Origin of the sequence: Dysgonomonas termitidis, assembly GCF_042654545.1 — a bacterium.
GTDB lineage: Bacteria > Bacteroidota > Bacteroidia > Bacteroidales > Dysgonomonadaceae > Dysgonomonas > Dysgonomonas termitidis.
Genome location: NZ_JBHSGN010000156.1, coordinates 57,672 through 115,342 on the forward strand (window position 1 = coordinate 57,672; position 57,671 = coordinate 115,342).

Below are 57,671 nucleotides of genomic sequence, written 5' to 3' on the forward strand. Positions count from 1 at the left end.
ATAGAAAATGTAAGGCACCCCGTATTCTCCGGATTTTACCTTTATCTGGCTCCATGGAGACATTACAGAGCGGTAAGCTACATTAAATCCTACATCATTCCAGTCGCTGAAATCCATATTGTAGGTACTATTGTTACTTGAGCCGTTCCACTGGCCGATAGCAGCCATGTATCCCGAAAAGATATCTCCTGTCAGGTTTTGGGCACGTTGGTATTCATTAGCACCCACGTCGCTCGTTGGAATTACATCTGTCTGCATTGTCGGAATAAATCCTCCGACACCCAATAAATCTTTTTTTATATCCTCCTCTAAGGCTCTGTTCGGATCGGTATTCTTGCGTTCAAAATCATCAGTACAAGAAAAAAGAAAAGCAGAACAGAGTAAGAATGCTAAACACAGATTATGTGTGATATTGTGGATTTTATAGAATCTCATAATGTTTTTCATTTAAGTTATTAAAATTCTACTTTCACATTAAACCCGAAGCTACGAAGGCTTGGCTGCATAAAGTAATCGAATCCTTGATAGTACGTGCCTGTGGAAGCCGTGATTTCAGGGTCGAACGGAGCTCTGTTATATATCATCCACAGATTGCGTCCGATCACAGACAGGGTCACATTCTTAACATATCCTTTGAAGAGATTTGCCGGAAGGGTATAGCTAAGACTGGCTTCCCGCAACCTGACATTGGTCATACTATAGACATATTCGGACAGAATACCTGTCGTACCTCCCCCAACTACGGAATAATAATTTTCGGGGTTCAGCAGGCCGCCATTAACGGCAACCCCTCCGGCGTCTCTGGCATTTGCTGAAGCTTTTGACACACCGTAACGGTCCATCAAAGCCTGAGTTGCCGATACTCCGACACCTCCGACACGGGCATCGAATAAAAAGCCCAGAGAAAAATCTTTATAGCTAAAGGTATTCTGGAATCCAAGGTTATATTTTGGAGCCGGATTTCCTGCCCTGACCCAGTTTTTGGTATCGGCGCTTACAGTTCCGTTAACAGGGTCTACATATACATTCCCATTTAAATCTTTTTTTAGTGTATATACATAGATATCTCCCATAGCGGCTCCTTCTTTTATTACCATCCGGTATGCATCCTGTTCGCTGGCTATAATTTCATTCATGCCGTTTTCCATCGGCTGGTTAGTTGTCGGATCTATTGTCCCGGCTGCTACCATTTTCTTTACTTTGTTCCGGTTCAGGGTGTAAGTAAAGTTTGAGCTCCATTGGAAATCCCTCCATCTTTTATCCAGTCCTAATGAAATTTCGACGCCCTGGTTGTTTACTTTTCCGGCATTCAGATAATAGTAGGAAAAGCCCGAAGTCGTAGACGCATCTATTTTAAATAGCTGATTGTAAGTATTCGTATTGTAATATGTTATATCGAACCTTAGCATATTATTCAAAAACTTCGTGTTCAACCCAACTTCATAAGCTTTTGTCCTTTCCGGCTTCAGACCCCGGGCCGGATAAAACGGCAGCAGATCGAGGCTGCCGTTTTGTTTCAGCCCATAATTTACCATCGTGATATATCTGAGAGGGGCATTTCCCACTTCACTATAAGACCCCCTTACTTTCAGAAATGAGACTACGGAGCTTAAATCCGTCATTTCACTTATTATACCCGACAAGCCGACAGAAGGATAGAAAAAAGCTGTTCCGTGGTCTGTATATGCCAGTGCGGAAGACCATTCATTACGTGCGGTCAGATCCATATAAAGCATACTCTTGTAACCTAACTGGGCTGTCGCGAAAACAGATTGAGTCTGCTCGTTATAATCATTCTGCAGGAGTCTTGATTCGGGATGGGTGAGGTCTAAATTTCCTAAATAGAAAAAGTCGGGGATTATACTTAGGTGGCCTTCGGCTCCGCTCTGACGATATTTAAAGTCGAGAACGGAAGCTCCTAATACTCCGGTTAAGCTAAGATCGTCACCAAACCGTTTGTCAACTGTGGCTAAGAAATCCGCATATAACTGCTTATTGCTTGTCTGCCGGTGCATATAGTTTCCTTTTTCGGAGGCAAAGAGAAGATCAGCCGAAGCGGAAATTTTTCTTTCAAACGTGTTAGATGTAAATGTACTCAATGCCCGTCCGGTCAATGTCAGCCAGTTTACCGGTTTATAAATCAGAGCGCCATTGATGGAATACCTGTCTGTTTTGTTTTCAAATGCTTCCCGGTTAACTATCCAGTACGGATTTTGCATTCCTAAACCCTGATTACCATATGGCCAGTATTGCAGTGAGAAATTACGGCCTTCATCATATCTTTGATATACTTTATACTTGTTGATATCATCACCTCTCGGAAACAGGTAAAGAGGTACGAGGGGATTGTGATATTGCCCCTGAATCAACATGTTTTTATCCTTTTGGGTTGCATATGAAAAGCCGAGATCGAGCGTTAGCTTATCTTTAATTAAGCTGGTAGTATTATTGACTGTCAGGTTTATACGTCTCAAATCATTATTCGGGATAATCCCCCGGGCTAAAAGAGCAGATGCCGAAGCGTACGTTTGGTTATACTGGTTTCCGGCCGATACACTTAATGAATTTGTTTCTGTATATCCTGTCTGGAAGAAGTCCATAGGGTCGTATGATGTCGGTTTATCCAGTTTTGCCCCCCAACTATTAAATTCCGTACCCTTTGTTCCATAAGTATTTTGGAATTGAGGTTTAACGAATGGCGCCATAAACATGGTACTATTCGAATAATTAAGCCGTACCCGGCCTTCTTTACCTTTTTTTGTCGTTACCAAGATAACCCCGTTCGCACCCTGACTGCCATATAACGCGGCTGAGGCAGCCCCGGACAGGACAGATATAGATTCTATATCCTCAGGATTGAGAAATGACATGACATCTCCGTCTCCGCCATCGGGCGATTCGTAAGCGGCTTCGGGCTGATCGTTCTTTGTATTATAAATGGGGATACCATCTATAACATAGAGTGCATTATTATTTCCGAGCAACGATTTGGTTCCACGCATTATTACACGGGAAGAACCTCCTATACCCGATGCGCTCTGATTGATTGTAATACCCGCAACTTTACCTACAAGAGAATTGACAAAGTTGGCATCTTTTACGGTCGTTAATTCTTCGGCTTTGATTTCTTGTACGTTATAAGTAAGGGCCTTTTCCTCTCTTCTGATACCTAAGGCTGTGACTACGACTTCATCCATTGTCACGGTCGCATTTTTAAGAATAATATTGTAGTTATTCTGTGCACCTACAGTAAATTCATATGTTACCATTCCGATGAAGGATACCATCAGTTTTGAAGTTCCGGCCGGCAGGGAAATTTCGAATCGTCCGTCAATATCTGAAAAGGTTCCTTTGGTTGTTCCCTCTATGGAAACCGAAGCACCTATTATAGCTTCTCCATTCTCGTCTCGAACGGTACCTGTTATAGTACGCTGCTGCTGAGGAGTGTCCTTCGATCCGATATTTTTTGTGCTAAGGACAATATTGGTTCCTTCTACAAAATAAGAAATATTGGTAGATTTAAATAGGTTTTCCAGAACATCGGCTAATGTTTGTTCTGTCTCCGTTACAGATACAATGCGGTCTTTGTTTATTGACTTGTCATAAACAAATAAATAATCCGTTTGAGATTCAATCTTGTTCAAAACTGTTTCTAACGTGACATTTTTTTGATTTAAGGTTACCTTTATGTTTTGTGAACTGAGATTCCCTGCATTTAGACAAAAAACAAAAACGATTAAAAAGAAAGAAGTAAGTTTCATCACTCTTAATAATTGTTTATGACAGACGTTTTTAGTAGCAAAAACATCTGTTTTTGTTATAATTTTCATATATTTACATTGTTAAAGGTTTTTATGGAAATAATGATAAAATCTTTTTCTCTTATCTGTCGGTGTGGTCGCATCGACAGATTTTTTTAGATTCAAATGTTTTTCAGGTTTTTTATTTTTTCATAGGCGATTAGATTTTTAGGTTAATAATAAGTGTTTTTCTAATTTATATATATAATATTATTCTCTTCACTGTCCCTTTTATATTTAAAGTCTGAATTTTTCTGAATAACTTTCAAGGCATGCTCTATCCCGTCATTGACCCGTATCTTTCCGGTAAGCTCCGTATTTGATAAATTCGGATTTTGGATATATATTTTCACATCATAATATTTCTCAAAGGTTTTTATAAGTTCCGGGAACGGGGTATCTTTAAATGCTATTATTCCATCTTTCCACATCGCAGCAGAATAATTTTCCAGCATTTTTACGGTGTATTCATTACCTACACTTTCAAAATATTCGTTAGCAGCCAATATAACAGGCTTCGGCAGCATTATACCGGAAAACTCAACTTTACCTTTAAATAATGAAATAGTCATTTTGGGAGAATGAGAGTAAGCATCGACATTAAATTCTGTACCCAATACTTTTACTTCTCCCTTCGGCGTTTCAACGATAAAAGGTAGTTTTTTATTACTTGTCACATCAAAGAAGGCTTCACCATCCAAGAGTACCCGTCTCTCTTTATCTCCAAACAAGGCAGGATAAGTGAATTTTGATTTCGCGTTAACCCATACTTTTGTTCCATCGGAAAGAGTAAGGCTAACTCTTTCTCCCGCCGGTAAAACAATCTCATTTGAAAGAGTTTGCAAATTATTATACTGATGCTTGTTAAAGAAGTACGCACCGCCTAAGACCAACAGGATCACAGCGGATATTTTCAGCACTTCTTTTATCCACACCGGTATTCTTTTGACCTTGTTGTATTCTCCAGCGCTTGCTGAATCTATAAGATTTTTTTCTCCGATATTCAGGATCAACCGGTTGTACATTTTCCTTTCGGATAAGAATATATCTTTATTATCCCCGGATTCATCAATCCAATCTAATAATTGTTGTTCTTCACCGGCAGTGATATTCCGGGTAAAGAACTTATACATTATATTCTTGTCAAATTCTTGGTTCATATATATAAAGCATTTATAAAAGACAAATCCCTGTCAGGATCAATTAATTTAACCAATATTAACTATTTCTTATTTGAAGAATGATAACAATATGAGAAGATGGAGATAATCTTTAAGATTTTCCTTTAATATTTTTATCGCTTTAGTTAGGTGATACTCAATACTTTTTTCTGAAATATTCAAATCATGTCCAATCTCTTTATAAGTTTTATTCTTAAGTCTGCTCTTTATGAAAATAGTCCGGGAGGGTTCCGGTAATTGGTTAAGCGTATCCATTATCAAAGCCTCAAGTTCTTTTGCAAACAGCTCCTGAGGTTCACAGGCTTCCAGTGATGAGATATTTAATTCTGTAACCCTGCTTTGATGAGACTTAATTTCTGAGTGAGTCTTTTCTACATGTAATTTATGTTTCAGATAATTCAGGCATTTATGCTTTATTGTGGTAAGTATATATCCGGGTATGTTTGATGTATCGTCTAATTCTTTCCGTTTTTCCCAGTAATACATAAAGCTATCCATGACGATATCTTCTGCTGCTTCCTTGTTATCGACATAGCTAATTGCAAATAAGATGAAGCGATTCCGGTATACAGAAAACAACTCATTAAAGTTTTGCATAACTAGCTCATCTTTCAACATGAATGTCCAGGTTAGGTTATTGTAGAAATCAAATATACAAAATTTGTAAGAAACCAAGGCAATATCTAAAAAATAGCCAGGACAACCGCATTAAATTTGCATAAGCGATTTTATGTAAGCGGGATTTAAAAAGTTTATCTATATGTATATGATAGCTTTTAGTCTTTGAAGGAATTAATCAGCAAATTGGTAAATAGTGTACCAGTTTACAAGATGGAGGGTTCTTTGACGTAATGAGAAAAAATAAAATTGAGTAAAAAGTGTAACATGTGTACTTTTTTAGTTACAAGTTACTTCGCCCTTCGGGCAGTTACGGGTTACAAGTTGGTTTACTGTTAGCTGATATATCTGTTACTTTTGTTACCTTTTTTAAGAGTTACAAGTTACTGCGCCCTGCGGGCAGTTACAAGTTACAAGTTGGCTAGCACCCTATTTTGTTTCACGCAAAGACGCAAAGGCGCATTTTTTTTTACATCTTACGGGTTAATGACTGTTTACTGCTAACTGATATATCTGTTACTTTTTAACTATATATAGTTAATAAAAGTAAAAAATCGAGGATAAAAGAATGAAAAATGGATTTTACGCCTCAGGGTCTTTATGAAATAAATTTTTCATGAAGGAGATGCTTCGCTTCGCTCAGCATGACAAAAGAATTAGCTCTGCTGACCGTTGGTCTTAATTTTTCATTCTTCATTCTTAATTGTATTCTGTTACCTTTGTTACTTTTTAACTGAATATAGTTAACAGATATAAAAATAACGATTTAAAAACAGTAAGAAAAGTGTCAGAAGTGTCAGGTTTTAACAATATACGGTTAATTAATGTAAAAATAACTAATATAGACTCATATGACTGTTGATAATCTATTAATCAACTTCTTCACCCCATAGATCAATATCTGTAGGGACTCTATTCATACTTAAAATAATAAATAACCAGTATATAACCTGACATCCGGCCAAAAGAAAAAAATATGTGTCCATTGTCTGTTTTTTTAATCTTGTCAATTATATATAGGGAAATGGCTATCAAACCTCCTGCTAACACTCCATTTTTGTAAGAAGTATCGATGAAGGTCGTACCAGTGCCATGTAAAAGTAAGCAGGAACCTAAAAAACAGTAGGAGGATAAGATTTCATCTTTACTGGAATTCAGGTACCTGCAAGTTCTCAGATTGATTATTTCCGCCAGTTCCTTGCCTGTTTACGAAGCCGGTCGAGCGAGCTTTGGCTGGATTGTACGGTATCGGGCCTCACAATCTTTGGCGCTACGCCTTCGATCTTTACATGAGGTGTTTCTTTAGGTTTAGGCAACGTTGACAAGAATTTATTATATGCCTCCTGCAAATGAGTTGCTTCTTCCGCATTCAGGTCAATGTTTTGATAACCTTGAGCATAATGGACGGTAAAATTTTTCATCAGATTATTACTTAGAAAAGATAAATCTCCGCCAAAAATAACCCTTATGTCTGCGGTTTTCTGAGCAACAGTACTCATCCTTCTGGCTTTAGCATACCTTACTGCCCTAAGTTCGAACTTACCCTTATCCGTAACGCATTCGAGCTTTTCATTTTTGTAATATTCCACCGGGACTGCCTCTTCAAACACGGCATCAGTGAACATGTATTTAAGAGAAAGGTGTAAAAAACGGGCTCCTTCTTCCGATATAAAACGAACAGAAATCATAGGTTCTTTAAACCGGGGTTTCTTTTGTAGTTTACCCAACGATATATTTTCCCACTCCGAAGTTATCGAATTTTTGGAATCCGTTTGTGAAAAAGCTGCCAAGGATACAGCCATGAACCCTAGTGTTAATATAATTCTGATATAATTCATACTGTCTTATATTTATATATTATGTTAATATTTACTTAGCCGTGGCCATAGGTTGACCCTGTCTGCCAGTTCGCTTACTTCCGAATCCAATCTTATTCTATTGTATAGATCAGGATTCAACTTGCAGGCGTTTATCAGTCTTTTGGCGGCCTCTTTATCATCTTTTTTACGGGAAAATATAATAGCCGATAAATACTCATTTTGCGGAGATTCCGGTAATTTATCCAATACAGTTAAAGCCTTATCGTTATACCCCAGACATACCAGGCATAAGGCCGTATTATAGTCACCATAAGCCGCCAATATTTCAAGAGCGTCCATATATTCCCCGTTTTTTAATAAACGGATTGCATCGGCATAATCTTCACGATAAGTAACCTGGATAGTATCTTTTTCAATATCAGTCCTGCACAGCTCGATAAAATAATCAATACGATTTAGTTTCGGGTATATTTCATCCCGGATAATCCTGTAATCTTCAGGATATATTTTTTTGATAGTTTCTTCCGATTTGTCCGGATAGACGGCATTCGTTAATGTATCCAGTATAGCAGCCTTATTAGGCAAATCATTCCGCAATTGGATTTCTTTAACCAAGGCACTCCAATCCTCTCCTTTAGGCTTAACTACTAAAGGTGCGGCAATCTTATTTTTCAAAAAAGCGGAAATAGCATTTCCCCGGCGCAGTGATTGTTCGTAGTTAGATTCCCAATCACCTTGTAAATCTACGCTACATTGTATAATTATACTATCCACTGAATATTCAGGCTTGGCCGCATAAGTATTGTACGCTTCCACTAATTTATCAAAAACACCCTGATTTATACTCTCATCAAACTGATATGATTTGCGCGTCTTGTAATCTGGCTGTACACTTCCTTTATCAAAGAGATATTTATGCAATTTCCTGCGGTCTGTGGCGAGATCACCATCCGCCAATTGTGATAATGAGGCTATAAAATAAGTCAGAGTATCAGAAGTGGGAAATACAAATACAGAGCGATCTATAGCCTCTGCCTTTGATTCCAGAACTATCTTCAGATTCTTCATACCGGGCCTTACCATCCATGGCTGACGATAATGGTAAATAACGTCATTCTCTGCTGTGATCGTCGTATCTATTTTCAATCCTTCCGGACCGGACCGGTAAGGGAATTCAACAGTTTCTTTAAATATATCATCTTTACGGTTTATATTAAGCTCATTCAGCACGATCTCATCTATCAGGTAGTGATGCTTTGCTATCCTGGCTGAATCTTCCCGCGTAAAAGCTTGCGCCTTCATGTCATTTAAGGTCAGCTTCTTTGCGTGTATCTCCCGATATTTGCGGGGCACATGGCTTCTCTTTAAGATACTATCTTTTTGTGCATGCAGATTAAGATCGATCGTAACACTATCGAGCCAGTGTAAAGAGAATACATCTTTCAGAAAATTCACATAGTCTTTCTTATATTTCTGATCGTATTTCTCATGTATACCGTCCCAGATTTTTCCGCTCTCTTTATTCTTTATTACCTGATTCTCAGCTTTACGCCAATATTTGCTATACATATGTTTTTTGTGACGCATAGCCAGAGCTTCCATACTCAAGAATTCCATTTCGTTCATCTTTTTCCAATTCTCGTAGTTCCTTACCAGTTCATATTGATTCCGATAATCTTCATAGTTGCGCCGTTGCACTTTATGAATTTCTTTGTACAAACTTTTCCAGTTTACGAACAAAGAATCGTAGGCTGAAGGATCGACGATGGTAGAAAGAAAGTCTTCATAAGCCTCATAATCCCCGGTTTGCTTATCTTTGAAGCCTTCTCCCACAAGGATGACCGTATCCAAGCGGCAGATAGAATCTCCGTCTATAAGCTTGGGTACAAGTACCAGCCGCCAATTAGGGTCTAAAACATCAATCGGTGCAATGATATTAAAGTCAAGATTAACCTTCCCATCGCGCTCTGGTGCAAAATATGATTTGACCTTTATAACTACTTCCGATAACTTATAAACTTTACTGGTATCTAATTTGGTCGCTTTACTGGCGAAGACTTCATTCTCTTCCAGAGATTGGTCTTCGGGATTTGTAAATGATACTTCTTCCGATATTGTCCGGGGTCCGCCCTGGCCTTGTAGTCCTCCGCTATTTACAAAATCTATTTCAGGCTTTGTCGTTTGCATGAAAAGCCGTTCTATTTCTATTTTGCCTCTCATCTTATTTGAAGAACAGGAAACAAACATAGCAAATATGGCTATCAACAAGAGCAACAATAATAAAACGGATGACGATATATTTGATTTAGCACTTTTTTTCATATTAATAATTTAGTCCTTGATATATTTTTTACTTTGGAGATATACTCAACCTCAGCCTAGGTATTTTGATACGTATCTGTTCGCTTCTGGAAGTCCCCGGATAGCCCAGGACCACTTCTGCTACTTTGGGGGCAGCGTCTTTATACGTATAATCGGGGTCGCATAAATATTGTTCCTCGACCACCCAGTCGTATCCTATATTTCGGGGGTTGGTTGTACTTTCAGTAATATTTTTTCTATAAAGGGTGTACTTCCCCTGCATTTCACCGGCTTCATTCACCTTCCCCAATGCTTCATACTTCAGGTTTCCGAGCTCGAAATTGAATGTTCCGGCCAGTGTATCATTCTTTACAGTTAACTTTAGATTATTAACGACATAAGATTCTACCGGAATTAACGACACTTTCCTACCTTTTCCTTTTATAAACTCACTTTTCCTTTGCCATTTATATTTTTCACAGTTAATAGTTACAACACCATTCAACCTATTATCTGCAAATGTTGCCGTTATGACTTCGCGTCCCGACCAGTTACCCCTGTCATCCTTGGGTAGAGACCACTGCCGCTTGTATTTGCCGTGAAGTATTTTTTTGCCCTCCGGATCTTTATAGTACTCGTAAGTGATAACACACCCGGTAATTCTATCCTTAAATTCTTCTGTAAGAATTTTTTTCCCGGACTCCGGTTTTCCTTTATCCCGGGTTTTACCTCCATCCGCCTGTAATGAGATGGCCACAAGCAGCCCACTCATTAATGTTAAAATAATTCTGTTCTTTATCATCCTGTTCTATCTTTAATTTCTTCTTAACTCAATCTTAATCAAATGAAAAATGTAGGAATTTATGAATTCCACAATCTTAAATAGTTATTCCGGTTGAAACAAATTTCAGAAACTCCATTTGCTATTGCTCTGTTTACCCTTCTGCTAACCTTCCCAAGAGGGGGGGAAGGTTAGTTGCAGGGTTGATTACATTGGCTTCCCAGCTTATATAATCACAACAGACTTTACAAAACTACATTGCGGTATCCATTCTATTTTTATTACTCATTTTCCACCATTGGTAATATACTGGTCTTGGCATCTTCAAGGATCTCATCTTCTTCCATCCTGCAATTGCCAAAGAAACTGGCTCCGGCTTCGATCTCTATGTTACGGGCTGTTATCTGCCCTTCATAATAGCATGAGGCACGCAAAACAACAACGTCAGAGACTATCACATCACCCAGGATCTTCCCAATGACTTCAACCGATTTTCCAACTATTTTACCTTTGACGCAGCCTTCAATGCCTATAACTACCTTACCGCCGCTATAGATATCTCCATGCACATTACCATCTATTCTAAAGTCATCTTCAATTTTGATTTCACCCTTCAGTTCTGCAGAACCGGAGAGAATACTAAGAGACCTTGAATCCGGATTCTGGCCATTAGAACCCTTATTTATTCTGTATTTATTAAACATCTCAATATATATTAAAAAAGATAACATAATGAGGCTGAATACCCTTTATTACAGACATACACCGTCTGATCGCCAAGCATTAAATTACGGCCGGCAAATCCGTGTTCATACCTGACATCCAGAATAATCTGCCGGGTCAGATAAACTCCGGCACCTATGACAATTCCATAATCGAGCCGGTGTCCTGCTTTCTCGTATATTATACTATTCCTTGAATCGCTGTCCTTTATGTTACCTGAGATAGCATAAGAAGTATATAAGCCCGCTTGTACAAAAGGTTTTATTTGTGCCGGGAACGGAGTCCACTCAACTATCAACGGCAACTTCAGATTATCTTCCATAAAATGGTAGGTAATTCCGGTATTGTTTCCCATATCGTTTTCCAGACTGAATTCCTGATTGAAATAAAGTATTGCAGCGCGAAAATTCAATCCGGGCAAACCTATAGGATGCTGGTAAGAGAGGCCTCCTTCAAAACCGGCTTTACGGCTTATATCCACTCCGGCATATCTTATAGCAGACGTATTGAGCCGAATCCCGGCTTGTACTCCGATAGTTTGGGAACCGGCTGTATATGTACCTGCAAGGAACAATATCGTGATAAAGAGTGTCTTCATAGCAGCATAAAAGTTATCATACCAAATAAAAACACCATAATAGTACCACATCCTCCAATCAGGATTGCTCTTATATCTATTACCGGATTATTACAACGTCTCCTGAGCACGGGCAACGCCCTTTTTCTATCCCTTCGTACAATATGTATATAATCAGATAAATTTTCGGAAATCATTACCATTTTGTTAATTGTTAATGAGTTATAATTTATGATGCCGGATTTGACACCGGTCATTATGTCTTTTTGTTAACAGAGCAACATCTCTAAACTCAAATGTTGGAACATATGAGGAATATCTTCCTCAGAGGCCGGATGAATATTTTTTCTGAACCTCGGAATCAAGCTGTCTTTCCAGAATGCGAATCCCTTACAGATCGTACGGCTGGCTATTAGCATTTCATTTTCCGAACTGTCGAGAACTGTGAAATGCGGATTGAACAAGCAAGGTTCCCCGTCCTTCACGATGACAATCAGGATACTGCTTCCTTCTTCCCGGACGTCTTTTATCTTGAGAATCATATCTACGTTGCAGACCGAGAATAAATTGAAAGCTGAACGCTCAAAGGCAAGCCAGTACCCATCGATCCGGTATAGGCGGATATGCTTGTCGTTAGACTTTTCCTTTTCCAATATTTGCTGAATGTTGCTCATATTTTTTTAATTTTTAAGGTGCTATTATTTTGCCAACTTTTATTCCTCCCTCCTTAGTATGCACTTTTACAATATAGATACCCTGATTTAGCGGTATGAATCTTACATAAAGGCTGGTATTTATTTTCATATCAGAAAATATACGGCGCCCAAGGACATCATATATCCGGATCTGTTCTATATTCCGGTTTGCATTAACTACCAACTGTTTATTATTGTATATGATACTTATATCGGAGCCCGGTTCCGGCTCTAACAGATTATCGGGCGATATTAATTGTAAAGCAAACCTATCGGCATCGATATATTCATTTTTAGAATCCACCGGACGTTGGGTAAAATCATAGGTATTATTCAAAACCAGATTTTGTTTAACTCCTAAATATTTATCAACAAGTACCGGGTATAAATTACTGGCAGATAAAAATCGATCTGCATTCTCGAAGGTAAGCGAAAGTGTATTTTTAGTATCAGAGCATTTTACTCCTATTCCTATTTCGCTAATTCCTTTTTCATATGCCTGAATCAGATTATAACTTTTGTTATCAGTAGCAATAAAGAATGTTTCCGGTATAGCATACCCTTGCGAACTAATCATTTTCTTAACATTGGATATATTCGATTCCGCTTTAGGCCCGTAGGATACAAGAACGGAACGATCACCTTCCGTCCCATTACCAGTAACGGACTTCAGATATAAGCTTCCCGCACTTAAAACTGAAGAAGAACTGCCGGCTGTAATTGGGCTTGTAAGAGCATAAGTTCCTTCGAGAGGAAAAAGCAGGTTTACCTCTTCATCCATAAGGGTGATTATAAACGACTGGTATGCTGGAATATAGTTGGAGTTTGAGAAAGAGTAATGTTTCCATGTACCATCCAAACTATTAAACAACTGGTATCCTGCCGTTTCATTTATTTTTTTCCTGGCAGCATCCGAATTGTTTATATCTAAAAAATGACCGGAGTTTATTTGTGCCAGGAACGGATTACCAATCATGGCCTTCAATGATGTGCTACTATTCCTTTTTACCTTTTGTTCATAGCCAGGGACCGAAGCAGGGGAACCTGAGACGGTAATATTGGGGGCTGTTCCGTTTTCTTCATAAATAAATCTATAAGCTTCGCTGCCACGCTTCATCCGCCCGAGAGGGGAATACAACAGTTGTAATGTCTGCGTGTTGAAGTAGAAGAACTTACTCTCTTTCGTAAACCTGTCGTAGCTGTGTCCCGGATAATAAGGAAGTTTTTCAGCACTCTCAAAATACGGGATTTCTATTATTCCTTTTAGACCTTCAAGATTGCGATGGTCTGCATAACCGACAGAGTTCTGATATAAAGCAACTTTTACAGCAATAGCATTGTTTGTTTCATTTAACGGCACATCATTAGCTGAGAACTTTTTGCTGAAATCACCAACTTCAATCTCTCTTCCTTTTATTCCGGTTTGGGGATCTGATAAAGCAAATCCGGCCTGCCATGTCAGAGGATATCCCGCAAAAGCAAAATCTCCTGTGGCCATTCCTTTCAGTGGAGCCGATAGTGCATACCACTTATCCCGTAGCATTGCTGTTCCCGAAATACCGGCATTACCAACCGGCTGATTTCCATAATTTACCCCGGCCATATTCCCATAATAACCCCAGTTATATTGGATATACGCTTTCTCATAAGTCAGTCTGTGCTGATATGCCAGCTCCGCTCCATATTCGAATGTTATGTTGCAGCATATAGGCATACCGTACACATCAACCGGCGTGCTATTGGCATCCAGCGATGGATAAACAGTTAAACCTCCCGGAATATATACGTTGGAACAAGAAACAGGTACCATATTCAGTGCTGTTCCCGATACATCAACCCAATTGGACGGATCGTTCCAATTATTGTTGGCAGCACTTTTTTTCCAATATAGTGTCTGACCACCTGCTACTATACCGATAGAGAAAACATTACTATAATAGGTTCCTCCATACTGATTGTCTGTAGTTGTCCGGCAGTAATAAGCCGGAGATGCAGTCAATATAGCCGGAGTATAGTTAAGTGCATTATTCGTGCCGGGAGCATCGGTCCAGGTTACATTGTCGGTACTTACCTGCCATTTGTAGCTAAAATCACCACTGCCACCCGAGGAGGCTTCTCCTTTTATTTCGGTTGGGATCTGTCCACTGCATACATACGGATTACCAGCCAATGTGCCGGCTGTCACAGCATCAGCAATTATATAGGGTCCAAAACCGCCGTATGTAAGCGGAGGATTAGTTACGTCCTGACTATGTGCATATACCACACCCGATTCTACATACCAGTGAATATAATAACCGGTCCTTTTATTTATATTTGCTCCGTTAAAAGAGACAGTCGTTTTCTTATCCGTATTAATACCATCAGGTATATTCAGATTCGTCCAGTCATTGACGGAAGTAGTGATTGCACTATAATTCTTTTCTGTTGTTATTATATATTTGGCTTTTACATCAAGCGGATCATAATTAACCCCTGTACCTGTATGATTTATATTCAAGGCCAACTCTACATTTTTATTTGATGCCGATGTCAGGAATATAGACTTATTGGGTGAAGCGGTTACTTTAATATGTTCATTTATACCCGTATCATTACTTACAACTCTTTGCATACCTATCCTGCGGATATAGCCGGGTAAGGCGATACCTTTCCAGTTCCCGTTAATAAGAAGGACATCAGAATACACACCTATCTGCTTACCTGTCACTATAGGTAAAACTATATAATAAACATCGCCTTTGATTAAGGTAGTGGGCGCAGAAACTACAGTAATTCCGTCTGCCGCCAGAAATTTAATCCCTGTAAAATTACTTGCCGTCCCGGCCTGAAGTTTAAACGTAAGATTACTCATAGATTCATTGTCTTTGTATTCCATCTTTATCCTATAAGCATTGTTCCATGCTTGTTGAGCCGTATAACCAACCTCAAGAGGAGTTGACGCATAATCAGTAAAGGCAATATCTGTTTTCAAAAGTGGTAGCTCTATGTCTCTTGTACTACCCTGATTTCCTATAACGGTGGTCACTACCGGCATATAAGGACGCCCGTTACTATTACTGGATGCATCGGTAAAGAATGTTGTAAGCTGTTCAAAATGTGCATTGAAAACAAATTTACCGTCCGCACCGGTTCTCCCAACCCTCACCTTTTTCAAATCATAGTCAATCCCCAGCTGGGTAAATATATTTGCCAGACCTGTGGTTTGCGTCAGATCGAGATAAATATTCGCATCAGGCTGATAATCTTCAGTATGCACTGTGATTTTTGTTTTGTTCGGATCGTTTATATAAGTTATGTTTTTTGCTCCTGCCAGTGCCAGATCAGGAACTACCGTATTTGTTTCCCCTGCTCCATAACCTTCTATAGTTGCAGGTGGCAATGATATTATTGCGCTATTATCCGCATAACATCCAATAACTCCGCTTCCGGTCGGACACCCGCTTCCGATACCTGCCGCATGACGTTTCGAGCTGGCTGTTACATCACCTCCATATATTAGGATTATCCCGTTATAATATGTGTACCATCCACCACCAATACCAGCAGCATGTCCTCCATTAGCTATTACCGTTCCACTGGAAATAATAATATTCCCTCCGGCTGTATTTTTATACGACCCACCATTACTTCCTGCATTACAGGTAATTGAAGAAGAAGTCCCTTGCCCATACCCGGAATTAAAATTAGGTGCGCCAATAGCAGCTCCACCTCCTCCACTACCGCTTGCACCGACTGTACATCCAGCAGTTAGCTTTCCGGAAGAATTATCATCAGGATTATCAGCACTGATATGTATCTGCGCACCCTGATTTACCTGGATAGCGCAATAGTTATTTTGTGTATACGTAAGGGCGTTGATTCCTTTCAATATAAAATTGACTTTAGTAACAGGATTGAGATTAGATCGGTCATTTTCTCCCAGAACAGTGATACACGATACATCTGTACTGGTTCCCTTGGTTGAAGTTCCCGTCAACCCTGTCTTTGATGATGTAATGGATACATTGTCCAATGTGACAGTACCATGGTAACCGGATTGAATTGTGATAGTATTAGCCGTGGTTGTCCCGGTAATAATATAATTACTGGAAGAATTACCCGGTATAGTCAAACTTCTTAAACCTATATTGTGTGTAACCACAGTCTGCGCCTGCACGGCTGTCGTTATAAATCCTAACCACAGAATTGAAAGTACCTGTACCAAACGTTTTCTTATGCCTTTCTGAAGAAAAGAACCGTTAGAAAATATTTTATGTAAAACAGTAAAATGTTGCATATTTCTTTACATTTATTACTTCACTACTAGGATGAAAATATGTTACTTATTTTTTGTATAAATCAGTAAAATCTTAATTTCCTTTGATGTATTATAGGGATTAGAACTATTGAACTCCATGTATAACTTGTCGTCGAGTACAGCCCATTCAGCGATGAACGATTGTCCGGATGAAAGGTCAAATCCCAGAAAGTTCCCATCCACTTCGTATTTCACTTCCTGATTTTTCGTCTCATCTTCTTTAAGACATATTATATTTTCTTTGATCTCTATTCCGGAGTAAAATTCACCGTAACTACTGGAGCTATCAATATATAGCGTACGTCCTGCATCATCAACACAAACATTCTCCAGTACCCATTTCCCTTGCAGTAAATCCTTATTATTTTCTTTTGTCTGCGCAACTGCGAACAGTGAGATACTGAAGAAAATAATCAGTAAATGTGCCTTTGAACATATATTTTTAGGTTCCATAGACTTGCTCTTTTAATTTATTCAAATATTATCTCCTGATCGATGGGATCAGCCCAATCCTTAACAGTTATATTTATACTTAGATTTGTTTCCGGTTCCCCCCTGAAAGTGACTATGAGTTGTATGATCCGGTTAATTTTAGGTACAAAAGATATCTCGATGGGAGTCTTCCCGAAGTAGCTCTGTCCTTTCAGCGGCATACTGGTACGCAATCGCAATTTGTGAGTTGTGGTATCTATATGCTGTGTTTCGAAAGCATCAGACCCCCTGTGCGCCGGAACTATAAAATTTACAGTGTCGGCTTTTAATTGGGCATTAAAGTTGAAATACTCCCTGACCGGTATATTTCCCGAGTGGTCCGGATTGTCTTTACCGGGATAATATCCGCCAGACCAATCCAGCGTTGTAGGCACATCCAGCAGATCGACAAATGCATAATCATTTCTTCCTGAATGTATCTGGTCAAAGCCGGTATAATCCTTTAATATAACCTGTATTTTTGCCACATTCCGGTTCATCGTAGCTTGCTTTTCCGTCTTCATATTTTCGGTTATAACCGTATTTGGTAACGACGCGTATCTGAGTTCTGCCGGAGTTTGTGCTAAAAACTCATTTGCTGAAGTGGTAAAACCCGTTTTCCACATAGGATAAGTATTTGCTCCCCCATAAGGTGGAAGGGTTACTTTTCCGGCTATATCCGTATTACATGTCAAAAGCACAAGATTCGATATACCCACAGGCATATAAGTAGAAAGCTTATTATCATTTCTGACTATATTCAATTTCTTTTCTACAAACTTATCAGTGCTGGTAAACACATATATTAAAGCGTTATTCAGGAATACAGGATCGGTACCTGACTTTAAAGTCATCGTGATATTTGTCTCAAGAGGTTCTTCTTCTCCCACGATTTTATCTCCGTCGCATCCGGACAAAAGCGCAATTAAGGCGAATATGACAAACAACCCGAATGCTTTCGTAAATGAATCCATGCAATTAAAGGATAAGCTTATAATGATATTTTTATTCATAATCATTTCTTTTTACTTGTAAACATCTCCTGTCCAAGGGAAGAGATTCCGTCCCACTGTTTCTGTTATTTCAACTTCCGAATCTGTTGCCAGCGCATTCTTCAAGGCTGTAGGATTTCCGTACATACTTCCCAATCCTTTTATAGTAGCTGTGATCTGGTATTGATAATTACGCTTAACATAGTCATGATCTGCTGGTTTTCCCGCTTTAGGCTGATTTACTATTACCGGATAGTAGCACTTGAGAGTATTGAGACTGTTATCTTTAGAACTTTTAAAATTGTATCTTACACCTATTACCAGATAAGTGGGATAGCTACCGCTTTCATTCTCAAATGCGTAGAACCATAGAGGCGTCGCATTTGTACTAATATCATAATTAGTCGCTGTTATGGCTTCCATAAGATAATCTGCCGGCTCACTATCCTGATTCAGATTGTAAATCCGGGTTGAATTATTCAAAAAAGAATAACCTGTTTGACATCCATGACCAAACTTCTCGGTAAATCCAATCTGAGAATCAGCTGCAAATTTTGAAGTTGTCTTTGTATTCAGCATGAACACAGAATCTATCTGAAAGGTATAATCATTTGAAGGATAGCTAACCCCTTCAAAAGGCAGACTGGCAGGTAGGTCAAATTCAATTTTTCGTATGGCAATTCTTGCTGCCAAGCGCTCTATGTAGAAAGGGTTAGAGCCATCCAGCAACCAACCCTGACCCGGGTCAACGCCGTCGGGACGACCATTATTTGTTGTATATCCCAGATACTGGTGATCATATAAATTGTTAAGGGATACATTTTTTTTATAATTGCACATGGTAAGATTCATTTTCAGATTGGAAGGATTTATGCCTCCAATCGGTAAATCTTCGTCCGCATTCGGGGTTGTAGTCCCCGGATAAGGATAGCGTCCCTGTGTTGATAAATCTTCGTATTTCTTCAGGAAATCCTGGCTGTTGGTAACTGAGCTGAAATATTTATCAGGAGCATTTGCAATCACATAAATATCCCGTTTCCCCGCTGTAACGGTTATATCTTTTATTTCATTTATCTCTATATATTCTTTATCGTAAATTTGTCCGGTTACATTTTTTGTCTGACGGGCAACATATCCATATCCATCCAGTTTTCCTTCTTCCGACTCACCTTCCGATTTGAATACAAGCACTTCGAGACTGTATATCTTACTTTCAGCGCTTATATCCGGATTACCGGAAGATTTCTCTTTCCCTTGCTGAGGGGCATTAAGTAAAATAGAAAGAGAGGTTCCCTGTTTGAGACCTTCAGGAGCTGGTGATTCATCTCCGGAACATGAATACATAAGTGCCCCTGCCAGTATGCACATTAGCAGATAAGTATGTTTCTTTATATTCATTTTTTCCATTATCAATTTTCTTCTTTGCATTTGAGTCAGCGTCTTAATTATTGAAAAACATAGTGGATGTTGCACCAGGCTATTTTTTTCTTTTCGTTTTTCAGTAAGGATAAGGTGGACAGGCCTGCATAGTTGAATGCACTCCAGCATGTCTCGTTGTAGTTCAATGAACGTTTCTTTTCTACACCGCTAATATCCACTATACCTGTCAATCCCAATCTTATTGTCAACTTATCCCTGTTCCCATAGGCGAACGGTATCCATTTGTCTTTTCCGGAAACCAGAATTTCCACAACTCCGTTTCTCATCCTGTATCTGTAGAAGTAGCCGTAAGGCATGATTTTTAGCCGGGAATCATCTATAAAAATTACTCTCATCTCTTTATATAGATTTTCTTTTTCTTCTATCTCATCTTTCCACAAGTCGGATGGTCTTACCTCCGTAATGTCACAGGTGATAGCCCCTTTACGAGAACCTGTGTACATTACAAACTCTTTTATCTGTGAATGTCTGAACGATAAAATCAAAGGAATATTTATGTGTTTCATGTCTTACTTTTCATTAAATTTTAACTGCTAACGACCCCGGCTTCCCATCATACTTCACTTATTATTCGACAACTGAAAATCCGGCGATAGATTCTTTGGGAGAAATCTGTATTTCAGGAGCATTGTCCGGTTTCTTTACAGAGTCTATGCCTACTGCCAATTTTTTAATTCCTTTATTATCCGGGTTATGCAGAATAATACCGCTCAGGTTAATAGCACTACGGTTGCCATCGCCCCAGATACGTAAATCGTGACGGTTCGTGAATACGAAGTCTTTACCTTCTTCTGCTGTTGTCTGAGTATCTACTGAACAGGAAATAGCAATATCTCCTCCTGTGGCATTTGTAAGCAAAGCTCCATCCGAAGCCCTTAACAGGGCGAATTTGAAGAAACCGGAAACAATACTATTCATTCTGCCATGGTCGCCCAGCGAGTTTATCGCAATATGTGCCGGTTGATCTATAATTGTACCGGTACAGCTTAAGTTTGAGCTTTCGAAATTGATATTCGCATCATTGATCGCATATATCTTTCTGAAGTCTACAACCACAGACTTAGGTAATTCATAACGGGTGTCTTCTAATGTTTTCACATTAAACTTACCGGAACTGGCACCCCTTCCTATAACTATGCGCGGGCTGACTCCCATGTCAAAGTCCAAATTATCTGCGGTGCCTTTTCCATAAATACCTTCCACTATAATATCAGAGCCTGTAGCATTGATCAATGCTTCGCCATTTGTTTTGAAGATCCCCAGTTCATATATAATATCCTGTGCACCTTCAAGTCCGTCACGTGTACCCATCAACTTAACCAATACTTCCTGATCTTCTATATCTCCTACACCGACAGGTTTCACCATATAGCTTTGCTCCACATTTGCCAGGCGCAGTTCGAACATTTTACGCCCCTCCATCAAATTATTGGCCTTCACCGGGACTTCTACATCCTGCTTTATCATATATCGTGCTGTGCCATCGTTGGAAGGGACAAAAGACAGGCTACCCCTGGCAGGAAGATAGTTGTCGCTTTTGTTGGCTGTACCGTCTGTAGTCAGATATTCTACCCTTACAGGTATAGGGGCGCCCTGGTCTGTTGTCGGATAACCGGTAAGTGTGATGGTGAAGATAGCAGTTGTGAAGCCACTTACCGGTTTGTTTATCTTTACATCCGACACATATAGTCCATGCCCTAATTTTATCAGGCGGTTTTTCATATCTTTAAACAGGATATCCCCGTTTGGTGTGAACAGTATTTCTTCAAACATCTTTTTGTCATCCTCTATAGCATAACGATCGAACAGGAGTTCACCTGACGCAGACAACATACATACCCGTCCGCTCGACCTGCTGGTTAAGAATATACCGTTTGTTGTCATATGTACCTGATCGAAATTACCATCAGTAGCCTTTTGGTATATCTGGCGTCCGTCTTTAGACAATCCTATCATTGTGCCGCGACCACGTTCAGTATCATAGCCTACAATAACAGATTCTCCCGAAACAGGATTCATTTCCATACCCGAAATAGTTCCCTGCATTATATACTTCTGCAAATCTGTACCATCATTGCGCAACAGGGAATAGTAACTCTTATCCGCTGAATTTCCACCAACAAGAACATTCCCGTTCTTTGCCAGAGATAAATATTGTAAGGAAGCCTCGCCCGAAGCCGGTACAATCTCTTTGCTGAATATAATATCTCCTTCCGGACGTATTTTCATTATTCGTCCACCGGCTATTTGGCTGTTTCCGATAAGGAATATGTGGTCATCCTCCGCCGTAATCATTTTAAAGAGATGAAATTCCGGTTCCGGTAATTTTGTAACGAATACAGGTTTTCCATTACTGTCGAGCCTGACCACAGCAGATACAGTACCTTCTTCGGCTGTAAAAGCCGCATGTATATATTCCCTGGAACTGCCGAGTACATCGAAACCCATACATGGACCACCTTCATCGGAAATATATTTATAAACTACTTTGCCGGTAGAATCCACCTTGGCAAGCATACCTGCCCGAACGCTTCCGGAGCGCGGCTCATATCCTCCTAATACAAAGCTGCCGTCCCGAAGCTGCTGTCCGCAGAACAGTTCACTACCGATTTCTCCGACATTAATATCTTTAAGTATTTCTCCTGTTTTATCAGTTATAATAAATCTGCCGTAAACGCCTTTGTCTTTTTTCTTCGAAAGCCAATCCCGGGATTGCCCCAGTATCAATAGTTTACTATTACCTATGTGGTAAGCGTTGTTTACAGACTCAAACCCTTTCGTCAAAGTACGGGAAGCAACAGCCGATCCATCCCTGCTGATCCATGTGACCGTAGTAACACCGTCATTACTTCCTATCAGGGCTACCTCCCCGTTTGTGACAGGGCAGGTATACTGGTATGTGATGTCTTCACCATATGTCCTGTCGTAAACGACAGGCATGTATTGGGCATGAATATTGATTAGTGGATATGTCGATGACAAAACCAAAACGACCAAAATGGCATACAATTTCCTTCTTAACTGCATTGTAATAATATTTATTTTGTTATTGCTTTTATATCTACTCGCCGTACATCCCGGTTGAGTCGTATTTTATTCTCTAATGGAAGATATTGGTAAAGGGATTTACCTGATAATTCCTGGCTGAATTGCGATAATAAAGAGGAAAAATCGATATCGGCCGCAATCTGTCCTTTACCTTGCATTAACAGCTTAGCCGTTATACCGTTATCTTTCATCCAGTTTCCGACTTCGACAGCTCTTTGTTCAGAAAGAACCTGATTATATTGTTCTCCTCCGATTTCATCAGCATAACCTTCCATGACGAGCGTATCTATTTTGCTGAAATCAGATTCTTTTTGCCATGCCTCAAGGGCTTTCAACGATTCTGCGCCTAACATATAAGAGTTAAAATCGAAATAGAGGCTCAACACATGTTCTACAAACCGGCTACTGGGCAAAGCCTCCTTTAAAGGACCTGTATGACTCTTATTTTCGTCCCTTATTAGATTTATAGATCCATTGCTTACAGCTTTAGCTTCTGATATGCCAAAAAGCATGTTATTTTTTCGTTTGTCCGATATATTCCGCTCGAAGTAGAATATATCATCTTTATTTGCTGTTTTTCTGTCCGAAACAATGTATCCTCGGTCTTCGTCGATATGAAGCAAGCTAAAATCATTGTGAACCGTATTTATCGGATAGTCAAAATGTACCAGGCTTCCATCTACGGTATGTCCGTTTTCATAAGTTATGCCATATACATCATAACCGCCAAATCCTATATGACCATTAGAGGAAAAGATCAGCATATCATCAAACAAGCTCGGTGAGATTTCATCTCCTTCGGTATTGACCTGAGAGCCAAGGTTTACAGATTCACCCCATGTTCCTTTCCGGTCGTCCCAGTGAGTAACATAAATATCGTACCCGCCAAAACCGCCGGGCATATCCGATGCAAAAAGCAACGAACGGTCGTTATTGAATAAATAAGGATGAGAATAAGAGCTGCCTTCTATTTGATGGAAAATTTCTTTGAAGGAAGACCAGCCTTTTCGTTTCTGGTCATAGTTTGAATAATATAATCTGGTCTGGAAAGTATTCAGCCCCTGAGCTGTCATTCCTATTCCTTCGCTTTTTCCATAATAAACCTGAGTTACTACCATTCTGGTCATATTACGCGAAAACGACATGGGGCCATTTTGCAAACTGGAAGGAATCATATCCAACATCCGTTTTTTTATATCTCCTTCATTCCTAACGGAATATACGGAACTTTCAGCCAGTGAAAAATAATTGCTGCGGTGGTAGAATTTCTTATTCGGATCGTGGAAACGACTCTTGCTGCTGGCATAAAAATACTCACCTGCTTTCACACCTACCCAAAACTCAGAATTAGAAGTATTTACTTTATCCAATGACCGAACTGTAAACTCGGGTATCCCTATTGGTAAAAAGCCATCTTCGTAATTAAGAGCATGTAAGATATTCTGGTAACGCTGATCTGAATGATAAGTATCGCGAAAGGCATACCGTCGGGCCAGGCTAATGGCTTTCATCCGCTGTCCAGAAAAACGCAGGGCATCCAGATAATTACATATATCCGCTGTACTGAATAAGTTGCCGGAGATAGCCATGGCCGACTCATAATGAGGTACAGCCTTTGCATAATCCAACAGAGTGAGGTATAAACGCGCTACTTTCAGATGTAAAGCTGCCCCATATCCTGAACTTAAAGCATGACTAAAGGCTGTTTCGTAAATAGCCATCGCCTCGTCAAAATCCTGACGAATGAATTTTCGGTCGGCGCGAGCCTCAATCCCTTTAGCTCTCCTGTCTCCTTCCGTTTCATTTTTGATATCATCACCTATTGCGGATAATGAAATAAAAAACAAGAATATAAGGAAAACGGATCGTATTATATTGTTAATCATAAGAGTCTTTTATCTGAATATATTATACACGAATGATACTCCGATTTTAGTGGGTCCTACATAATTTTTTGTCTTTTTGATTTCCTCTGCGAAATTTGCGTATTCACCCCCAAGTTGATATTTATCATATTCCAGAAGAGCATATCCTACTCCAATATTAACATCTATGCGAAAACGGCTCGACAGATAGAATTTATATCCGGCTGTGACTCCGGCCGACATTCCCCATCCTTTGCGACGGTAACTGGTTTTCTCTTCATCCTTGTTTTTTAGTCCGATATTGAAATTTCCGGCCATTGCATAAGGTCCTACATAAAAACCGTCCCAAAGGTCGTTTGTATAATAATACTTAGGATTGAGGTAATACCTGAAATCGAGACTGCCGACAAGTACCCGGAACACTTCTTCATTTTTTTTGAATAAATAGGGCATCCACATGACATCTGTGTTTATCGTAAGCTGCCGTCCGACAGTCCATTCAATACCAAAATTGGGGTTTCCGGTCAAAATAAAAGGAATATTTGTTTTCAGTGCCTGAGATTTTACTACCGGGGTATAACAAAAGAACATCAGTAGTATAGCACCGGTAAAAATGTATTTAAAATAATGTTTCATTGATTCATAAATTAATAAATATCTGTTTATACGCCTATTCCGCCACCACCGGGGCCGGAGTTTTCTTCCGTCTCTATCTGAGGATTCCATTTCTCCGGATCCTCTAACCTCAATATCTGGATATTATTACCATCAACTTCTATTATGTGGGTCTCATTCATATGCAAGACGATTGGGATTCCCATTTTGTCTGTAAAAGGAATGGTCAAAACGGATAAGGTATTATCAGATTGCCCGATAAAGCTCAACTTTAAAACGATGGGTTCAAGCTCACGTCCTTCTGCTGATAAGTCGGGTGAAGGAAAATAATAATTCTGAACCCCGAATTCGAAGTCTTTATATTCAACATCGAATGTTTTACCGCTCAATCGCATTATATCTGATGTACTATTTCGCGAAGACCGAGTACTGGTACTGTCTTTTAGCGCCAACAGGTATTGGGTGACACCTACACCTGAGGCCTCAATGTCTATTTTCTTTATATTGGTATATGTTAATGAAGCATCTAATTTGAAAAGATTCTTAAAAGCTATGCAAATACGCCCTACATATTTCCGTTCAAAAAAAGCCGTATCGGAAACTACCGGGCCAGGAAAGTTAATTGATGGAGTTTTATACTCCAGATAAATTGCAGAAGGTTCTTTATAAGTTCCATCCGTAGATTGTTGCAGATCGAATCTGGCTTGGCTATATATGTTTAAGTCCTGAAAAAGTGTTCCCTGGGCATTTGTAAAGCAGTACACATTGTAACTGCCGGGATAAAGCCTGAAATTAAAATTTCCCAGCCTGCTTCGTGCATTTTCCGAAAATGGACTACCGGAATATCTTTCCTTTTTAAGTTCATCATTATAGATAAAGATGCTAAGATCCTCGATACTATATGTCTCTGTCCTTATATTCTTATCAGCTTTGGGTACATAAATTTCATAATTGGTTTCATCCTCGAAATAGTCATATGTACATGATGATAAATACAATAGAGCAGGTAGATAAAAAAACTGTAAGTAATATCTTTTATTCATTTTTTTTAGATAATAAGATAACATCCAGCTACTATCCGCCCTGCCGGAACAATACTTGGATAAAGTATTGTTCCAGTAAAAGAGCAAGATAATAATGTTCAATTAGTTATTCAGATCTTGATTGTTTATGAAAAACCCGGCACAAATATTTAGACTTCGACTTGTTCGCTTTCTATTTTTGAGTTCCAGTTTTCAGGAGCGCCAACTTCTATAATCAGTGTGCCTTCGTTTTGAGGTTCAGGTATTTCGGGGTATCCCTTCGATTTGATGGTCATATTTACTTCCCGTATCACATTTGGAGAGAAAACACCTTTGATTGTACCTGCCCAATATACCGATTGAGGTTTTGATGCTATTGTTCCATCAGCATACTGATATCCGGTTGGAGCCCATCCTGTGAGGATAACAAAATACATTCTTGCAGGCTCCGCGTTAACATTCGTAGCTTTCCCTTCTGCCTTGGTGGCATTTGGTAATACATGGATATCTTTCCATAGCGTAAATTTATTATCAACAATAACTTTTGGGTCATAACCTGTTGTCGGATCAGCATCATTATAAGTACTTGTTCCGCTGGAACCGATCATAATTCTGTTAGCATCGGAAGCAGTCGCATAAATACCACCGGCAAATGATCCCGACTTGAGGCCTATACCAACAGGCATGTTTCCTATAGCAATAAAATTACTGGTATTGGCAAAATCTACCGTGCTCAACTTTGGCGCGTCCTCCTTATCAGTTTTATCTACGCGTATACGCATCAATGAGATTTCTCTTTTCAGCATTAACGGGGTAGAAGAAAGGTCTGTAGTTTTTCCTTCTTCTACTTTTATATTTGAAGAATATGCCGTGAATATTTCTGAAGCAGGCGAGTATGCAGCCGTTTGAGAGAAAGTATGTCCGGCAGGCAGAGTAGATTCTTTCAGATCGATAAACAGTTCAGAATTAAGTTTTTTGTTCAAAACATTGTATGCATCAAATTTTGCCCAAGTTGTACCGCCATCGAGTGAAGTAGCCACATTGTCCACATCGCTCTTGATGTTTGCCACGATTGCCAGATCATAAGTGCCCTGAGGTACATTTGTCCATTTAAAAACCTTGGTTGAAGACGTTGATGGATCTATAACATCTGAAAAAGCAACAGCGCCACTCACTGAGTTATATAAAAATAATTGTATTTTGTTCACGTTGCTCCAACCAGTAACAGGGATAGCTGTTGAAGACGCATCTTTGGTGGTAATACCATCAAATCTGACTTCAGTCACTAAGTCTCCTGTATTTGAAGCCACCGGAACATTTTCATCGCTACCGCAAGAAGAGAGTAGCAGGATGGCAGAAGCCAGGCTAAATAATACTTTTTTCATTTTTCTAATTTTTAATTTAAAATAGATTTTAGATAATATAGTTGATTAAAAAATGGATAATCTCTCCCAATCCAAACTTTATCAATGTCAAACAGTATTTGTTAATATATAACTCGATCAAATAGTCTTAACATTAGATAATTCATTTCGCTTCATGCTATATCATTGATAATATTACTATTATCAAGTTTGTAATAATATTATCTTTTTGTTAATAGTCTGTCACTTTAGAAGTGACAGGCAGAAGATAGACACTGATATATAAATAGCTGACATATAGTATATAAAATACTAACCCAACCTTCAAATAGTTTTACAAACTGTCGAACAAATTATTTATCCGAAAGGGTATATAGTATGTAAATTAATAGCTATTAATTTGAATAATAGATAGTTGTAATTGATACTATGTATAAGTAAAGGCAAAAATGATTTTTTTTTACAAACATTTGTTAAACATATTGAAAACTTGGGTGTTATGGGACTTTTATATTTAGAAGAGCATTTAAGATGTATAAATTACGACCATGATAAAAATCCCGCAATAGAATTCGTTTCTATTGAAGAGGGGGAATCTTGGGACAATCTGTCTTTGGGCAATAAACTGATATTCTTGTTAGATGGGAGATTTGTCTTTTCATTCGGGGAATATTCTGATTGCCAAATTAGATGTAAGCAGATATTATATCTTCCTACAGGCTATAAGTTTAATTGTAAGGCATTGGAGAAAAGTAACTTTTTTGTAATATGCATACAAGGGCATACTTGTTTCTGTGATAATTACCATTTCAAAGATCTTGAGAAAGAAGTCATATATAAGGTTAAACGCCCGGCCTCTACAGTAAATAGCTTATTCACACTGGAAATGAATGAATACTTAGAGAAGTATCTTGATAATCTGCTTGATTATATACATGTTGGTGTCAAATGCAGGTCTTTTTATCAGCTGAAAATAAAAGAGTTATTCTATATTTTCCGATGGTTTTATCCGAAAAATGTTTTGTGGGAGTTCTTTCAATATGATTTGAAGAGTGGAAACGAGTTTGCAGCATCTATCATGGATACCTGGTATAAATACAAATCGGTGGGAGAACTCGCTAATGCCATGAATTACACAACATCCGGCTTCGAAAAACGATTTAAGCGTATATTTGGATTATCTCCATATAAATGGATGAAGGATCAGAAAGCTAAAAGGATCTTTCATCAGATAAGAAATACGAATCAAACTTTTAAACAGATTAGTTCTGACTTCGGATTTGCATCCTTACCTAGTTTTAATGATTTTTGTAAAGCTAATTTCGGAAAGCCACCGGGGAATATAAGAGAAAAATAATAGGTTTGGCGGAAAATCAGAATAAGTGGGTAGCTATTAATAAGGTTTAATATTAAAATTTAAATAAATTTGTGTATCCGTTTTTTGGCTTCTGCCTGTCACTTCTAAAGTGACGGAGTTGATGGTAAACAATCTACAGATCGTAAAGATATGTATTTAACATTTATAAATTGACATATTTATGAACATTTTAACAGTTTTTTTATTAATAATACATATATACTATTTACATAAAGATGGCGTTTTCTTAGAATTATACAAATCTCAGCTTACCTTATATAAGGCAAGAAAAACAGGAGATAATATCATATGAGTTCTGCAAGGTTATGATAATGATAAATATTCAATCTGTTGCAAACAACTGCTTTCGCGGATTTATATCTATAGAAGCTGAAACAATATCATTTGCGTTATCCAAAACCGAGCGATCCAAAGATGCCAAATAGGTATAGGTTGTTTTTTCATTATTGTGTCCTAAGCTTTCGCTTATTACCCATATAGGCAGGTTCTCTTTTTTTGCCATTGTTGCCCAACTATGACGGGATACATGTGTAGATAGGGACTTGTCGATATTGGCTTGGGATGCCAGGATTTTGAGATATCTGTTTTGTTGGCGTAATCCGCTTTCATAGTACAATCGTTTCGACTTATTATCATCGTGGATAATAGGGAATAAATAAGGTGAATTCTTCACGTCGTTAGCAAAGCTATCTATCAGTGACTGTAATCTGGGTGTTATCTTAATTTCTATCATCTGTCCTGTTTTTTTCCGGTAGTAACGGATAAGCTCGCCCTGAATATTATCTTTACGTAAATAAGCCATATCTACGAAGCTCATACCACGGGTATGGAAACAAAAGAAGAATAAACGCCACGCCTTGTACAGACTCACATCGCTCAAAGAATCAGGAACCTTCTCACTATCGGAGAACTGAGAGAATTTCAAATTATGAAGCCGCAGAATTTCCTCTTGATTAAGTGCTCGTTTTCGTGTTTTATCCACTCCGGTATAGACTTCCAAAAATGGGTTTTCATTTTTGTTCTCTATAAATCCTTTGCGTACAGCTTTATTATAGATAGCCCGTAGATTCCGCATATAAAAAGAAATAGTGTTCAGGCTTCGTCCTTTTTCTTTCATGGAGCGCTCATAACTCCTGATAAGAAAATTATCAATATGGATTAGAGGAATATCTTTCCCTTTATTAAATTCTATAAGTCCATAGGCTGCTGTCCGGTAAGCCCGGGCTGTACGCTCCTGTCCGAAACGTACCAGTTCACAGGATAATTGCCGGACTAATTGCTGGAGGCTCATATCCGACGAGTCATATCTGAAGTGGAGAGCAATATCCTCCACATCATAATGCCCGTCTTTCTCCAATAAACACACAGCCTGTTCGAATAGACTTTTGCTTTGCGCCAGATACTTTTCAGCCTGAAGTATATAAGATTCTCTTTCCGGATATTTATGTACTATCCGTTGCTGGTCTGCGTTCCATTCTTCAGGGTACAATTTGAACGGAATACTCAACTGTTTAATTTTACGATGGTGAATGAATCTCATATTCAAACTTCCAACATAATCCGTACCTCTGGATGAAGGACGGTAGATAAAAGACATAGTCGCCATTATTAAGCTCTTTTATATAAATATTAAAAAATTAATTACTCAAATATTCTGATAAACTCACTTGATATTAACTGTCAAAACCTGAAGGCGTGTTCTTCGATAGATTATAAATACATTTGGTAATTATTTCCCTCATATAACACCTGGCTTCCTCTACAGGACTTAAGCAAGCCGATAATAAATCTCCGGATCTGGATATACATCAATGCCTGATATTGTCAATATAGAGGATACCCTGGTATATTCGAAAGTCTCCCTTAAACGTTCTTTGACGGATAAGAAGTTGCTCTTTTAATCAAAGTTTACAACAAGTCCTCTCTTTGCAGGCTTTCCCCTCCTAAAACCTGCAACCTTTTCTTAGAAATCTGTTTGTAGGCAATCAGAAATTACTGCCCTATGGAGAAACCATATAGCGATGCCAAACAAACTGAATTCATCGTAAAAAAGATGATGCCCCTGTCGGAGTCATACTTCTAAAAAAATTCTTATATCTTCTTTTGTCTGTCGTCCTTTTGCTTCATCTCTATTGGATAGAAACCTTTTTCTGTCGGAAAGAAAATCCAATGAATAAAACATATTATAAATACAGGCCTGTTTATACTCACCCCTGTATTGTATTGGCATAAAATTACCTTTTAGGCCCCTGCACGTACTATATAGATAAAATCTGCACCTCTCTGGGTCCCGCTTTACAGATTCTTTACGAAACTCCTTCTGTATTCAATTTAACTGTGCCGGATTTACCTTTGCTGAATTGAAAAGCAATATAAAACTTTATCTTCAATTTATATTTATCATCATAACTAAGCCCTAAGCTACAGCTCTTTTACTTTATGGTCAATAATTTTTATGATTTAGCCATAAAGATAATAAGAATATATGTATGTCCTATTTAATCCGGAAGCTTTTATCTTATATTAAAAGTCTTTATAAATAAAGAGAAAAGCAGAAGAAAAAGAAGCCCTCTGTTCCCCCATGAAGAATTTACAATGCCCTGCATGGGGGAGAATAGGAGAGGGCCTGTTCTCTAATCTACTTATAATAATTTTAATATCAATACTTTGAAACGATAAAACTATAAGCTCCGGATGGAACAGTTATTTGATTCGGACTCTTCTTATCTACCGTAATCCCACTTACTTTCTCAAGAGGGATTCCCGATTCGGAAACAATATTTTTTCCCCATTCCGGAAAGCTTATCGTTGCTGTCGTATTCGCAGGAATAAGTACCTTAAGACAGAAGTTCTCTTCTTTATCGATACTCCAGTCCGAAACGATCTTTCCGTACAAACTATTGTAGGATGCTTTACAATACCGTAAATCCTGAACCGGTTTCGGCTCTATGTAAAAATGCTTCATCCCCGGATTTAACTTATCGGCTTTTATTCCGGCAAGCGAATTGTAAAACCATGCTACTACACTGCCAAACATCGGATGACAATGTCCGCTTCCATTGGGATCATCACCGCCGCCATCCCATGTTTCCCATAGGGTACTGTTCTTGTCATCCATCAGATAGCCATATCCTGTAAAGTCTTTTTGATCCATCAGCTTATATGCGATATCCACCCTTCCGTTTTCGGTTAACGCACTTAAAGTAAGAGGTGTGCCGAATATCCCCGTATCGAAATGATAATTGATACTTTCCAGGTGTTCCAGCATGGCTGCCAGAACATTATCCCGCTTATCTCCGGGTACCAGTCCGAATGCGAGAGCATAAGCGTCGGCTCCTTGCTTTCCTTTCCGGTAATGACTGGTTGAGGGATCAAAAAAAGCCTTGTTAAAATTGCTTTTTATCGTTTCCGCCAAAGAGGCAAATGCTGCTTCATCATCACCTCTGCCCAATACTTTTGCTACATCGGCCATTATACTGGCTGTACGATAGAAGAAAGCCGTATTAACAAATTCTGTGGGGATCTCTATACTATTGTAAGGCGTACACCAATCGCCCAGACACCATCCCCCGGGCTCTTCCCTGACCACAAGTCCCCTTTCGTCCGTTCTTGTTTGCAGATATCCTATCCATTGTTTCATTCCATTATAATGTTTTTGCAATATAGAGATATCTCCGTAATGGCAAAAATAAGCCCATGGTATTATCACATAGGCCGATCCCCACGCGGGACCGCCACCGCCGCCGCTAAATGGTGCGGTATGCGGTACATAGCCGGAATTTTTATTTCGGGCATCATCCATATCATCAATGAATTTGCTGAGAAAACGCGTCATATCGAACGAATATAACAAACTCTCCGATATTACCTGTCCGTCGCCTGTATACGCCAGCCTTTCTCTGTGTGGATCGCTGCTTATGATCCCCTTAAAATTTGCATGCATAGTGCGGACCCAGGCTCTGTGTATACGATTGAAGAGTTCATTAGAGCACTCGAAGCTGCCTGTATTGTCTACATCCGTATAAATAGATTTGACTGTTACGCTGCGTTCCGATACAGAGGTACCTTTCGCTGCTATCTCTATCTTTCTGAAAGTATGCCATGTGAATTTCGGCTCCCAGGTCTCACTATTTCCTCCTCTCAGTATATAGGTATCTGTTTGCCCGTAATCGTAACCCTCCTCGGTAATGAACCGAAGCTTCAAAATATCCCCTTTATTTCCTTTAACATCGATGCTACACCATCCCGAAACAGTTTCCGGGAGAGTAAATGTATAAATACTATCGCCGGAATTTTTAAACGTAGTGTCTACCGTGCGCATTACCTTTGTGAAAGGTACGGTCTGCGCCATTAACCTGCCGCTCGGAGGGCGGACTTCGAGGGCCGCCTGCCATGCCTTATCTTCATATGATTCACGGTTCCACGCCCCCAGGTCCAGACGGGCATCATAAACTTCCCCCGTAAATATGGCATCATGCACCAATGGGCCGGTCGTTGCCTTCCATGATTTGTCCGAAACGATCGTTTCCCGGGTTCCATCCTTATATTCTATCTCCAGTTGCAGTATCATTTTGGGCACATCATACCACATATATCCTTCGACAATGCGGTCGCGTTGGTTGTACCAGCCATTACCCAGTATTACTCCTATGGCGTTGTTCTTTGCTTTTAAGTTTTTAGTAACATCGAATGTATTATAAAACACACGTTGGGTGGATTGGTCGTCGTAATGATACAAAAGGTTTTTAAGCGAACGCCTGTCATAATTGGTAACGGCCGGGGACAATACCTGGTCTCCTATTTTCTCTCCATTGATATACATTTCGTAAAAACCCAGGCCACTGATATAAGCCATTGCTTTTTTTACGGTTTTGCCAACAGCAAACTCTTTCCGGAGATAAGGTGCCGGAAAAATCTGTGTGGAGTCAGGAAACTGATCCACTCTTTGTCCTATCCATTTGGCCTTCCAATCGGAGGGCTGAAGCAGCCCCATAGTCCAGGTGGCTATATCGCTCCAACCGGAAGGTGTACCGGTTTCGTCCCATACCATTACCTTCCAATACGCTTGCGCCTTCGAATTCAGAGGTATTCCTTTATATCTGATGATCGACCCGGACGATTGTACCTTCCCCGAATCCCAATAGTCACTCTGATCTTTTTCCAGTAAAGAAATATCGCTTGAAACCAGAATGCGGTATGCTGACTGACTTTTAGCCCTTTTATCTGACGAGAGTTGCCACTTGAGGAGAGGGGTAACACTCTCTATGGATAAAGGTTCTTCCATATAGTCGCATAATAGATTTTCTACAAGAATATCTTTCTTTTCGCAGGCAGTAAAAATGACTACAAAAAGTATGATAAGAATATTTTTCCTATTTTTTTTCATGGATAAAAATATATTTAAAGTCTCTTTTTATTTTTAATTGTCAACATTCAACTCAAAAAAGGTAACAAAAGTAACAGAGTACAATGAAGAATTAAGAACCAACGCTCAACGGAGCTAATCCTTTTGTCATGTTGAGCGAAGCATCTCCTTCATAAAAAATTTCTTTCTTAAAGGTCATGAGGCGTAAAATCCATTTTTCATTCTTTTATTCTCAAATTTTTACTTTTATTAACCATATATGGTTAAAAAGTAACAAAGGTAACACGAAATACAATTAAGAATGAAGAATGAAAAATTGAGAACCAACGGTCAGCGGAGCTAATTCTTTTCCTTGTAACCCGTAACTGCCCGAAGGGCGAAGTAACTCGTAACTATTTCAAAAAAGTTACAAAAGTTACACTTTTTCCACTATTTTTTATCTGTTCCTTTTTTCCTCTCTGTAAGTCCCCCTTGGGGCAAGGCCGTTAAGTTCTCCGCTTTGTTCTGTTATTTTCTACTGTCATTGGCTCCGCTTCGCTCTACCGAACGTTGTTTCTGAGTGGAAAGAAGGATCTCATTCTATTTAGGAGATGTTTCACTTCGCTCAACATGACAAAGAGGATATAAGTATTCAGAACTTAACAGCCCTGCCCCTTGGGGGATTTAGGGGGCTCGTTCATTCTTTCAAAGAACTATCAGCTAACTAATAGCTTACTATATAGATAAAGTATTTTCCAAAAATCAAACAATTATTTTCATGACAGTTCCACTGAATATAATGTCTTTAATTTGTTAGATAAAGATTAAGGATGCCGTGTAATCAACATCCTTAATCTTTCCTGCAAGCTACTTTGCCCTTCGGGCTGTCACAAGTTTTCAGTCACTTTGCAAAATTTATGTTCCCGCCAGCCTGTAACCCGTTATTAGCTTGCCAATAGTATTTCAAAAGTATAAGATCCGTTATCGATTGCAACACTGTTATTTCTCGTCTTAACTGTCTTTCCGTTCAGCTTACAATTTGTCGCACTCTGCGGTAATATAACAGTCCCTGTGCTGCCTACAGGCAATACGGCGGTGATTGTCAGTTTACCGGCATTCAGGTTCCAGTCTACCGAAATAGTACCGTAAGGCGACTCTTTCGTAGTCTTTGCCCATGATACGCCTCTAGGGATTTGCGGTTCTATTATCACATGCTGATAGCCGGGTTTATCTTCATCGGTACGAATACCTCCCACAGCCTGATAGAACCACATTCCTATACCATTGTAGCAGTTATGCACCCTGCTGCGTTCACCGCTCCAGTATTCCCAGGTAGTAGTTGCCCCGTTGTCTATCATATGCAAATAACCCGGATAATCATGCTTTTTCAGCATCGTGTACATAAAATCGACGGCTTTATTCTCGATTGCCCATTTGGTAAGGATAGGTACCCCGACCAGTCCCACGGCTATATGATTGTTGTGCCGTTCTGCAGTCAGGGAGAGCAGCCGCTCTTTGATATCGTCGTACAGGGTAGGAGGGGTGACCCCAACCAGCATAGGATAAGACATATCCAGTTGTGAACCTGTCGAATACATCTTTTCATCTTTATTGTAATACGTCTTTTGCAGCAGTTGGTTAAGTTTATCCCTGCGTGAGGCAAATTCTTTTGCTTCACCGGGCTTACCCAGTATTCCCGCTATCTTTTCCATTTTGGAAAAACAATCGCTTACGAAACAGTTATTAACCAGATTTACAGACAGCTCATTACCTGAGTCTACACCGATCGGTGCCAGCCAGTCTCCCAAAAACCAGTCACGATACGGAGTATCCGGCCATCGTTTCAGCAATCCGTCCACTGTGTATTTTTCCACATAGCCGAGCCACTCTTTCATGGCCGGGTAATGCTTCTCTATCAATCTCGGATCATTATAATTCAGATATGTCTGCCATGGAGCCATAATAATGAAGCCACACCAGTACGGACCACCGCCGCCGGCTCCCGGGTTGGGGGCGACATGGGGCAGGCTGCCGCCTTCGCGCATCGAGTCGTCCCATGCCTGCAGCCAGTTGGTAAACAGGGGCGCAACATTATACATGGTCTGGAGGCTTTCTGTCGAAGAGTTCCCGTCGCCTCCGTATCCGGCACGTTCGAGATGAGGACAGTCTACCATATATCCGCTGTATGCCAGGCATTTCATGGTATATTGAATCATGTTGTGTATGGCATTTAATTCAGGATCAGAACATTCGAATGTCGATGCCTGACGGTAACCGGTATGGATGAGATATGCTTTTATATCTTCCTTATCCGGTCTGACCGTAAGATTGGATATCCGGATATAACGGAAAGCATGACTATGAAATTTATTACAAAATATATCCGTACCGTTGCCTACCCCGACATAAATATCACTTTGTCCCTGATCATCGAATTTACCTTCCTTATCCATAAAATCAGTGTACTCCATCAAAACCTCCTGGCCTTCGCTAAGCCGGGGCAGACGGATTTTAAACCAGCCATTCAGCACTTTACCCATATCTACCAGCCAGGCATTATCACTCAACTGTTTAATATTTTGAGGTATTAAGGTTTCCTGTATTTTGTCAGGCTCCGTCATTACGGGCGTGGCTTTATGTTCCGGAACGGCGATTTCCACGACAGGGTACCAGCTCATCTGGTCGAGGGTTGTGGAGTTCAAATCTTTAGGAAGTACTCTTCCGTCCAGCTTTTCACCTGCAAACCGGAGTGCCTGCCATATACCAGTCTCTACATATCCTCCGTGCCTGCCTCTCCAGGAGCTGTCAGTCGCAATCAAGGTATTCCATCCGCCATTCTCTTTGATATCCAGCTGAGCCTTCACCAAAGGCCCGTCATATACGGCATCGAATGTGTTTTTCCGGTACCATCCTTTGGCAAGCCACAAGACCAGTTCGTTTTTACCTTCTTTCAGGTAAGGGGTCACATCGTATGTAACGATCAAAGACCTTTTATTCAACTGCGATACTGCAGGAGAAAGTACATCGTCGCCCACCTTCCGGCCGTTGATATATACCTCATAGTATCCCAATGCGTTGACATGCAAAAACGATGTATTGATACTATTGACATTGAAACTCTTTCTTAGAATCGGACTTTGTACATTCCCCGCCGCCGGCGATAGACCTATATAACTACCCCGTGCATCTTCCTTATCTATTATACCTACTCCGAATCTGTTGATTCCACTCCATCCGGAAACTTCATTCTTACTGTTCCATACACGAACCCGCCAGTAGCATAGTGAACGCGACGCCAATCCCTTACCTTTGTATGGGACCATTACGGAAGAGGCCGATTTTTGCTTGCCGGAATTCCATAAGTCAGCCTTGTTTCCGAGCAAAGACATACTGTCGGAGGCAACCTGTATTTCATAATACTGTTGTTGCATGGCTCCTTTGGTATATTTTATCTTCCAACTGAAATGCGGCGATGTATTATCTATCGCATCAGGATTTGTAAGATTTTCACACTTCAGGTCATATACTGTTATAGAGGCATTCAGACTGCAACTGATTGCAACAAACAGGAAAGATATGATTGTGAAAATTAAACATTTTTTCTTTTGCATAATTTTTCTTGTTTTTAAGGATTATATATAAGATATACAATGATTTGATGACAAGTCCGGTTTATTTTTTTGAAAGAGAGAATGGAACCGCGTCTTTACCCGTACCTCTGCTCTTGTTCGGCTGACTTCCCATCTCATATTTGATTGTTCCTCCGTTTACGATGTCTTTGTAAGTGATATAGTTCTTGCTCAACGGGCTGCCATTCAATGTAACAGACTGTACATATACATTATCTTTACTGTTGCTGCTTGCCTCGATTACAAATTTTTTACCGTCTTCCATCGTAATAGTCGCCTTTTTGAATAACGGACTACCCAATACATATTCATCCGTTCCGGGACAAACGGCATAAATCCCCAAAGCGCTAAGAACATACCATGACGCCATGCCTCCCTGATCTTCGTCGCCCGGATAACCTCTCTCCGTATGATTATACAGATCATTCATTATACGGCGTGCCCAGTATTGGGTTTTCCATGGCTGCCCCGCATACGAATACATATAAATCATATGCTGGATAGGCTGGTTACCTTGTGCATATTGTCCCATGCCGGCTAGTTCCATTTCTCTCATTTCGTGGATTACACCGCCATAAGTGCCGGGTTTGATAATATTAGGAACGGTGAATACCGAATCCATCTTCGCCGTCATTTTATCGGGACCTCCAAACATATCGATCAGGCCTTGTACATCATGGAAAACAGACCATGTATAATGCCACGCGTTGCCTTCACAATAAGGACCTCCCCAGACAAACGGATCGAATGGTTCCTGCCATTTTCCGTCTTTATCTTTTCCTCTCATAAATCCCACGGTCGGGTCAAATACATTGCGGTAATTATACATCTGCCTTTCAAAAACATCCATATAGAAACGGTTTCCTGTCATTCTTGCCAGTTCATAACCGCACCAGTCATCGTAAGCATACTCAAGCGTCTGTGCAGTAGAACCGGACGATTCCGGGTATGGGACATAACCCAGCTGGAAATATTCTTTCCAGAAAATACGTCCGTTAGCACCGCCCCACGGGCCTTTGTTCATCGCTTCGTGCGCATAGGCTTTCAAAGCCCGTCCGGGATCGAATGTGCGGATACCTTTTGCCCATGCATCGGCAAGAAGCGAGATTGCATGGTTACCGATCATACCGCCTGTTTCGCCGGGTTGTGACCATGAAGGCAACCAGCCGCACTGGTCATGCGCATCGAGTAAGGCATTCATATATTGTCCCTGCATAGTAGGGTGAAGAATGTTAGTCAGAGGGAATTGTGTACGGAATGTATCCCAGAATCCGTTATCGGTATACATATAACCGCTATAAATCTTCCCGTCGTAAGGACTATAATAATAAGGTTCGTTATTTTCGTTACGTTCGTAAAACTTGCGCGAAAAAAGATTCGCACGGAAAAGGCACGAATAAAAAGTTCTTATTTGCTCATCCGTTTCTCCTTCTACAATTACCTTGCTCAGTAATTTGTTCCAGGTTTCTGCCCCCCGGGCCTTTGTTACTTCCAGATTCTCATCGTTGCCTAATTCCCTGTTTAATGTGAGCAATGCCTGTTCGGGGCTTATATATGATGAAGCAGCTTTTAGTTGTACTGTTGTTCCTTTTTTGAATTTAATGTATGCACCCGCACCTTTGTCGTCGCGATGCAATTCGTCAGGGAAAATTTTGTCTTTCTCATTCTCCCATGTACCATATGCCTCAAAAGGCTTATCGAATTGTATTATAAAATAATTACGGAAGTTTTCCGGATGATTTACAAAACGCTGGTTATTTACCCAGCCTTTAATCTGTCTTTTCTGCGGATCTATTTTTACTTCGCTCATATTGGTATATCCGTCGAGTACCAAATAAGCGTCCCCGTTTTCAGGGAATGAGAAGCGGATATGTACCCCGCGCGTTGTAGGCGCCATTTCGGTAGTAATACCATTGTCAAATGTAACTTTATAATAATGCGGGTTGCCGATTTCGTTATCGTGGCTGAACTTCGCGGCTCTCTTATCTTGATTAACAATCAATTCGCCAACCATCGGCATCAAGGAATAAACAGCATAGTCACTCACCCACGGACTACATTGATGGGCCTGCTGGAATCCTCGGATTTTATTATCGGCATACATATATTTGAACCCTTCTCCGTTCCTGTTTGTCTGAGCTGCCCATGTATGCATCCCGAAAGGCATAGCCGTTGTAGGATATGTATTACCGTAACTAAGCCCGAAATTGGAATCGGTTCCCTGAAGCGTATTTACATATTGCACAAGGTCTTTTAACTGCGCATTGGCGGTTGTAGCGGATAATAAAAGAACCCAGAATATAAAGTTAATTTTTTTCATATATATGATTATTGAATCCGCAAGGTCCGAATATTAAACATTCTTATATCCGGACTTTGCGGATAATTATAATTTATAACCCTAAAGCCAATCTGACTTTTAGCCCGATACTGACAGGTATCACCCTGTCACTCAACGTTTGGGTAAGTGTATTGCTACCATAGCCGATCGATGAATTAAGGACGCTGCTATTCAATGTAACCAATCCTTCGGATGTATCCCTAAACTTGATAAAGTTCTGATTGCGGCTGTCTTTCACGATATCATTCAATCCGTAATCGAGATATGCGCCCGTATATAAAAACAGCTTATCCGACAAAGCCCACTTCATACCCAGATCGGCACTGAAAAAGCAAACGACCCTTAGCCTGATATCTTCATTATTCGAATAATTTGTAAACGTTCCGAAGCCCATAAATTCCTGAGTTTCACCCCAGTTTTCAGTATCATGAAAGAATCCTTTATTTACCATTTCGGAAGCCGAAGATTTGTATTTCCCTTTCACGGGAATGCCCAATTTAACTCCTGCCTGCGCATACAGCTTGTTCTTTTCCCCTGATTGGAACTGCGCCATTAGCGGGATATTCAGATATGTCACATTTTGTTTTTCCTTATAACCCTTCACCGAAGAATAAAAATCATACAATTCTCCATCCGATGCGTCAACCAGAGACCGGGACACATTATTAAACTTATCTTTAGTCAACTCAGCCTGATATAGGGAGAACTCAGCCCCTGTATTCAATCCGAAATTTTCGGAAATGAAATAGGTATAGCCTATCCCAAGGTTACCTCCGGCACCATTCTTATGGTTGCCAAAAGCCGCTTCATAATCCAGCGTCGACAACCCTCCCGCTACAAATACCGAAACCTCAGACTTGTTTCCCTGAGCCGAAAGAACAGTAGCCGAAGTAAATAAAATGAAAACGGCTGTAAGGCCTTTTATTATTGTTTTTCTCATAATCATTTAATTAATATACGTTTAACTAAGACATTCCTATTTAACAACAACCTTCAGCGTTTTTTCAAAATCATTTTTTGCCTTGAACCGAACCATATATATACCGGATGTAAACGGCATACTTACCTTGGTTGAACGTCCCTGAGCTTTAACAGCACTGAGTTTGTTACCATAAATGTTGTAGACTTCAATCGTTGCATTCCGGAGTAAATCTTCATCAACATCCGCATCTACAGTCACTTCTTCGCCTGATTTTACAGGATTCGGATGAGTGATTATACCCGTACTCTTCAGCGTTATCCGTTCTGCTTCGGAACGTAAATCTCCGTCAGGGGTTTTCAATACAATGTGATAAGCTGATGTCTGGCTCAACAGGTCGTTCTTCTTTGAACCAGCTACATAGCTGGTTCCCGTGGCGCCTGCAACCGGGCTTCCGTCGAGGTACCACTGGTAACCCGTTATATCGTAATCTTTCAATTTGTTAAGATACAACATAAGGGTATTGTTCCATTTCACTTTAATAAGGTCGTCAAAGGCAAAACGCTTGTTGAAAATTAACGTATAGTCCTTTTGGGCTTTTCCGTCTTCCGATATGACTTTTATGTTATATTTTTTGATATCAGGCCTGTCCAGTTCGGCAGAAAATGTATATTTACTTGCCTTACCATCTATTGTTCCTTTGTCGACGGTTGCTAAATTAACTGTAAAACCGCTTCCGCTTGAAGCCGGCAGATCTATAGCCATAACATCTTGTACAGCCACAGGGTTACCATCTACGGTCACGCTTTCCAATTCGGCGACAGTACCATACTCATATTCGAATTTACCTAAAAGCTGCCATTCGGCTATTTGTAATCCTGTTCCTCCCTTCGATGCCAGAACATCGAGGCGGAAATGAGTATAATTGCCATCGACAGGCACATTATAATTCACGGTTTGGGAGCGGTGCTCAAACTCGGCATAATAACGCTCGTCGAGTACAGTCCATGATGTTCCGTCATTCGAACCCAATAGCTTCCAATGCAGAGGGTCTTTGTCGTCTTTGTCGGGAGAATCCGGCGCAGAAGTGATTGTATAGCGCCTTAAATTAACCGGAGACGGAGATTCGTATTCAATCCAGGCTTTTCCTGCATTGACCGAATAGATAGTCGCAGCATCATTATCTGTCGCATTTTCCATATCGCTTTCGTATTGGGCGGTAAGAATGCCCTTATTGTCGGTAGCATCCTGATTCGCAATGCTTAATTTGTCACGCCAGTCTTTCACCCGGAAGAAGTATGGCAGGTATGTGTCGGCATTTCCGGTTGCATACCACGGCTTGTCGTCCTGAAAGTTTTTGGAAACGGAAAAGAATATTTCCCCGTTTTTGGAATGCTGCGGATGAACGGCCAATAATGAACAGAAAAATGAGTTCTCCGTGCTTATTTCGGCCGGTAATTTCGCTATTATTTTCCTGTTTGTGAATGGCCCATAAGGAGTCTCGGCCTCATAAAGTACGATTTCATCGCTAAAACACTTTCCCGGCTGGGCAATCCCATAATATTTCCCGGCATCTTTAAATACAAACACAGGGTCTTGCACTATAGTAGCACCTTCCCAATTGGCAAGGTCATTTTGCCATGACGTATCGGTAGACCATTCTTTTGTCCTGGCATTATAAAATTCCCAGTCCCCCGTAAGGTCTCCATTCGTAACACGGGCTACAAGGCCATACCGTGTACAGATACCTTCAATATCGGCATAACCGTATATATACACAGTTTCGTCATCGTCTTTGAATACATATCCTCCGAAATCCAGCCCGAATTTGCTATCGCCTTTTGCAAGGCTCCGGGTCATATGCTTATATTTTTTTATCTCCTTCAACTTAAGATCGGGCAGGGAGAATACGGCAACGTCAGCCGACACACCCACCATACCCCACATTCCTCCCGAGCCATCGTTTTGCACACGGCTGAGAATCATCTGAAGTTCAGGAACGCCATTGCGATAGTAAACAGAACTTCCCGCAGGCCAGTACCATACACTGTTCTTGTTCAAAGGGTTTCCATTGTCATCGGTAGGTATCAGTACTTCCTTTACCGGAGGGTTGCCACCCGGCGAGCCGTCATTCAATAGCCTGAAAGCGCTAAAATCCTCACCGTCCTGAACCATGACGAAGTTGCGTTCGAATTGGTTATCTCCTTTATTTCCTACTCTGGTGCGGCCGGAAAGTACAGTACCTGTATGGGAGTCGCCCCATACCCAAATACTCCGCCCGTCGCCCAGCGGCTCAGACCGGCCAATGTCGCCGCCTGTCCATCCGTGCCAGCGAGTGAAGAATCCGTCGTAATCCTTATCGGAATAAACCTGTACATTGGCATCTTCACCTCTGTTTGGCAAAAGTACCCAGTTCGGAGTCTTCTGCATCGGATATTCGCTACCTTGTGTAATAGAGATTGTCCGCGTTTCATCGATATACTTCCCGTTTCCGGCCGGATTTTCATCGTTGCCATCGGTGCCCACCACGTATCTAAGGCTAAAATTCCCGGTCTGATTATCTGTAAATATGCGGAATGTAAAAGTAAAATCATCGCTTTTATTATTGTCGCTATGCAAAAGTTCAAGTATATCGATTGAACGGCCGCCCCACCAATAATAACCCGCAGGAGCCGGAAAAGCGGTATTTAAAGCATCCGTATAATATTGGTCGAAAGCGAGGCGCCCGTATATATTTTCATCGGGATTAGGAAAATGTACGGTATATTCGGTATAATCCTGCGCTCTCCATCCTTCAGGCAAAAGCGCGCCGAAATAACCTCTTCCTTCTGTTTTGGTCGGATTGGTATGTTCGCAGACAAAGGTCACGTCAAAATAACTGTTGGTCTCCGCCGTTGTGGGATGGTTCAGCGATCTCAATCTGAAACAGCCATATAGTATAAAGCTGATAACGAATAATGACAGGACGAATATGTATAACCTCTGCGAAGTTTTGAAAAATTCATAAAATCTTTTCATATGCATTATAAATAAAGGTCATGAATGTGTATCGTAATAGTATACAGGGTTATCATTCATATATACGGTAGATAACCCTGCTACAATGATTTTTTTAGAACGACATCTGCACGCCGAAGTTTACCACCCGCTGATTCATATATGCGTCACCTGCCGAGTTCGTCTTTATTTCAGGGTCCTGCTGATATTTATCATAGTTCGTTTTAGTGAACAGGTTATAAGCATTCATATAGAAGCGTGTGCTATATATCCCTTTAGGCAATACACTCTTAGGTAGTTCATAGCCCAGGTCAATCGTTTTTAGACGGATATACCATGCGTTTACCAGCCAGAAGTCCGACATGTATGCTTCACTACTGCTTACGGTCGAAGGGTTCGTTGTCAGGCGCGGAAAATCGATTACCTCACCGTTATCATATCTCTCCTGTGTCCAGCGTTTCAAGTGGATGGGCTGAAACTGGCTTTTGAAAGATTCTATGCCCGTTCCTACGACACTGAAACTATAATCAAATGATCCCTGGAACAACAGGTTCAGTGAAAAACCCTTATATGATCCGCCTATCGTAAATCCAAGTGTGGTTGTCGGCAGGTTAGGTTTACCGATAGCGCTTTTGTCGAAGTCATCGATAGCGCCATCGTCATTCATATCCAGATATTTAAGGTCGCCTGCCGATACAGGAACTGAAGGCACGGGAATCTTATTCGGATTACCCGCGTTGATTTCATCTATATCCTGTTGTGTGTAATATCCAAGCCATGTATAACCGAATGGTTGACCGATAGGTTTGCCTGTTTCGGCCAGCCAGGGATATCTTTGCTGAGCCTCGGCTTTGTACTTCACTTTATTCTTTGCATAGGAAAACACCAGGTTAGTATTAAAACTAAAATCTCCGAATTTGTCAGTATAACCGATTTGCCCGTCGAAACCCTGATTAGTGGTTTCTCCTATATTTTTGCGGGCCGAACCCAAACCAAAGACCAGAGACACATCACTTCTCTCTACCAACTGGTCATAGCGGAAATCATAAAAATAGTCTATCGTGAAGGATACCTTATTATTGAACAGGCTGGCATCTATGCCGACGTCGAATTTACGGGCTTTTTCCCATGTAACCGATTCATCTGCCAATGAGCCTTCCTTATATGAAGATATTCTATTATTATAATTTTCGCCAAAACTATATCCGCCTCCTTGCTCATAATACTGCTTATAAAGGTAACGGCCACCCGATGCTACGTCTGATCCTACCAAACCATACGAGGCCCTGATTTTCAGCATATCGACCTTGCTGCCGAATTTCTCCTGAAAAAATGGTTCTTCGCCGATATTCCATCCTGCCGCGACAGAGGGGAACCAGCCGAAACGCTTGTTCCTACTAAATCGGTCGGTCCCGTTATAGGCCGTGTTCAGGTCGAACAGATACCGGTTCTTGTAGTTATATTTGATCTGGCCCGTATATCCGACAAATTTTGCAGGAACGTCAGGCTGGCTGAAAAAAGGCACGTTTTCCCAGTCCCTTGTACGGCTTTGCCTGTTGTACAACAACATTCCGTTGATATTATGGTCTTCGTTAAAGGTCCGTTCGTAATTGATGAATGTCTGTATATTCAAATCCCTTATAGCCTTATTGATACCGGCGCCTGATACATACTTCTCGTAAGCATAGGAGTTCACCGTAGGGTTGATTGTATATGTACCTCCGTTCCCCGAAGGAGTATAATGATAGGTAGGATACATATCCTTAGCCCGCCACATCCTTCTGGAATTTTCATCTATACTGGAATATGCTACGCGTAACATGCCGGAAAGCCCTTTGGTAACAAAGTCCATATTCTGGGATACGTCGAATAGTATATTGGAATCGAATCTCCTTGTGCGGCTGTAACCTTCATTTGCCAGACGTGCATTCAAAGTAGGGTCTTTACTGTCGGGAAAGAAGTAATTATGATAAGCGTAGGTTCCGTTGGGGTTTTTCAATGGAGCCGAAAACGGGGTCATATTCTTGAAGTTATAGATTTCCCCTACGGCATTTAAGCCGTTTGGCTCATTGATATTCATAAAACGGGACGACATATCGAGACGGACTTTGGTAGTAGAAGTGACATCGAAATCCAGATTGGAGCGGAAATTAAACCTGCGGTAGAAGTAATCAGTGTTCACTTCGCCGTACGGGTCTTCGAAATTGCGTGTCAAACCATTTTGGGAGAAGAATCCACCCGTAACAAAATATCTCAGCCTTTTAGTACCACCCGAAATATCCACGTTTGCATTCTGCTGACTGGCTATGTCTTTAAAAATCTCTTTATACCAGTTCACATCAGGATGGCCATAAGGATCGTCTCCCAGCCTGAAATGCTCCAAATCGGCAGCGGTAAACGGCTTGCTGCTTTCCAATCCATCATTTCCAAAAGCCTCGTTTGTAAGCGATGCCGCTTCATAAGCGTTCAGAAATTTGGGTGTACGTATGGGCATAGTCAAACCACCTTCGAGCCGTACATTTATACGGGGGCGTCCTTCTTCGCCACGGCGGGTTTTTACCACCAAAACGCCGTTAGCACCCTTAATACCATAGATAGCCGTAGTAGAAGCATCTTTCAGAATCGAAATGCTTTCTATTTCGTTCACATTGATCTGTTGCAGCTGGTCGTATGTATATTGAACATCGTCTACAATGATCAGCGGTTGATTACCCTCCTCGTTCAGGGAACTGACTCCCCTGATAAAGAAATCGGAGGCGTCTTTACCGGGCTGTCCCGAACGCTGTTGAGAAAAGAATCCGGGTAGTTTTCCCGCCAACGCATTTTGCACACTGGATGTGGGGACCGTTCGTATTTCTTCGGCCGACATAGCGCTTACAGCTCCGGTCAATGTGATTTTTTTCACTTTACCATAACCGACAACCACAACTTCGTCTAATGCTGTCTGATCGGAATGGAGTACAATATCCAGAATCTTCTGATTAGTTATTTTGACAGATTGCTTTGCGAAACTGATAAAAGAGAATGTTACCTGATCTCCGGGTTTTACTGTTAATGTATAATTACCATCAGAATCTGTCATCGTGCCGTTTGTCGTTCCATCAACAGTGACGCTCACTCCGGTCAGGAGTTCCCCGTCAGTTGATGACACCTTGCCTTTCAGTTGGAACTGTTGTTGCCCGAAAGCAAAGGCAAAGATTTGTATGCTTATAAATAATAAAGTTAGTCTTTTCATATCAATCGATTGTTAAAGAATTGATAAACATAGCTTTGTTACCATCCAGGGTTTTGAACCATGTTACTGTTTTTGTTTACTTCGCTGTATGGTATAGGATATAGGTATCTTTTCGGATCGAATTTTGCATTCAGAACATCAATATGTTCAATCTGTATATTCCCTGTCCTCATCACCAGTGCTAATCCTCTTAGTGGCCGGTTGAAAATATCTTCGGCTATTTTCCAACGTCGTATATCCCAGAAGCGTTGCTCCTCAAATGCCATTTCAATTCTTCTTTCGTTACGGATAAGTTCCCTCATCGCTACGCAGGTTGTGTTACCGGCTATGCCATAAGTATCATCGTCACCGTCAATTCCGGCTCTTTTTCTTATTTCCCTGATATATTCGATCACTTTGGCGTCGGCTGTTGTTTTCGAAGAAGCAAGGTCATATTCGTTTTTGGCTTCCGCATAATTTAGTAATATTTCTGCGTAGCGGAATAGAACCCAGTTGCGGAGAGTCTCTTCATATTTCTCCTTATCTTCGTATTTACCCATAAATTTACGAAGGTAATAGCTGGTTTTTGTCGTGGCTTCGGTAGTTCCGCCCGGATTATTTCGTCCGCCTATGTATGTGGCCAGCACCGAACTAAGCCAGCGTGAACCGTTATGTAATACTGTGTAATCGAGGCGGGGATCGCGGTTGTCGTACATCGATTGTTCCGAATATGTATATTTTGAACTCACGTCGCTTATTGGTTTTCCGTCCTTCATAGGGAAAGCATCCACCAGATTTTGTGTAGGACTGGTGCGTCCGTTGCCTTTGGCTTCACTGGAAAATCCTATCGGCCCGTTATTTACTTCCACATCTCTTTTTTTCTGACCATCCTGTACCTGTACATGGAATATGACTTCATTTGTAGACGGGCCGTAATAATAAAGGAATACATCCCTGAAATCATTCATTAAAGCATATCCCCCATAATTTCCTCCAGGACCCCAGTCCTTGATGAAATTCTCCGCTGCATCCGCTGCTCTTTTCCAGCGGGCAGGATCATATTTATCATAACCTACATACGGATTTCCGGCTTCGATCGGAGATTCGTTAAACAATGGACTTGCGGCATATAACAATACCCTTGTTTTGAGAGCCATAGCCGCTCCCGATGTCACCACATGGCCGTCTGCCCCGACATTGGCGATAGGAACCGAACGCAGGCTGTCTTTGATATTGTCGAGCTCATTTACGATATACTCTATACATTCGTCGAATGTATTTCGCGGAAACTCCATCGGTTCTCCTAATTCGTAAGGTATGTCACCAACCAAAGGCACACCACCATAGCGTTTTACAAGTTCGAAATAATAAAATGCTTTGAAGAAACGAGCCTCGGCCTTCAGTGCTCTGTTAAGAGGTATTTTAGTACCGGCGTGATTGTTATATGTTTGCATGAATGGAACCACGTCTATATTTTTAATGAATGTATTCGACCAGCGAATGCCCCTGTAATAATTAGCCCATCCCATGTCAGTAAGGCGTACAAAAGGTGAATAACGGCCGACCTGCAATTGATAGATTTGATTTTCCGAATTGACCGATGTGACAGCATCGTCCGAAGCTGCATCCAGATAGTCTCCGTCAATGCCATTGTGTCCGTATCGCAAAACACTGTAAATGTTGTTTAAATACCTTTTTGCATCTACACCCAGTGAATCTGTAGTTGAGAACACATACTCAAGCGTATGCTTTTCCACAGGAACATCTTCATAGTCGTTGCATGACCACAACGTGCAGAACAGGCCTATCAGTATGATATATAATTTATTTTTCATGTCTTTCATTTTTTAGAGAATGCTAAAATTTGATGTTGATCCCTGTGTTGAAGCCACGTAGCGCCGGATAGTTCCTGAAATCTACAACTTCAGGGTCAACCAGATCGAAAGCAGCTTGTGTCCATAAATTCTGACCACCGACGAATACCTTTACTTTCACTCCGCCAAGATAATTCCGCGAAAATGAATCGGGGAGGGTATAGGCTATATTCAGGTTTTTCAACCGTATGTAATTTCCTGATTTCAACCAGAATGAATTATTCATGCCATTAGGAGCAACATTGTAATTCGGGCTTGTGGAAAGCCTTGGGAACAGAGCCGTTTCGGCCGTTTCGGGAGTCCAGCGGTTCAGTACATGTTCATATGCCTGACTGTAGGTATTACCCCATGCTATGAATCCTGTTGCATATTCCCAGCCTGCATCCGGAAAATAAATTTCACGGTTGTAAGCGCCTTGAAATAAAGCTGACAACTCAAGTCCCTTGTATTCGAATCCAAAGTTCAGACCGAAAAAGCAGAGCGGTTTATTGCCGCCTATTGCAGTCTGGTCATATTCGTTGATTACTCCGTCTCCATTCATATCCTTATATTTAAGATCGCCCGGGACGATATTATAACCGGAAATAACCGGGCTGTTTGCCACCTCGTCCCTTGTCTGGAAAAATCCTTCGGCAATAAGCCCATAGCGGGTTCCGGCCGGATTGCCTGTCCTGCGCATGTATTCTTCGGGAACATTTTGTTCATCCATAAATAAAATCTTCGATTGATTTATGCTCCAGTTTCCGGTCACATAATAATTGAAATTCCCGATGTGATCCTGATAAGTTACTGATAGATCGGCACCCTGATACCGGACTTTCCCTATATTTTCAGTAGGATAGTTCAAACCGATGAGCTCTATACTTTTCCCTCTGGTCATCAAAAGATCGAAATGTTTGTCGCTGTATAAATCAGCTGTAATCCATAGTTTGTTGTCGAACAGGTTGGCATCGAGCCCCAGATTCAGTTTATTGGCTCTCTCCCATGTCAGGTTCGGATTCGACAAGCTGAGATTTGTTTCGATAAGCCCGACTGCAACATTTTCATACAAGCCCGTATAGTTCGATCCCTGCGGATAATAAGCTCCTGTACCCGCAACAGTAACGGCATTACTTTCATACTGTTGTCTCCATGTATAATAATTGTCGCGTCCGATACTGTTTCCCGTTTGTCCGAACACCGCACGTAGCTTTAGTTTATTTACCCAGTCGATGGATTGCATAAATGCTTCCTTACTGATATCCCATCCTAAGCCGAAAGCGTAAAACGTCCCCCATCTTTTACCCGGCGCATACCTGTTCAGGTAGCTTCTGGAAACGGCCGCTTGGGCGAAATATTTCTGCTGATAGTCGTATTTGGCTTCTGCATTAAGATTTGCAGGTTTTTCAGGCAACTGATAATTGTCCAAAACCTCTTTTACATCAGCAAATACATTTCCTTCTATCGTATGCGATTTATTTATCACTTTTTTATAGTCCAGTGCAACCTGCCCATACATATACTGAAAGTTTGATACACCAATGAAACTATTCTTTTGCGGGACTATACTCCCAAAGCGTTCATAGCCTCTCAGCGATCCATCGGGATTCAGAGAACGAAGATAGACAGGTTCCTGCTTGCTGCGGTCCAAGGCATTGCGGCTTTGCGAAACAACACTTCCTACCATACGCGCCGATAAGCCTTCGGCAAGCCATGCCATGTCGTGATCGATAACAATATTGCCATATCCGTCGCGCATATGATCTTTTATATAACCCGAACCGATAGTTTTCGCCATCAGATTATTCTGGTAGCTGTTGTTCCCGCCATAGGAGCCGTCGGGATTGTAAACCGGATATACGCTTCCCGGAAGTGTGTATATATCGCTCATAATGCTACTTGTACCTGCTCCCGGCTGGTTGCCCTCCTCGATACGCCCTATAACGGTGGCTCCCATTTTGAGTCCCGGTAAAACATTTACGTTAATCTTGGAAGTTACCATGTACCGGTCGTATGATAGGTTGGTATTGTAGGCGTTCTGCGCGTTTTCGCGAAACAGCCCGTTTTCTGTGAAGTATCCCAAACTGACGAAGTACTGGGCTGTTTTATTTCCTCCGGTTGCATTCAGGTTGTAGGATTGGATATCGGAGTTGTTCTTCAGTACCTGATCGTACCAGTTTACGTCAGGGTATGCTATCGGGTCTTTCCCGTAGCGGAACGACTCTATGTTACTGGCTGTATATACTCCGTTTTTACCATCGTTGACCAGAGCCTCATTCAGCAGGTACGCCCATTGATAGGCCGGAAGCGGCTTGGGCGTCTTTATGGGTTCCTGTATGCCATACCTGCCGGTGAATGATATCTTAAACCCTTCTTCTACCGGTTTTTTAGTAGTAATATACATTACCCCGCGCGAACTTCTTCCTCCCAGAAACATGGAAGACAAGGCGTCTTTCTGTACCGAAACCGATTCGATGCTTTCCACATCGATGTTGAACAGTTCGCTTTGAAATCCGTCGACAACCACTACCGGCGAAAAAGCTCCACGTAATGAGAAACCGTACTGCGTATTGTCGTTATATCCTACTCTGGAATCATCGGCCTGACCGCCCAGAAAAGCATTGTTAACTGTACTCTGGTTGGTAAAAGTATTTCTGTATCCTCTACCCTGGGAAATATACAGGCCGGGCAACCTGCCTGATAATGCGCCCAGTATATTAGCAGACAATGCAGGGGCTATTTCATCTGTATAAATGGTCGATGCCGCACCCAGATAAGTTTCCTTGTCTACCGTTTTTCCGTAAGGGATATCCAGCTTAGCAGGATTTTTTAGCTTCTTATCTTTTATATCTACTTTAAATACTGTTCCCTTTTTGATGTCCTTGGGAATTCTGATTTCTTTTACTAAATAATCGGGATGTGTGAGAACAAGCGTATTTCCAATAACAGCATCAATGCCAAACGTTCCTGCTTCATCGCTTATTGCCTTGTAACTGCCTGCTTTAATTGCTATTTCCACGCCTTGTACCGGTCTCCCGTACTGGTCGACAACCACACCCGAAAAGCCGGATGCGCCGTTAGCCGCCTTCTCCTGGGCATAAGCGGTCCCGTATCCTGACAACAACCACCATACGATCATAAGCAAGAAGTAACAGCTCTTACTCATCTTTTTATATATTGAATTATACATAAATTCCGGTTTTAATTATAAAAATTTATACATTGATCTCATTTACAAACGAAATTGTAAACAAACGGCTTTTTCTCCCTTGTCGAATGATCGTCGTCTCCGGCCGGATCATCTTTTCCTGCTTGTTCGTCGTCATATTTGTCGACAAATAGAGAACCGTCCGCATTTGTAAAATAATATTCGATATGAGTGATAGTCTCGTTGGCTGGCACGCCGAAAAAGCCTTCAGGCCACAGTGTCGCACTCCACATTACTCCCCATCTGGAATCTTTCAGTAGTTTTGTTTTGTCGGATATTTCGTCTACTGTATATGTATTACCATTTGCAGTGTGAGCCTTGGCATTCAGGTAGATATTACTTTCATTTATCAACTGGTTGTTGTAATAATCGCCGATATACCTGAACGTAAGAATATCATTATGTGCAGCATTGCCCGGAGTTACCTGATAGAAATGATACTGGCAGAAGTCTATCGGTTCGACGCCTTCACCGTCCGTCACTTCAAAACAGTCGCCCCACATCACTTTCCAATGATCCGGCCCTACCTGATTGTTTCCTGAACTATACTCGCTCAGTCCGTCAGATTCATAATTAGCGAAGAATCCTATTTTCGCCCTCAGGTTATCGGGACCGGTTTTCATTTTTATCTTTATTTTTACATACAGGTCATACGCATTGCCTCCGTTATCTATAGTCCCCGCAGCATCAGACACAAATGCCACCCATTGGGTATCGTCCAGTACATTCGGATTTTCTCCACCGAATTTGTTAAGGAGTGCTTGATCCCAAGTCAGACCCGGCTTACTCACAGGGGAAGTTCCATCAGGGATCGGCGACATCTTATGTTCTCCCTCCAGATTTTTACCATTGCCGGTACCTTCCCATGTTACTATAGCATTTTTGGCATCTGTCCACACTTTAGGAACATTAACGGCGATTATCAGTTTTTCTGTCCGGCCACCGTCTATGTTCGACCCGCATTTTATATACATGACAAATTCGGCATATTCACCTGCCTTTACGGAATTTGTCTTATAAATGATTGGAGAGTTGTTATCCTTATATTCGTCATCAAATTTACTCCCATGGTCTGTGAACCATTCTATGCCACAGGAAATAAATGCGACAAGACAGATCATACACCCTAATATTTTATATATCAATATTTTATTTTTCGGTTTTGTTTTCATGGTGTTCTGTTTTATTTATTAGACGCCCGCTCCAATACATAGGAATATACATTGCTCTGACATCCCGGCGAGAATGAAAGGGTTATCTGCCGTTCTCCTTTCACTGTCTGATAGTCGAAAAGAGAAATATTGGATCCGGTAGAAGTTCCTTCCTTAAACAACAGTTGTGTGGGATACTGAGGGTCGTTTACATTCCATGTCCCGTCCTGGCGAACCAAAAATGGAAGGTAATTATCAATGGTATACGTATTATCGTCATTGAAGGTAATCCTGAAAGCACTGAAATCCATAGCTTTGGTTATATCTATTCCATTCCTTACGGCCTTGGTAATATACCATGAACCGGCAAGGTTTTTAACAGGTTCCTCGATGTCGTAACCGTTCGAATCTTTAAATTTATCGCAGGAAAGGAAAGAGTATACCATAATACAAAGCATAAACATCATTTTTGTATTTAATCTTCTCATAATGAATCTTTGTTTACAGAGTTAGAAAAAAGGTTAATCTTAATAATTAGGGTTTTGGATCAGGTTCGGAGACTTGGATGTTTCCGCATACGGGATAGGCCAGAAATACATCGCCTTTCTGAAAATACGCTGCCGTACATTGAAACGCGTATATGACTTGCCACCCTCAGGTGTCAGCCTGACTTCCATACCCGTCATCATCTGGCTGTCTGTTTGTTCAGCTATTTTCCAGCGCCTTACATCAAAGAAACGGTGGCCTTCTATAGCAAATTCGATACGTCTTTCATCGCGTATGGCCTGACGCATTTCCAGGCGTGTCATATCCGGTTTTAATCCGTACATACCGTCTGTACCGGCCTCTATTCCTCCGCGTGCCCTAATCGCTTTTAATATTTCGTATGTTTTGTCTGCTGGCGATACTAGTTGAGATCCGTTGCCATCACCTATCTCATATTCGTTCATTGCTTCGGCATAGGCCATGTAAATTTCGGCGAAGCGTAAGATCGGAGTTGCCTCATTTTCGCCATGTACAGCGTTGGCCGCCAAATGACGACTGACCATTTTGTTGATATAATAGCCGGTAGGCGTGCCCTGATGTACAGCATCTTTACCACTGGAAGAACCGTCGGCTTTGCGGTACACGTTTATTGGATCAGGGTTATTATTCGGTGCTAACGCAATCATTGTCTGGTCGTGGGCCACAGTGTTATTGAACCTCGGGTCGCGGTTTGCATATGGATTATTAGGATCATATCCTGACGCAGGATCGCTGATCGGCTTTCCGTTTTTCATCGGGAATGCATCTACCAGATTTTGATAGATAAATCCGCTTTTTGCAGCACCACGGGATGGAGGCTGAAACCAGCTTTCTCTCGCTACTCGCCCAAGACTACGATCATCGAGTATAGATTCAGCGAGAGATGAGGGCTTATATTCATCTTTTAATGATTGGAACAAAGCATAGAAACCATGTCCGGAATCGGGATTATTGTTATTGAAAGGATCTGTGTGTAATACATACAAACTGTACTGCCCCAGGGAGATTACATCGTTCGCGGCATTCATCGCTTCTTCCCATCGTTTCTTGCTGTACCCGGGATATCCGACCAACTCGGCAGGGACGTTTGTTCCCGCAACTATATCGCTGTTCCCGTTATAAAGAGGACTGGCTGCCAATAGTTTTATACGGGCAATCAAAGCCCTGCAAGCGCCTCTTCCCGCATGCCCATAATATGATCCCGTAGGTTTTACAGGCAGATTGGGTTCGGTAGCTGCAGTCTCACATTCTTTAACGATATAGTTCACACAGTCTTCAAATGTATCACGGGTATCTTTCGGTTTGTCACCGTCAGCATAAATGGTATCACCGATTAAAGGTACACCTCCGTAATGCCTTACCATGATATGATAATACCAGGCCCTCAGAAAACGGGCTTCGGCTTTAAGACGAGCCTTACGGAAGCTTTGCAGGGGTGCCTGTTCTATCCCTTTAAAAAAGATATTTACCCTCCGGATGTTTTGGTAAGGTATCTTCCATGCATCATCGGTAATAATTATCGGATTAACGGTCCCCGACGCAAACTGCACATCGGCGATACCTTCCGAAGAGAGTCTGAATTCGGCTTCGTCGCATGCGGTCTGAAGGCCACCCAATTGTTCCGATATAGTACTGAAACGATTGCCTTTCACGTCAAAACCCACATCCCGATAGATTTCGGCCAGAAAGCCCTCGGTAAGCGCACTGTCGGAAAAAACCCTATTATAATTGAGGTCTGTCGTTACGGTTTCGTCGAGAAACCCTTTGTCGTTACAAGAGGAAAAGCATCCCCACACGACTGTTAACGTTAATAATAAATATAAAATGTTTTTCATACATAATGTATTAGGTTAATAAAAACTTTTCATTTAAATACCCGAAACTCTACCTATCGATCAATCAACATTGTTTTAATATATCAAATTATGGTCCCTTTGTATCCGCTTTTTCATTCCATAAGAAAGTGTATTTGTGATTTATTCCGCATCATATTTCTAAAGCTCTCCAAGTTTCATATACCCCAGTCTTTGTTTGGTTTCCTGCCCATGAACAATTCCAAGGTGGCTCCGTCTGCTATAGTTGAAAAATCTATATAACAGTCTTTATATTCTTTTCCGTTAAGCAATGCTTTTTGTATGTATATATTTTGATGTGAGTTATTATGGGCTATTATGGTGAACTTTCCTCCTTTAAAGTATCTCGTATCCAGCTTGTATTCTATCTTGTCGAATACCGGACTTGTTATTTCAAGACGTGTATCTCCCGGACACACAGGGTGTATCCCGGAGGCGGCAAGCACATACCAGGCCGACATTTGGCCTACATCTTCATTGCCCACTATGCCTTCTACTTTGTTGGCATAGGCTTTATCGCATATATGGCGGGTCCATTTTTGCGTCAGCCAGGGCCGTCTCAGGCGGTTGAACAGGAAAGGAACATGATGTACCGGCTCGTTGGCATGGTTATAATAGTCGTTCCACAAAAAATTGTCGGGAGTCTTTTCAAAGAGATTTGTAAGATTGGTAACAACCTTGTCTTCTCCTCCCATCAACTCCACCATACCCGGAACATCGTGAGGTACAAACCACCCCTGCTGGTAAGAATTAGATTCTATGCAGCCATACCATTCTTTAAATAGCGCATTTTCAGGCCATTCTTCCCAAGAACCATCAGCCTTCCGCGGACGGAACCAGCCCTTTTCCTTATCAAAAATATTCCTGTAGGCCTGACCTTTTTTCAGGAACAGTTTTTCATCGTCGCTATTGCCCATTTTGTTGGCAATACGGGATATACACCAGTCAGCATAAGCATACTCGAGCGTATGGGATATGCTGAGTGACGAAGCTGTATAGCCGAGGGCGTCATTGCCATATTTTTTCGATGTATTCACTGCATATTTGTAGGCCTTATCTATATCATAATTGCGGATACCCTTCACATACGCGTCTGCCAGAACCGATAAGGCAGGATTCCCTATCATACAGCCCGAGTATGCATTCACAATTTCCCAGCGCTCGAAATATCCGCGTCCGCTCTGTTCGGCGAGGGTAATCAGAGAGTTGAGTTGATCGTTTACCAATTCGGGGTTAATAATGGTTTGCAGAGGGAACTGGCTCCGGAATACGTCCCATCCGCTGAATATAGTACGTTTCGTGAATGTGGAATCACTGTATATCTGCTTATCACCACCTGTGTAACGCCCGTCTACATCGGTATATATGCGCGGATCTATCATTGTGTGATAAAGGGATGTATAGAAAATTGTTTTCTGATCGTCTGTTCCTCCCGTAATATTTATTTTGCCCAATTCCCTATCCCAACTTGCTTTTGCCTTGTTGCGGACAAGGTCGAAATTCTTATCTGCGATTTCCGCTTTGAAGTTCTTGCCGGCACCATCCATATCGACAAAAGATATTCCCACTTTCAGTGTTACCTCCTCATCTTTTTTCGTATCGAACTCTGTATAGAATCCCAGATGTTTGCCTTCCAATTCCTTGAC

Annotated in this window: 34 protein-coding genes (2 of these 34 cut by a window edge); 1 reads left to right on the forward strand and 33 read right to left on the reverse strand. The window is 40.9% G+C overall.

The window, feature by feature from the left end; translation table 11 throughout:
- The 20 genes from ACFO6W_RS23860 to ACFO6W_RS23955 all read right to left on the reverse strand — a co-directional run.
- Window positions 1-435: the 5' portion of a RagB/SusD family nutrient uptake outer membrane protein gene (locus ACFO6W_RS23860; RefSeq protein ID WP_380001235.1), read on the reverse strand. The gene continues 1,182 nt to the left of window position 1, outside the view; the window shows 435 of its 1,617 coding nt (coding positions 1-435); it begins with the start codon at window positions 433-435; the stop codon falls past the left edge of the window.
- Between the two features lie 20 nt (window positions 436-455).
- A complete protein-coding gene (locus ACFO6W_RS23865) occupies window positions 456-3,644 on the reverse strand; it encodes a SusC/RagA family TonB-linked outer membrane protein (protein WP_380001237.1) in 3,189 nt (1,062 codons plus the stop codon).
- A gap of 347 nt (window positions 3,645-3,991) precedes the next feature.
- A complete protein-coding gene (locus ACFO6W_RS23870; RefSeq protein ID WP_380001239.1) occupies window positions 3,992-4,960 on the reverse strand; it encodes a FecR family protein in 969 nt (322 codons plus the stop codon).
- A 69-nt stretch (window positions 4,961-5,029) separates the two neighbouring features.
- A complete protein-coding gene (locus ACFO6W_RS23875; protein ID WP_380001241.1) occupies window positions 5,030-5,578 on the reverse strand; it encodes an RNA polymerase sigma-70 factor in 549 nt (182 codons plus the stop codon).
- A 1,202-nt stretch (window positions 5,579-6,780) separates the two neighbouring features.
- On the reverse strand, window positions 6,781-7,437 hold the full coding sequence (locus ACFO6W_RS23880) for a hypothetical protein (RefSeq protein WP_380001243.1): 657 nt from the start codon (window positions 7,435-7,437) through the stop codon (window positions 6,781-6,783).
- A 24-nt stretch (window positions 7,438-7,461) separates the two neighbouring features.
- Complete coding sequence (locus tag ACFO6W_RS23885; RefSeq protein WP_380001245.1) at window positions 7,462-9,741, reverse strand: hypothetical protein; 2,280 nt, start codon at window positions 9,739-9,741, stop codon at window positions 7,462-7,464.
- Between the two features lie 28 nt (window positions 9,742-9,769).
- On the reverse strand, window positions 9,770-10,522 hold the full coding sequence (locus tag ACFO6W_RS23890) for a hypothetical protein (RefSeq protein WP_380001247.1): 753 nt from the start codon (window positions 10,520-10,522) through the stop codon (window positions 9,770-9,772).
- A gap of 260 nt (window positions 10,523-10,782) precedes the next feature.
- Window positions 10,783-11,205: a bactofilin family protein gene (locus ACFO6W_RS23895; RefSeq protein ID WP_380001249.1), complete on the reverse strand. Its 423-nt coding sequence runs from the start codon at window positions 11,203-11,205 to the stop codon at window positions 10,783-10,785.
- 11 nt (window positions 11,206-11,216) lie between these two features.
- Window positions 11,217-11,822: a porin family protein gene (locus tag ACFO6W_RS23900; RefSeq protein WP_380001251.1), complete on the reverse strand. Its 606-nt coding sequence runs from the start codon at window positions 11,820-11,822 to the stop codon at window positions 11,217-11,219.
- A gap of 248 nt (window positions 11,823-12,070) precedes the next feature.
- On the reverse strand, window positions 12,071-12,475 hold the full coding sequence (locus ACFO6W_RS23905; protein ID WP_380001253.1) for a hypothetical protein: 405 nt from the start codon (window positions 12,473-12,475) through the stop codon (window positions 12,071-12,073).
- Between the two features lie 13 nt (window positions 12,476-12,488).
- On the reverse strand, window positions 12,489-16,775 hold the full coding sequence (locus ACFO6W_RS23910) for a T9SS type A sorting domain-containing protein (protein WP_380001255.1): 4,287 nt from the start codon (window positions 16,773-16,775) through the stop codon (window positions 12,489-12,491).
- Between the two features lie 42 nt (window positions 16,776-16,817).
- On the reverse strand, window positions 16,818-17,249 hold the full coding sequence (locus ACFO6W_RS23915; protein ID WP_380001257.1) for a hypothetical protein: 432 nt from the start codon (window positions 17,247-17,249) through the stop codon (window positions 16,818-16,820).
- Between the two features lie 17 nt (window positions 17,250-17,266).
- A complete protein-coding gene (locus tag ACFO6W_RS23920; RefSeq protein ID WP_380001259.1) occupies window positions 17,267-18,280 on the reverse strand; it encodes a FimB/Mfa2 family fimbrial subunit in 1,014 nt (337 codons plus the stop codon).
- A 12-nt stretch (window positions 18,281-18,292) separates the two neighbouring features.
- Window positions 18,293-19,687: a fimbrial protein gene (locus ACFO6W_RS23925; RefSeq protein WP_380001261.1), complete on the reverse strand. Its 1,395-nt coding sequence runs from the start codon at window positions 19,685-19,687 to the stop codon at window positions 18,293-18,295.
- 17 nt (window positions 19,688-19,704) lie between these two features.
- On the reverse strand, window positions 19,705-20,205 hold the full coding sequence (locus ACFO6W_RS23930) for a hypothetical protein (RefSeq protein WP_380001263.1): 501 nt from the start codon (window positions 20,203-20,205) through the stop codon (window positions 19,705-19,707).
- Between the two features lie 61 nt (window positions 20,206-20,266).
- On the reverse strand, window positions 20,267-22,726 hold the full coding sequence (locus ACFO6W_RS23935; RefSeq protein WP_380001265.1) for a Calx-beta domain-containing protein: 2,460 nt from the start codon (window positions 22,724-22,726) through the stop codon (window positions 20,267-20,269).
- A gap of 11 nt (window positions 22,727-22,737) precedes the next feature.
- The gene (locus ACFO6W_RS23940; RefSeq protein WP_380001267.1) at window positions 22,738-24,633 is read right to left on the reverse strand and encodes an OmpA family protein; all 1,896 of its coding nucleotides are present in this window, start codon (window positions 24,631-24,633) and stop codon (window positions 22,738-22,740) included.
- Between the two features lie 9 nt (window positions 24,634-24,642).
- The gene (locus ACFO6W_RS23945; RefSeq protein WP_380001269.1) at window positions 24,643-25,248 is read right to left on the reverse strand and encodes a DUF3575 domain-containing protein; all 606 of its coding nucleotides are present in this window, start codon (window positions 25,246-25,248) and stop codon (window positions 24,643-24,645) included.
- 26 nt (window positions 25,249-25,274) lie between these two features.
- Window positions 25,275-26,270, reverse strand: coding sequence for a hypothetical protein (locus ACFO6W_RS23950; protein WP_380001271.1), 996 nt, complete (start codon window positions 26,268-26,270; stop codon window positions 25,275-25,277).
- A 149-nt stretch (window positions 26,271-26,419) separates the two neighbouring features.
- Entirely contained in the window at window positions 26,420-27,634 is a 1,215-nt protein-coding gene (locus ACFO6W_RS23955; protein ID WP_380001273.1) for a FimB/Mfa2 family fimbrial subunit, read from the reverse strand.
- Between the two features lie 478 nt (window positions 27,635-28,112).
- Between ACFO6W_RS23955 and ACFO6W_RS23960 the strand changes: the two genes are divergently transcribed.
- Window positions 28,113-28,970 (forward strand): helix-turn-helix domain-containing protein, encoded by an 858-nt coding sequence (locus ACFO6W_RS23960; RefSeq protein WP_380001275.1) that lies wholly within the window; start codon window positions 28,113-28,115, stop codon window positions 28,968-28,970.
- Window positions 28,971-29,313: 343 nt separating this feature from the next.
- Here the strand turns inward: ACFO6W_RS23960 and ACFO6W_RS23965 are convergent, their stop codons facing one another.
- From ACFO6W_RS23965 to ACFO6W_RS24025, 13 genes are all read right to left on the reverse strand, one after another.
- Entirely contained in the window at window positions 29,314-30,588 is a 1,275-nt protein-coding gene (locus tag ACFO6W_RS23965; protein ID WP_380001277.1) for a phage integrase SAM-like domain-containing protein, read from the reverse strand.
- Between the two features lie 1,062 nt (window positions 30,589-31,650).
- Complete coding sequence (locus ACFO6W_RS23970; RefSeq protein ID WP_380001279.1) at window positions 31,651-34,377, reverse strand: family 78 glycoside hydrolase catalytic domain; 2,727 nt, start codon at window positions 34,375-34,377, stop codon at window positions 31,651-31,653.
- A 902-nt stretch (window positions 34,378-35,279) separates the two neighbouring features.
- Window positions 35,280-37,946: an alpha-L-rhamnosidase gene (locus ACFO6W_RS23975; protein ID WP_380001281.1), complete on the reverse strand. Its 2,667-nt coding sequence runs from the start codon at window positions 37,944-37,946 to the stop codon at window positions 35,280-35,282.
- 61 nt (window positions 37,947-38,007) lie between these two features.
- A complete protein-coding gene (locus ACFO6W_RS23980; protein WP_380001283.1) occupies window positions 38,008-40,284 on the reverse strand; it encodes a GH92 family glycosyl hydrolase in 2,277 nt (758 codons plus the stop codon).
- A 73-nt stretch (window positions 40,285-40,357) separates the two neighbouring features.
- The gene (locus tag ACFO6W_RS23985; protein ID WP_380001285.1) at window positions 40,358-41,245 is read right to left on the reverse strand and encodes an outer membrane beta-barrel protein; all 888 of its coding nucleotides are present in this window, start codon (window positions 41,243-41,245) and stop codon (window positions 40,358-40,360) included.
- A gap of 36 nt (window positions 41,246-41,281) precedes the next feature.
- The gene (locus ACFO6W_RS23990; RefSeq protein ID WP_380001287.1) at window positions 41,282-44,242 is read right to left on the reverse strand and encodes a DUF5005 domain-containing protein; all 2,961 of its coding nucleotides are present in this window, start codon (window positions 44,240-44,242) and stop codon (window positions 41,282-41,284) included.
- A 94-nt stretch (window positions 44,243-44,336) separates the two neighbouring features.
- The gene (locus ACFO6W_RS23995) at window positions 44,337-47,456 is read right to left on the reverse strand and encodes a SusC/RagA family TonB-linked outer membrane protein (RefSeq protein WP_380001289.1); all 3,120 of its coding nucleotides are present in this window, start codon (window positions 47,454-47,456) and stop codon (window positions 44,337-44,339) included.
- A 38-nt stretch (window positions 47,457-47,494) separates the two neighbouring features.
- Window positions 47,495-49,279, reverse strand: coding sequence for a RagB/SusD family nutrient uptake outer membrane protein (locus ACFO6W_RS24000; RefSeq protein WP_380001291.1), 1,785 nt, complete (start codon window positions 49,277-49,279; stop codon window positions 47,495-47,497).
- A 13-nt stretch (window positions 49,280-49,292) separates the two neighbouring features.
- The gene (locus tag ACFO6W_RS24005; RefSeq protein WP_380001293.1) at window positions 49,293-52,454 is read right to left on the reverse strand and encodes a SusC/RagA family TonB-linked outer membrane protein; all 3,162 of its coding nucleotides are present in this window, start codon (window positions 52,452-52,454) and stop codon (window positions 49,293-49,295) included.
- 62 nt (window positions 52,455-52,516) lie between these two features.
- Window positions 52,517-53,668, reverse strand: a complete 1,152-nt coding sequence (locus ACFO6W_RS24010) for a DUF4961 domain-containing protein (RefSeq protein ID WP_380001295.1) — start codon at window positions 53,666-53,668, stop codon at window positions 52,517-52,519.
- An 11-nt stretch (window positions 53,669-53,679) separates the two neighbouring features.
- Window positions 53,680-54,135, reverse strand: coding sequence for a DUF5004 domain-containing protein (locus tag ACFO6W_RS24015; protein ID WP_380001297.1), 456 nt, complete (start codon window positions 54,133-54,135; stop codon window positions 53,680-53,682).
- Between the two features lie 39 nt (window positions 54,136-54,174).
- Window positions 54,175-56,007 carry a RagB/SusD family nutrient uptake outer membrane protein gene (locus ACFO6W_RS24020; RefSeq protein ID WP_380001299.1) on the reverse strand — a complete coding sequence of 611 codons (1,833 nt, stop codon included), beginning with the start codon at window positions 56,005-56,007 and terminating at the stop codon, window positions 54,175-54,177.
- A gap of 176 nt (window positions 56,008-56,183) precedes the next feature.
- On the reverse strand, window positions 56,184-57,671 hold the 3' portion of the coding sequence (locus ACFO6W_RS24025; protein WP_380001301.1) for a GH92 family glycosyl hydrolase. Its footprint extends 840 nt past the window's final position; only the last 1,488 of its 2,328 coding nucleotides appear in the window; its start codon lies off the right edge, out of view; it ends in the stop codon at window positions 56,184-56,186.

Coding starts and splice junctions, on each gene's coding strand:
- ACFO6W_RS23870 (WP_380001239.1), bottom strand. CDS start 4,960: ATGAACCAAGAATTTGACAAGAATATAATGTATAAGTTCTTTACCCGG.
- ACFO6W_RS23875 (WP_380001241.1), bottom strand. CDS start 5,578: ATGCAAAACTTTAATGAGTTGTTTTCTGTATACCGGAATCGCTTCATC.
- ACFO6W_RS23880 (WP_380001243.1), bottom strand. CDS start 7,437: ATGAATTATATCAGAATTATATTAACACTAGGGTTCATGGCTGTATCC.
- ACFO6W_RS23885 (WP_380001245.1), bottom strand. CDS start 9,741: ATGAAAAAAAGTGCTAAATCAAATATATCGTCATCCGTTTTATTATTG.
- ACFO6W_RS23890 (WP_380001247.1), bottom strand. CDS start 10,522: ATGATAAAGAACAGAATTATTTTAACATTAATGAGTGGGCTGCTTGTG.
- ACFO6W_RS23895 (WP_380001249.1), bottom strand. CDS start 11,205: ATGTTTAATAAATACAGAATAAATAAGGGTTCTAATGGCCAGAATCCG.
- ACFO6W_RS23900 (WP_380001251.1), bottom strand. CDS start 11,822: ATGAAGACACTCTTTATCACGATATTGTTCCTTGCAGGTACATATACA.
- ACFO6W_RS23905 (WP_380001253.1), bottom strand. CDS start 12,475: ATGAGCAACATTCAGCAAATATTGGAAAAGGAAAAGTCTAACGACAAG.
- ACFO6W_RS23910 (WP_380001255.1), bottom strand. CDS start 16,775: ATGCAACATTTTACTGTTTTACATAAAATATTTTCTAACGGTTCTTTT.
- ACFO6W_RS23915 (WP_380001257.1), bottom strand. CDS start 17,249: ATGGAACCTAAAAATATATGTTCAAAGGCACATTTACTGATTATTTTC.
- ACFO6W_RS23920 (WP_380001259.1), bottom strand. CDS start 18,280: ATGAATAAAAATATCATTATAAGCTTATCCTTTAATTGCATGGATTCA.
- ACFO6W_RS23925 (WP_380001261.1), bottom strand. CDS start 19,687: ATGCAAAGAAGAAAATTGATAATGGAAAAAATGAATATAAAGAAACAT.
- ACFO6W_RS23930 (WP_380001263.1), bottom strand. CDS start 20,205: ATGAAACACATAAATATTCCTTTGATTTTATCGTTCAGACATTCACAG.
- ACFO6W_RS23935 (WP_380001265.1), bottom strand. CDS start 22,726: ATGCAGTTAAGAAGGAAATTGTATGCCATTTTGGTCGTTTTGGTTTTG.
- ACFO6W_RS23940 (WP_380001267.1), bottom strand. CDS start 24,633: ATGATTAACAATATAATACGATCCGTTTTCCTTATATTCTTGTTTTTT.
- ACFO6W_RS23945 (WP_380001269.1), bottom strand. CDS start 25,248: ATGAAACATTATTTTAAATACATTTTTACCGGTGCTATACTACTGATG.
- ACFO6W_RS23950 (WP_380001271.1), bottom strand. CDS start 26,270: ATGAATAAAAGATATTACTTACAGTTTTTTTATCTACCTGCTCTATTG.
- ACFO6W_RS23955 (WP_380001273.1), bottom strand. CDS start 27,634: ATGAAAAAAGTATTATTTAGCCTGGCTTCTGCCATCCTGCTACTCTCT.
- ACFO6W_RS23960 (WP_380001275.1), top strand. CDS start 28,113: ATGGGACTTTTATATTTAGAAGAGCATTTAAGATGTATAAATTACGAC.
- ACFO6W_RS23965 (WP_380001277.1), bottom strand. CDS start 30,588: ATGTCTTTTATCTACCGTCCTTCATCCAGAGGTACGGATTATGTTGGA.
- ACFO6W_RS23970 (WP_380001279.1), bottom strand. CDS start 34,377: ATGAAAAAAAATAGGAAAAATATTCTTATCATACTTTTTGTAGTCATT.
- ACFO6W_RS23975 (WP_380001281.1), bottom strand. CDS start 37,946: ATGCAAAAGAAAAAATGTTTAATTTTCACAATCATATCTTTCCTGTTT.
- ACFO6W_RS23980 (WP_380001283.1), bottom strand. CDS start 40,284: ATGAAAAAAATTAACTTTATATTCTGGGTTCTTTTATTATCCGCTACA.
- ACFO6W_RS23985 (WP_380001285.1), bottom strand. CDS start 41,245: ATGAGAAAAACAATAATAAAAGGCCTTACAGCCGTTTTCATTTTATTT.
- ACFO6W_RS23990 (WP_380001287.1), bottom strand. CDS start 44,242: ATGAAAAGATTTTATGAATTTTTCAAAACTTCGCAGAGGTTATACATA.
- ACFO6W_RS23995 (WP_380001289.1), bottom strand. CDS start 47,456: ATGAAAAGACTAACTTTATTATTTATAAGCATACAAATCTTTGCCTTT.
- ACFO6W_RS24000 (WP_380001291.1), bottom strand. CDS start 49,279: ATGAAAGACATGAAAAATAAATTATATATCATACTGATAGGCCTGTTC.
- ACFO6W_RS24005 (WP_380001293.1), bottom strand. CDS start 52,454: ATGAGTAAGAGCTGTTACTTCTTGCTTATGATCGTATGGTGGTTGTTG.
- ACFO6W_RS24010 (WP_380001295.1), bottom strand. CDS start 53,668: ATGAAAACAAAACCGAAAAATAAAATATTGATATATAAAATATTAGGG.
- ACFO6W_RS24015 (WP_380001297.1), bottom strand. CDS start 54,135: ATGAGAAGATTAAATACAAAAATGATGTTTATGCTTTGTATTATGGTA.
- ACFO6W_RS24020 (WP_380001299.1), bottom strand. CDS start 56,007: ATGAAAAACATTTTATATTTATTATTAACGTTAACAGTCGTGTGGGGA.